Below are 56752 nucleotides of genomic sequence, written 5' to 3' on the forward strand. Positions count from 1 at the left end.
CTGCTTCGCTGTACAATCAAATGCCAAAAAGCATGAAAAATGCCACATACAAAAACGGGAAATACTACTGGGCGGATCCGGAAAAGATGTTTACGGGAAACCCGGCCGGAACCCTCGATTACTACAAAAACTGGGGCATTTACCCGAAAGGCATCCTGCCGCTCGCGAAAAAATATCGGAGCGGGGCAGCCGATATCTCAAAACAAGGGGTCAGTAAGATCGAAAGTGAAATCCGCAGCGGAAATCCGGTCATTGTTTGGGCGACGGTTGATTTTAAAAATCCATATGGTTACTTCTCATGGATCAAACCGGATGGCAAAACGTTTACAGGATACCGCAACTACCACGTCATGCTCGTGACGGGTGTCTCAAGCAGCTCGTTTACGGTGTCCGATCCATACCGTGGAAAATATACGGTCAGCCGGTCACAATTTACATCTGTCTACAATACGACAGGACAATATGCCTTATCTGTCCGTTAATCTGTCTGCCGGTGAAGCTTTCCGCTTCACCGGTTTTTTTTTATTAGACTCCGTAAGCATAAAGCGATGACCGCGTTACGGATTTTAAAGAAATGGGAATTGATTAAAAGACAAGTAAAATAATAACAAGCCCTATGTTTTTATCCAGCAAGTCATCCAGAAAGGACCGGTGAGAAGATGGATGAAACACGTTTGGAACAGCTTGAGCAAGAAGTCGCACAGTTAAAGGCACGACTCGATCGTTTGGAACAACAACCGGTGGCAGACACGAAAGTTGAACCGGTTTCTTCTGTCGCCCGACCAGCCGTCCGTCCGGCATTCGTCAAAAAGCAACGGACGCCTGTCGTCAAGAAGGCCCGGACACGGGACGAGTGGGAAAACGTTTTGGCAACGGTCTGGTTACCGCGGATCGGGGCGATTTTTGCGGCAATCGGCGCGATTTTCCTGTTTTCATACGCTTCCATGGCCGGTTTGATCAGTCCGGCAGTCCGGATCGGAAGCGGAGTCATCATCGGCTTACTCGTCATGGCACTTGGTGAGTTTCAGTATGAGAAGAAACGGCGGGAGCTCGGTGTCGGGCTTGTCGCAACAGGAACGATTGTTTCCTTGTCCGCGTTATTCGCCGGTATGGCCTTATATGAATTTTATCCGCCGCTGTTGGCCTTTTTACTCGAAATCGTTGTACTTGCCATTGCCTACGGATTAATGTTGTGGATGCGGTCAACGGCGTTATTGATTCTGGTCTCGGTTACCGGATTTTTGTTACCGTTCCTTCAATTATCCGATGAACCGAACGTCTTCTTGTTTTTGTTGTATGAAGTTCTCTTGTTTACGGCAGTATGTATTGCCGTCTTACGTTTAAAGTCGACGAAAGCCTACCCGGTGGCAGCCGGAATCTTTTTCCTGGCGTTGATTTTCGGCAGTCTCACTGTCAATTTTGAGACACGCCCTCTGATGGACGAAATTACCTTACTGTGTGCTTCCTTGATGGCATACCTCGGAACGGCATATGTCGGGTCCCGTCTCCCGGTAACCTACAATTATCCGAGCTGGCTGGCGGGCGGGTTCGTCCTGCTCAGCCTGTCCGTAGTCGACTGGTCGTTTGTTTACGGACTCGCGGTTCTGTTTGCACTACTCGCTTACGTCGTCGCGAATCAAACGAAGGATGCTTGGCAAAATGGTGTCGGTCATATCACCTTGTTGTTTGCGATTTCGCAATTACCGGTCGACACCCTCAGTTTAGGCGATCAGTTCCGGACCGTCTTCTATGCGCTTGTAGTCGTCGGATTGTGGTTCGTCGAGCGGCAGCAAGTACCGTACCAGCGATTCTTCGGCATCGCTGTGTACCTGATGCTTATGTTGTATACGATTGGAAACTATGAAGCATATCGACTGAACGGTCAATCGTATGCCGTATCTGTATTGGGTCTGACTCTCGCGACAGCGGCCTTCATCCTGTTACTCGTCCGGACGCACGGGGAAGCAATCTGGCGGAAGTATTGGCAGGTCGTCTTATTTTTTGCAGCGGTTGGTGTCTTCGTGACCTATACGTTGATCGTGATGGAACTGCCGTTTTATGCGGACCTCGACCAGACGGACCGCAGTACAACCTTATCCGTCGCCTATATCCTGCTCTCCTTTGTTTTGGTGGCGATCGGCCGCTGGCGCGGAACGGCTGCTTGGCGCTTGTCAGGCCTTCTGTTGCTGTCGGTCAGTGCCGTCAAATTATTGTTGTTTGATTTATCGTTCTTGTCGTTGATTCAAAAAGCGTTTGTCTTCATTGGATTCGGTATCGTGGCATTTGTCATTTCACGCACGTATTTCAAAAAGCGCCGCTCCTGAACAGTGTTCTTCCTTTTCCGTCAGACGGTAACATCTGGCGGGGGAGGATTTTTTTATGAGAACATATTGATAACGATTATCATTATCGACTATACTGATTGATGAACTTACTTAATTATCAGGGGGAACCATCCATGCGACATACAAAATCACTCACCATCGGACTGTTATCGATGACGACACTATTGGCAGCGTGTTCGGAACAACCGGCGGCAACGAAGCCAGCAGAAACGAAACCGGATCCATTCGAACAAGTCGTCGCTGATTACCGGACGTATGCCATCGCGGAACTCGATCAGTTCACGAAAAAGACGGAAGCGTTCACGACAGCGGTCAAGGAGGGAGACCTCGATCAGGCTAAAGCACTGTATGCGCCGGCCCGGATGCATTATGAGCGGGCAGAACCGATTGCTGAGGTGTTCGGCGACCTTGATCCGAAGATCGATGCCCGTGAAGGGGACGTCAAGGAATCGGAGTGGGGCGGATACCACCGGATCGAACAAGGCTTGTTTGAGAAAGGGACGACGAAAGGATACGAAAATTATGCGACACAATTGATGGAAGACGTTCACCTTCTCCGGGCGAAAGTCGAGACGGTTGACGTCACACCGGAACTGCTCGTCACCGGCGCAACGGATTTATTGAATGAAGTCTCGACTTCCAAAGTGACAGGTGAAGAAGACCGGTATTCCCATACGGATTTATATGACTTCGCGGCGAACGTCCAAGGTGCGGAAAAAATCTATCAGTTGCTCAACCCTGCGTTGAAGAAACAGGACGCGGTTCTGTCAAAAGAGATTGCGGCTCGTTTTGCTGATGTCAATGCGTTGCTGGAAGCCAAGAAATCCGGCGATGGATACGTTCTCTATACCGACTTATCGAAAACGGACGTCAACCAGTTGAGCCAGGCCATCAATGAGTTGGCGGAGCCGCTTTCGAAAATGGGCATCGTATTGGAGGGGTGAGTGATGACACGGACTGCATTAGAAGAAGGAGTCACACGTCGTGACGTGTTGAAGGTCGCCGGATTGACGGGTCTCGGCGCAGCATTGTATGCCAGCGGAATCGAACGGTTGTTGCCGCGTGCCTTGACGGCGCAAGCGACGGATCAGGTTCCGTTTTACGGGACGTACCAAGCAGGCATCCTGACTCCTGTGCAAAATCATATTCAATTGGTCGCTTTTGACGTGCAGACAGACCGGCGGGATGAACTGATCGATCTGTTACGCCGCTGGACACGCGCCTGTGCCCGGTTGGCGGCCAGTCTGTCGCTCGGCGAGTCGGACAGCCAATACGTGCCACCGGAAGATACAGGGGAAGCGGAAGGGCTCTCAGCGAGCCATCTGACGTTTACATTCGGCTGCGGTGCCAGCTTATTTGCCGGGGACCGTTTCGGAATCGCCCATAAACGTCCGGCTGCGTTACGTGACTTGCCGACCTTTGATTTGGACCAGTTGGATGACAAGTGGTCCGGCGGAGATTTGATTGTCCAGATTTGCGCCGATGATCAGCAGGTCGTCTTTCATGCCTTACGGAACTTGACCCGGATTGGACGCGGAATTGTCAAAATCCGCTGGACGCAAGCCGGTTTTCAACGGTCGAAAGCGGCGGATGCGACTGGCGGAACGCCGCGGAATTTGTTTGGTTTCAAAGACGGGACCGGTAATCCGGATCTGACGAAAGATAAAGTCCGAAACAAGCATCTGTTTTACCAGTGGCAGGACGGTTCCCCTTGGCTGACAAACGGGACGTTTCTGGTCGTTCGACGGATTCAGATGCATCTCGAGGTCTGGGACCGGACGATTTTAAAGGAGCAGGAACGGACTTTTGGACGAGAGCGGGCGTCCGGTGCGCCACTGGGTTCAACCAACGAGTTCGCCTCTGTCACACCGGACCAACGGACGTTACACGGAGAAACACAACTGCCGGCAGATTCGCACACGGCAGTGGCACACGGGACAAGCAAGGAACAGCTGCTACGCCGCTCCTATTCGTATCAAGCCGGGGTCAATGAAACGACCGGCGCTCTAGATGCCGGATTGTTGTTCGTTTCGTTCCAACGCTCACCGGATCAGTTCATCACGATCCAAAAACGACTGGCGGCGTCCGACCGGCTAAATGAATACATCACCCACCGCGGCAGTGCCTTGTTTGCTTGTTTTGGCGGGATTCAAAAAGGAGGGTACATCGGCGATGCGTTATTTGCTTAACGTTCTGCTCGTCCTGTTGTGTCTGTTCGGAACGATGCCGCTTGTTCAAGCGGATTCGCAGACCGACGCCTTATATGTATCGATCGGACAAGCAATTGCCGCTGTCCAGGCAAACGACCGGCCGGCGCTTGAGACGGCGGTCGCTCGGCTTGCGCAACAAGTCGAGCAGCTTAAAACATCGGATGAAAAAACGGTAATCCAAAAGGAACTGACGCGTCTACAGGATCAACAGGATGAGCCATTTTCCAAAATTAGTCCTGCCTTGACCCGGTTGTCGACGGCTGTCCGTGCCTTGGAAAAAACAGCAACGAAGACGGATCCGGCAGCGAAACAACGTCTCAACGCATTGTTTTTGCAGACCGACCAACTGCGTGAGGCAAAAACAGCCGCCGAACGGCAACAACTCCAGTCGAAATTGCTCGCAGCATGGACCGATCGGGAGACGATTGTCCGGGAAACGAGTATCGGACATTACGGACAGGTCGAGATGGGGCTGTCCGCCATTCGGATTGCCCTTGCGCGTGAACCGTTTGACGAAACCGAATTCAACGGTGCGCTTGATCAGTTTGATCAAAGTATCCAGTCATTTCTCGACGGGGATGCCGTCAAAGACGTCGAAAAGACGGGACTGCCGGCACTAACGACCTTACTGAAGCAGGCGGACCGGTCACTTGACCAAGGCGACATCAAGGCGGCGAAACAGTCGTTGACGACCTTCATCACACGTTGGCCGAGCGGAGAAGGGGAAGTTCGGACACGCAGCAATGCCCTCTATACAACAATTGAATCGGACATCCCGGTCTTATTGTCGCGCATAAGTGCAGAGACACGCGTCTCCACTCAGGACGAACTCCGTCCAATCATCGCTTCGTTACAAGTGTTGGAGCAAAAGACGACCTATACGTTCGTCGACGCGATGCTCGTCATGTTACGCGAAGGACTGGAAGCCTTGTTGATCATCAGTGCCCTCGTTGCCTTCACCCGAAAAGCAGGCATCAAGGGGGAACGGTTGATTTGGAGCGGAGCGGTCGTCGGATTACTTGCCAGTGGCGGTCTTGCGCTCCTGATTCAATCGTTTTTTTCAACGGCACTCGCCGGTGTCGGACGGGAGCAGATTGAGGGATGGACCGGTCTTGTTGCCGTCTTGATGATGTTAGTCGTCGGTTCATGGCTGCATTCGAAGACGGTCCTGACGTCCCGGAAAGGCCAACTCGCGACAGCGTTTGTCGGACGTTCGTTGTTTGCCGTCAGTTTCTTGACGATTTTCCGGGAAGGAGCGGAGACTCTGCTGTTTTATGCGGGGATGGCTCCTGCGATGACACCACTCGCTTTGACGAGCGGCATTTTACTCGCGATCGGTCTGATCACCGTCGTGTCGGTCGCCGTGATTTATTTCGGTGTCCGTCTGCCGATTAACCGTCTGTTTTTGGCAGCGACAATCTTGATTTACGTCATGGCCTTTAAAATACTCGGTGCCAGCTTGCATGCTCTGCAATTGACGGGCAGTGTGTCGATGCATGTTCTCACATCCGTTCCGTCCGTGCCCTGGCTCGGGTTTTACCCGACGTATGAGACAATCCTCCCGCAGGCGGCCCTCGGCCTGTTTATTATTGTGACGGTGATTTGGAAACGGCAGTCGGCCGTGCGGTTACGACAAGCCGGTTAACTCATTTTTCGATTCATGTTTTATTCATTATGTTTCGGGAATAACTTTATATCGAGAGTAGATTGTTCGCTCGCATGAAGGAGAGGAAACAACATGATTGAAACACGAATCGTCCGTAACATGACAGCCGTTGACGCAGAAGTGACAAGTCTGAAATCAAGCGGTTATTCGAATAAACAAATTTACATTTTTGCAAAAGACGAAGAGTTAGCCGAACGAATCGCGAATGATACGCAGACACTCGCTTATCGGGTGACGAAAAAATCATTTTTCGAGACGCTGATGTCAACGGTCCGCAGCAACCGAAAAGACCGGATTGCCCAGTTATCGGAACTTGGGATGACGAAGGATGTCGCCGAAGATCTCGAGGATGAAGTTCGTCACGGTCGAATCGTCATCGTCGGGTCAAAATCTGATTTGCTCAATCCAGCGTTTGCTGCATCCTACGTCGTGGATGAAGCGACAGATTACGGCGCAGGTGTCCCGAAACTGGAAGAGGAAGAGACGACAACAACCCTACCGGCCGACCAGAACGTGAAATTAAAGGACGAATAAATTTCGTCAACTAAAAAAGGAGGACGCTGACGGCGTCTTCCTTTTTTAAATGGATTCCCGTATAGCAAGCAGACTGTCGAAAGTAATCCGGCGGTATAATCCCGTCGAGGTTTTAAGTTCAATTAAACCACGGGCATGAAACAGGGTGGTGACCGAGCCGGTTAAGGCGGTCGCGTTGCCATGCTGTAAGTAATCAATCGTCATCGTTCGACCAGTTCGAATCGCGTCTTCTAACATCCGCTGAAAAACAATCTTCGTTTGTGCCGTCGGTAAAACAGGATGCGTTTTGTACAAGTGTTCCAACTGCAGAATATGATTCCGGGTCGTACGTTGTCGCCACTTCCGCTCCGTTCGTTTTTTGGACTGTAACACGTCGCTCCACCTCCGATTGAATCGTTTGAATGTAGATGAACCATTGCATCAAAATATTCCCTGTTTATTTTGGAAATAAACACCGTTTACAGAGAAGCAGCTCCGATTGTCAGGTTGTTGGTCAGCGAATGGTTTTGAATACTCGATTTGCGGAAAAAGACTAGGAGTACGCCAGGAACAGAGGAGGAAATGTCTGATGGAACGCAGTACGTTAATCGCACTCGAAAAACACATATACGCCATTCATCTCGAATTGGACGGCATTGCACGCTTGATCACCAAACAATTGTTACATCTCAGTCAAGTAGCGGGCTCAGTCGAACATTTTCGACGGATGAGCTTTGATCTCTACAAAAAGCGGGAAACACTGGACCGGATCGCACCACAGGTCTTGTACGAGACGGCACTTGATTACGAAGATTTTTTGGAAGAAGAGTTTGATAATGTCCCTGCTTCATGGGCATTGTCCACAGACGAAGCCGAGGCGCTGGATCAATTATGGTGGTTCGAGTTTTTCCGGATTCAAGCCGAAATGGAAGACTGGCTGAGCTTGTACTTGATCCGGCGGATTCGGGAGGACATCCGTTACGTCCCTCCGGTCATCGAAAAAAATGCCTACGCACTCTCCGACGACGCCCGGCATGTCTTCTGGCGTCTGTTGCAACGGTCGGTCGCCAAACCGTCCTCGAAAATCAAGGCCAATCAACTTTCCTGCCGGATGGGAATTACAGAAATCGCCCGTTATGCCCGCTTTAGCCTGGAGCGGACGCAGCTCGCGATCGAAGAGCTGACGGCACGAGGCATCATCTCGATCGAAGAAGACGATGAAAAATTGAAGTTACGTGTCCGCCTTCAAGTGATTTAAACCGATGAACCGTTCAATCATCCGTTCGTCGTGACGGGCGGAAGGGCCAATCCAGATGAGATGTCCCGGACTCTTCGATTCAATGAACTGGGCATGGGGAATGGCGCGTCGTGCATACAGCGCATGTTCAAACGGAACCGCCCGGTCTGCCTTCGAATGGACGATCAAGACCGGACATGTGATGTCACGTAACGTCTGGCGCTCAATCTGTTGGGTCAAGTCAAACAGGACACCCCGTCCCGGACCATTCTGAAGCCCGACTTGATAAAGCAGCTCCTCGTCAGCCCCGTTTAATTGGAGCCGGATGTCTTCCCGTTGCAAGAGACTGGTCATCTCGACCATCCGCACGGAGGCTTCTTGCGGGAATTTGATCAACTTATCTTTGACATAGTGCCACAACAGCTGCTGGATGAGTTGTAAAGGGCGTTGTAACAACGGTTGAATGAGCCACGCCTGATAGGGTAAGGAGATCTGGTGCGTCATTGCGCAGGCCAGGACAAGGGAACGTACGGCGGGATTGTTGCTTGCGAGCGCCAGAGCAGTCGGTCCGCCGGCCGAGATGCCGTAAACGGTATATTGTGTAATGTGGCGTGACGCCATCCAGCCTTGATAAAAGGCTGCCAGTTCTGCCGGAGACGCCGCCAATTGGAGCGGCGTTTTTCCATATCCGGGACGAGACGGGACGATTACCCGATACCCCGCTTCGATCAATCGTTCGACATGATACACTTCCCGGTAATCGGACTGGGTCCCGTGAATCAACAGGACAACCGGACCGGTTCCGCTGTCCCGATAATCAAATTGTTGGTCGTTCCAATCGGCGATATGCTGCATCCAAATTCTCCTATCTCTTAAATTTTTCCAAATTATTGTTAATCTTCTTTCCTAATTAAGGTATAATCCAATTATAATCAAACATCTTACAGATAGGAAATGAGGATGCCCTGTGCCTAATGAAAAATTATCCAATCGTGACCGGTTATTAGCGGTCCGTGACATTTTTGAACAATATTCGGATGAAGAAGAGACATTGACGTTGGAAGAATTGAGTACGGAGCTGTCGAAGCGGGGACTGATCGAAAAACTGTCCCGCAAGTCGCTGAAAGAAGACATTGCGGCGCTGGCCAAATCCGGCTTTGACATCGTCGCCGAGGAAACCAAAAACGGGTTGGCGATTCCATACCATCTTGTCAGTCGTCCGTTTGAGTACCATCACCTGCGCCTGTTGGTTGATGCGATCGCCAGTGCGAAGTTCATTTCCGAGAGCGAAACGCAGATTCTCGTTCGTAACATCCATTCCTTGACGAGTAAGCGACTGGCGGAAACACTGAATCCGGTCATCCATACCGTCAAGAAACCAAAAGGCGTCATCCCGTTTTCGATCGACACCATCCAAAAAGCAATCATTGATCAGGATATCATCCGCTTCCAGTACCAAGGGAAGTTCAACGAGCGGACACGGAAGTTCGAATTGCGTAAAGACGGTGATTATTACTTCGTGACACCGGCGCATCTGATCGTCGACAACGGCAATTATTATCTAATCGGTCGGGATGAACGGGTTGAACAAATCCGGACTTACCGCGTCGACCGGATCGTCAACTGCAGTGTCTTTGAACCCGCCCAGACACCAGTGCATGTCGAACCAACCTATTTGAGTAACATGTTTAATATGTATGGAGGGGAGAATGAACAGTTGACCTTGAAGTTCCATGAAAGTGTCATGCCGACGGTCGTTGATCGTTTTGGAACGGACATTCGTTGCCGTCGGATCGAGGACGATTGGTTTGAAGTCAAGGTCAGTGCCTTATTCTCCCTAGGATTCATGATGTGGTTGATTCAATTCGCGGAGCAGGCTGAAATTCTGGAACCGGTCGAATGCCGAGAAGCCTTTAAGGTAAAAGTGACTGAACTGGCGAAAGTGTATCAAACACGGTCCATCGCGCATTAAATCGAGTGGGAACGGATTCAACAGGAAAGAGACTGTCATCTGACAAAACAGATGCCGGTCTTTTTTGTCGTTTTTTGTCGTATATTCATATTTGAATATTTTTAGCCGTTTTTTCCGACTACCATTAAGGATATCTTATCTTTTCGTAGGAGGGACCGCATGCAACACATGGAAAAACCACGGATGGGAAGCTTTATTGCTGGGGTATCGTACCTCCTCTTTATTTGCTTGTCCTATACGACATGGTACTTATTATCAATTTTTGGGTTTAATCTCATCTTCAGTTCCGAATTACTCCTGTCAATGGACTTGGTAGTGTTTGGTTTCAGTCCTTTGTTTGCACTGGGAATCACGATGTTCTCCTTGAGCGTGCTGAAGCGTCACGGTCAACCGAAATTTGCGCCGTACATATTGCTTGTCTATAGTGTCGCGACCAGCGTCTTGATTTATTACTCTGTCATCTACTCGATTTTACCGCGCATCTAACGAGGCTTGCATGGGCTTGTCATTTGGAATATGCTACGTGTATAGCATTCATTTGAGGAGGGGATACGATGAATACACAGTATATCCTAGACTGGATGCCGCTTGTTCTTCCAGTCGCTGCCATCGTCTTTATTGTCATCATTGCGCGTAAAGCATCGAAGATCGATGCAGATAAATAAAAGACTCTTCTTCGGAGTTGTTTCAGGCTGAAGAAAAGGTGCACTCTCTCTTAACGAGAAGGAGGGCACTTTTTTTATTTGTCTCAACGCCGTACTGGGATCAGTAGCGCGTCGCTACAAGTGTCTTCTTGATGCCTGACACACCATATAAAAGACCCGAACACCTGAAAGGGATCATCCTCTCAGACGTTTAGGTCTTTTGGTTAATCGAGTTGTTTCGTCGGGGCCAGGACGATTTCCCGGATGTTGACATGTTGTGGCTGCTCGAAGGCGAACAGGACCGTATCGGCGACGACTTGCGGATCCAGCATTCCAATCCTCGACGCGATTTGCGACTGGGGTCTTGCGACAACACCGCGGAATCAATTGATGCGTACTTTATGCGACGAAGCCCCTGCTCGGTGAGCAAGGGCTTTTGTCAGCGTTCGATTTGTTCCCGTACTAACCGGCGGAAGGTCTGAATATCATAAGCCGGTTCACTCGGACTGAACTCGATCCCGTCAATCAAACGGGCATTGTGCAACGCATCAGGGAACTCGATGCGCGATAACCACTCAAACGTCGTCTCCTCATGACGCCGCGGGAAGGCTTGTTCGAGCTGCGATGCGATCTTTAACAGCGGATGATGACTGTGACGCTTCGGAGCACGCGCACGCGTCTGTTTTGGACGCTGGACGGTTTGTTCCAGCTCGATGTGTACGACTTGCCGTTTCCGGATGACGTAGAGCGTGACAGCGGCGAGGATCACCGTCACGATGACGAGCACGACCCAGATCCAATTGGATGTACCGGCGTCGACTGTCGAGCGTCCGACGTTTTGAACACCTTTGATGTTTTCGAGCCCCATCGCTTTGTTCGTCATCTGATCGGCCTCTCGTCCGATCGGTTCCGTCCAGAGAAACAGTGACCCGAACGCTTCGAATATCGGACGAATCCAGCTCGTGACGGAACCGAACAACGCTTCCTTCATAAAGCGGAACATCCCTGCAAGAATTAGCCCTCCGCCCAGCATCAGAGCAATCGTTGGGAAGATTCTCCGCCATTCCGTCATGTACGTAACGACGAATGGATAGGCGACGACAAGGAATAAGAGTACCAAGGCGCCCGGCGGCGGTATCATTCCGGGGAAGAGAATCATCATGATACCAATCACGAGGGCACTCACCGCATAGCGCCAGACAGACTCGACCGTATCAAGAAACGCTGTCCACGTGACGAAGACGAGCGCCAGGACACTTGCGGCCGGAGAAAGAAAGAACAACAGTCCAGCTGCGAGTAGCTGGAGACCAATCCGCAACGGACGATGCGGCACGAAGGCAAGAGCCGGAAAGGCGAGAGCTGCATACAGCGGAACCGGTAATAAACTTGCAAGGAATATCCACCAGAGAATCATGCGCTCACCCCTTTCTGTCGATGACCGAGATGGATCTCCGCCGTCGTCGACGGAACGCTGCGCTGCAATCGTTTCGTGAAATAGCGCCGCTCAAGCGGTAAATCGTATTCCGAAATCCGTGCCAGACATTCCATCGTTCGCAGGAATTGATGTTTTCCTGTACCGGACGGAACATGGTACCACTGACCGGATCGATTGACCATCGAGATCCAGAGGCTGTAAGATGCCCCTTGTTTCTCGAGCTCTCGGATGATCGTCGCGGCTCTGGACAGCAGTTTCTCGAAGTCGGAGCGAAGCGCGAGTCCGTCTGCTGACAGTCCATCAACGATCACGGCATAATCATGGTTTCGCTTCCGGTCATATTGATAGGAATAGAGTTCGTTCGTCTTCGCATAAGCGGACCAATAGATGGATTTCGCATCTCCGGAGTAGGGAACGACGGAGTGAAAGCTTGACCGGTCCGTGAACGGGCTGGATCGATCAATCGTCTCACCAGGAATCATCTGCTCGTTCCATTCTACAGAAGCGGGGGCAAAGTCAGGAAAGACATGCCCGAGTTCCTGAATGTCTTGTGTCACATAGACCGTCATCAGATGAAACGGGTCTGAAATCATGACGTCAAACGATTGGATGCGGATCGTTCCTCGGTGGGCAGCGAGGACATCAATTGAAAACGGGACAACCGACTGTTTCCCGACATACAAGTGTTGACGCCAAAACTGACTGCTTGCTTCCGCAATCTGAATCTGATCCCCAAGCAAACCGGAAACTGTGATTCGCCCGAGCGGCAACTTCGTCGTATTCGTCAATTCGAAGGGAATCTGGATTTCTTCATCCCGGAAAGCGCGGACGGTCTCAAGAAGACGAACTTGAATCCGCTTTGCCAGATATTCGAGATAAAGCGGCATCAACCAGCCGTATAACGTATAAGCGAGCAATATGGCTGCAATCCAGACGGAGCCATATAATCCGATGATTAATCCAGTTGCCCCCGTCAACACTAGGATGACCATATGAAAGGATTTTGGTGTGATCAATTGCATGCTTACACCTCAGTCGGTACAGTCAGCGAATCAAGTACCTGCTGGACAAGTCGTTCGTTCGACAGCTTCAGCGTCGCTTCAAGTGTCAGGACGAGTCGGTGGGCAAGCAGCGGGGCAGCGAGGTGCTTCACGTCTTCTGGTGTGACGTATGTCCGCTCCTGCATCCACGCACGTGCTTTTGCTGCTTTCAAGAGCGCAAGCGTCGCCCGGGGGCTTGGTCCAATCTCAACGTCACGATGCGCACGGAGAGCATCACAGACGTCGAGTAAGTAGTTTTCAACGCTGTCCTCGATTGAGACGGCGACGACTTCTTCCTTCCAGTCGTTGAGTTGCTCGAGCGGGACTTGAAGTTCAGCTGCTGTGAGATGGACGCCCCGTAATAATGCTTTTTCCGCCTGACGCGTAAGGGGGGCGAACGAGAGCTTAAACAAGAAGCGGTCAAGCTGGGCGTGCGGCAGTGGAAATGTTCCTTGTCCATCAAACGGGTTCTGTGTCGCAATGACAAGAAAGTGTTGCGGTAACGTATAGGATGTATCCCCAATCGTCACTTGGGCTTCAGCCATCGCCTCGAGTAACGCCGATTGTGTCCGCGGTGTCGTCCGGTTGATCTCATCGACGAGGACGATGTTCGCAAAAAGAGGACCGAATCGTTGTTCGAACGAGCCCGTGAGCGGATTGAACAGTTCCATTCCAAGCAGATCAGTTGGTAACGTATCCGCCGTACATTGAACACGCGAGAATTTCGCTTCAAGTGTCTGTGCGAGTGCCTTGGCCAGTGTCGTTTTCCCTGTTCCCGGCCGATCTTCGAGCAGAATATGTCCTTCAGCAAGCAAACCCATCAACAAATGGTCAATCACATCGTCCTGACCTAAGACCGATTGTTTAAGTGATGTACGTAATGTTTGAAACATGGATGATTCCCCCTTTAAGATGCATCGTATTTCTAAAGTGTACGAAAATTCAGAAAAAACTACCAGTGGTTTTCCTGAAACCGCCCTAAAGAATACGTCTATTTTCTATACTACCAGTTTCATCCAAAAGTTTCGCAGAATATCAAAAAAATTGAAAAAATCTGAGAGGACTTCTGCACACGGTTGTTTGCTTATACACCGTTCGCAACAAAAATCATTGCCGGAACTGAACGAAATCCCCTCAGACGTTAGAGGGGGTGTGTTCATTCTTCAAAAAGATCATCCATCAACGCGGTGATCTCTTTTTTTTGTGCGTTCGTCTCATCACGTAAGATGCGGATTGAACGACCGGTCCAATCGAGTCGATCGCCAATCGTCGCCTGACGCGGCAAGCGACTTTTCGGCAACGTGATCGTCTCACGTTCGTCTGTCTCGCAAATCGCTAAATCGTCTTCAAAATCCGATAGAGTGAGCCGCATCTGTTTCACCTCCGCGTTCGATTATTCCGGCCGTAAGTCGGTCCGGTTCGATTCCTTAATGCCATTACCCGTTGAGATATACTGGATCGTTCCGTTTTTGTCTGTTCGATCAACCGTAATCCGTTCCGTCTTCAATTCTTGTAAGACAGATGGGCGTGGATGACGGTAGGCGTTGTCCTTGCCAGCTGAGATCAATGCCCGCTTCGGATCAACGGCTTGTAAGAAGGGCAGGGAGGACGATGTTTCCGCTCCGTGATGTCCAAGCTTCAGGACATCGGCACTTAGATCCTCATTTGATTCGAGGAGTTGTTGCTCGGTCCGGATCGGTGCGTCGCCCATGAAGAGAAAACGATCCTGTCCGTTCTCGACCCGGAGAACAGCGCTCCAGCTGTTGAGATCCTGTGTACCGTCGGTGACGGGTGCAAGAAAAATGAAACGTGCGGCCTCACTTGGAATCGTTAGACCGGCTTTGACCGGCTTGATGGTCACGCCTTCTCGTTTGACGGCAAGCAGGAAGTCGCGGTACGTCTCCGTCGTATGGGTGACGCGCGGCGCGTAGACACTGTCGACCTCAAAGGCATCGAGGACGGTATCGAGCCCTCCGATATGATCGGCGTCCGGATGCGTCGCGACGACCGCGGTTAATCGTTTCACGCCGAGTTGTTGCAGGTAGCGGACGACATCTTCTCCTTTGCCGTTGTTCCCGCCATCGATCAGGATCGCGTCATCTTTCGTCCGGATGAACGTACTATCCCCTTGACCGACATCAAAGCCGTAGACCTCCATCTGGCCTGCCGTCGGGGCAGGGGGCGACTCTTCATTCCGTGTCGTATAGAAGATGACAATCAAGCAGAGGGCAAGTAAAAGGGTTGATCCCCATTTCAACATGTCGGTTCCTCTTTTTCAAATAGGTAAAGCATGCCGTTACGCGGATGACCGAACCGTGGTCCGCGATAACCGCGACGCTTCAAGGCAGCGCGCATCAGAATCATCATTCCGCCGTGGCCGACGAGTAAGACCCGCTCATCGTCTTCGAACATCAATTGATTCAAAAGAACCTCGATTCGTTCGTTTGCATCCTTGATCTCGGCTTGAATCCGTTTACTAAACGGTGCCGCAATACGTCCAAGCACCGCCCAACCCAGGAATGGAAGTCGCAGATTCGACCGAATCGCCGGAAACGGCACTTCCCGTAATAGATCAGTCACGATGATCTCTTTGTCATAAACGCTCCGTGCCGTCTGGACAGCGCGCGGCATGCTGCTGGCATAACAGACGGTCCAATCGATCTGACCGAGCTCTACAGGCTGGATATCGATGTCTGACGTATCGTAACGTTCAATCCACTTTTCAATGTCACTGGCGCTGATCCAGCCTTTCGTCGGGTATCCTTCCGTCACCCGATGATGTCTCACTAATCCGATTTTTTTCATGGTTCATGCGACGGTCAAGACCGTCTCCCTCACTTTCATTCATCGTTTTACAATGCGACTCGGATGGCGAGTCCGCACAAAATTGCTCCTAAAATACTGAGCAAGCTCCCGATGATGTAATATTCCGCAAAACGGCGATCTTCAAACTGTTTAAAACGGGCAAGTGCCTTCAAGGCGATGACGAATCCGATCGCCCCGGTGGCGTTCGTGACGACGAGCAGGGTGATGATCGCCCGTTCGACGAGACCGATATATCGTCCGATGCCGTTCAGTTCCGTCGTATAGCTGCGGGCAGAATCTTCGACTTCATGCGTAACGGTCCGTGAGACCCCATCGAGTTGCTCTTTACGTGTCACTTTCCGTTCAAAATGCGCTTCGATCAACCTTGGAGCAAACGGGGCGAGCATCAAAGCGATTCCATGTCCGAGTAACTCTGTCGTCACTAAACTAAAGCAAAGGATCCAAAGTACTTGCTCCGGCCGTGAGAAGGTCAACGACCAGTCGAGTGGCACGAAAATCCAGGTCAAGGCGATGATCGCACCGATATGTAAGGCTTGATCAATCCAGTAGGCAGGCGCTTGCTGGACGCGGCGCTTGAGCGGGGAGGCATCGAGTAGGGCGTGAAACAAAAGGATACTTCCTCCAAGCAATCCGGCGACCTCTAACGGCAGCGTACCTCGCAAGACAAAAAACGTTAATACAAACAGCATGAGAATGCCGTGGACGGCGATGTGACGGAATAAAATCCGTCGGTTCCGGTGTTTATGCGTTGCCATTCGTTTCGTTTGCAACGGAAAATCGGCCAGGAGATGGATGAACAAAAGGCTCAGTAAGACGGTCACCGAATCGCCTCCCAAACTTGGAATTGTTCCAGTGCCTGCGTCAATGCTGCTTCGAGACGCTTCCGTTGTTTGCGCTGCGAGCGGGAGACGAGTTTTGCGACATTTGCCCGGGCATCCTGTTCCTTGAATCCCATCCGGCGCCCGATTTCTTCATACGTATCATCCGGATATTGATCCATCAATTGATGAAGTTCGATTTGCCGGTCCGTCTTCCCAAAATACGCCGGATAAAGCATCTCGAAATAACCGTTCAGCAGGGCGGTCGGCAGATAAGGGGGACCAGCAAAGGCAATCCGTGACGGAAGCGTCTTTGCCTGCTCCTGTGCCTCGAAGGCATGGATGATCGCACTTCCATTTGCTTCTTCTGCCTTTATTGTCGACATCGTCTCATATTGACCGAAGCCGATCCCGATATATCCCGTCAGCTCCTGATTCAATAACTTCAGGATGACCGGATAACTGACCGGATAATCTGCGAATACAGCCAATAAGCTGTCACCGGATTTGATCTGGAAAGGCACGATACTTGTTGGAAATGCCGTGTTCATATCGTCTGCCAGTGTCCGGAGCGTCTGCAATAAGGCTTCTTTGCTCGAATAATCGCGGGAGCCTTTGACATCAAACGATAAGGCAACAGCTTGCATAACATGTCCTCCTGTCTATATGTTACCGAAATCATGGCAACATGTTGTTTGTTACCGTTAAAAGGGTAACATTTACGGTGTTACTGTTATTAGAGTAACAAAAAAGAACGTGGAAGACCATCAGGACGATGGACTGATTTTTATAGCGACAGGGGGAGACGGTAAAACAGACTAAAGGATCATTTTTTTGTTCAAGTTAACATAACATATATTATCACTAGTTATAATATCTTGTCTCATATCTAAGGTAAACTCAATATAGTGAGACAAAACAAAAAAACACGGTGTTATCCGTGTTTTCGGCAATCATAATGTTGGCTCCGTTCTAAACGATGAATCAACCGGTCTAAGAAAATATGATGGCGGCGTTCGAGCTGTGTGATCCGTTCCAGCGGCAACCACGCGAAATGGAAAAAATCACCGCAATCTTGACCGTCACCAGCAACACAATGCGTCCAACGATTTTCCTGACATTCGATATGTGCGTGGTAAAAATACGTGTAATGAACCCGCATTCGTTCCGGATACCGCATTTCCTCTTCGCCGACGTATTGGACGGTTGCGAGCGAAAGACCGCTCTCTTCCAGTGTTTCCCGTACAGCCGCTTCTTTGGCGATTTCAGCGTCTTCGATGGTACCGGCAGGAATTTGCCAATCACTGTCTGGAGCTGATTGCGGATGAAATACAAGTAGTTCCCATCCCTCTGGTTGTTCCCGTGTGATATAGATTGCTACTTTTTCGCGTCTTCTGAATTTCATCTTCATCACCTCTCCAGTTCGGCAGATTGTACAAAAGCAGCCGAGGAACATGTCCGTAGCTGCTTGATGAAAGAGATATAAGCTAAAGCTCCGAACTGCCCGCTCCACGTTTTTGTGGCGATCATGCCTTGACCATTTTCTTTTATTGTAGCGGTTATCGACAATCGTTTCAATTTGTAAACGACTGAATTGCTGATAATTCGAAGAAAAGTCTGAAAAAGATGCCGGAATGGGCGCTGGAAAGCCAGAAACGAACAGCAATCGGCGAGTTTTCACCCAATTGAACAAAAAAAGATGCCCCTCGTTTAAAATGAGGGGCATCTGACCATCAAACGGTATACCAATCGATCAAGGCACCGAATTTCTCTTCATCGTACGCAAACGAGCCGTTCGACAAGCGATCCAGATAAGACAAGGATTGGACTTGAATCGTCTTTTCTTGCTCTTTTCCGATCAAGATGACTTCTTTTGCTTGGGTGACATCGATCAAAGCCGCAACTTGGTGAGGTTTTGATTTTAAATCACGCAGCAGCTGTGTCCCGCGTAAGGCGCGATTCGAAACTTGGAACTGGTCGGCAAGACGCATTTTCTTCAGTGCGCCCCGCTGCGTCAAGAGGACGATGTTCGGCGCTTGTTTGAAGCCGATCGCCCCTGCGACGACATCCTGGTCCCGCAGATTGATTGCTTTCACACCAGCCGCCCGGACACCTACGACCGGGACATCGTCTTCCGTGAACCAGAGACCAAATCCATGCTGGGTCGTTAAGAACAATTGCTCTTGTCCGGTAGAAACCTTCGCATACAAGACTTCGTCATCGGACCGTAACCGGACACCTTGGAGCGGTTTTGATTTCCGCTGGGCGTTGTAATCACTCAGCTTCGAGCGTTTAACCATTCCTTGACGCGTGACGAACAGGCAGTGCGATGTTTCATCAAACGTCCGGACGAGATCGACGGATAAAATCCGGTCGCCCGGATCAAGTGGAACGAGATTGGCGACGTGTTGTCCCCCATCTTTCCACTTCGTATCCGGCAACTGGTGGACCGGAATCAAGAGATAGTTCCCTTGGACCGTCCAAACGATGACATGATCCGTCGTCATGGCTTGTCCTTGATACAGCAGGCGATCCTGCTCTTTCATCTCCGGCAAGTCGTTGGTCGCTCCGAATGAACGCATCGAAGACCGCTTGATATAGCCGTTTTTCGAGACGAAGATCATCGTTTCTTCGACCGCGATCATGACTTCCGTCTTCAGTTTCAACTCTTCGACTTCCGCTTCGACCGTCGAACGCCGGTTATCCGCAACCTGCTCTTTCAAGACAGTCAGTTCTTTAATGATCAAGCGGTTTCGCGTTTTTTCGTCGTTGAGAATCTTTTCGAGACGGGTGATTTCTTTTTCGAGCTTCGCGGCTTCATCCTGTAATTCGACGATATCGGTGTTCGTTAACCGGTACAACTGAAGCATGACGACGGCTTCCGCTTGGCGGTCCGTGAACTGGAACCGCTCGATCAGCTTGTCTTTTGCTTCCGATTTGTTGGATGCGGAACGAATCAAAGCAAGTGTCTCATCGAGGACAGAAATCGCCGTCATCAAAGCAGAGACAACCTCTTGGCGGCGTTTCGCCTGCTCAAGATCAAATGTCGTGCGTCGGATGACCACATCCTTGACGTGGCTGAGATAGGCGTCAAGTAAGGCCAGAACGCCCATCTGACGCGGTGTCCGCTCGTGAATCGCCACCATGTTATAGTTGTAGGCGATTTGCAGATCGGTCTGCTTCAGGTAGAAATGGAGCACCCCTTCGGCATCCGCTTCTTTTTTCAGTTCGATGACGACGCGGAGTCCGTCACGGTCCGTCTCATCGCGCACTTCCGCGACTCCTTCGACTTTGCGGTCGAGGCGGAGTTCTTCCATCCGTTTGACGAGGTTGGCTTTGTTGACTTCATACGGCAGTTCCGTGATGATGATTTGCTGGCGTCCGCCGCGTAACGTTTCGATCGTCGCCCGCGAGCGGATGATGACTTTCCCGCGACCGGTTTCGAACGCTTTTTTAATCCCGTCGAGCCCTTGGACGACTCCGCCGGTCGGGAAATCGGGTCCTTGCATGTGGGTCAATAAATCATCGACGGTATGCACGGTTCCGGAGATCCGGCCGATCGCAGCGTCAAGCACTTCGCCTGCATGATGGGGCGGGATTTCCGTCGCATACCCCGCTGAGATCCCGGTCGACCCGTTCATCAAGAGATTGGGTAAAAGGGACGGCAATACAAGCGGCTCCTCTGTCGTATCATCAAAGTTCAGCGTGTAATCGACGGTCTGTTTATTGATGCCGTCGAGAATCAAGCTCGAGACTTTGGACAAACGGGCTTCCGTATACCGCATCGCTGCCGCACTGTCGCCGTCGATCGAGCCGTTGTTTCCTTGCATGTCGACTAACGGATACCGGAGTTTCCACTCCTGGCTCAGACGGACCATCGCTTCATACACCGATGAATCCCCGTGCGGGTGGTAGTTACCGATGACGACGCCGACTGTTTTGGCGGATTTTCGGTAGGCGCGGTCAAACAAGTTGCCTTCCGTATGCATCGCGTACAAGATACGGCGTTGAACCGGTTTCAACCCGTCGCGGGCGTCCGGTAAGGCACGGTCTTGGATGATGTATTTCGAATAACGTCCGAACCGGTCCCCGACGACTTGCTCGAGGGACAGGTTAAGGATGTTTTGCAGGTTAGACATATCAGTTCACACTCTCTTTCGTCACATGTTCATTTTCAATGATCGAGAGGTCTTCCGTCAGCCCAAACGCTACATTGTCTTCAATCCAGCTTCGGCGGTGTCCGACGTTATCGCCCATCAGGACAGATACACGTTTTTCAGCGACAGCTGCATCATCGATCGTGACACGAATCAACGTCCGTGTATCCGGATCCATCGTCGTTTCCCAAAGTTGTGGTGCATTCATCTCACCCAGTCCTTTGTAACGCTGGATCATATACCCTTTGCCGAACTTTTTCGTTGTTTTGGCAAGGGTTTCTTCGTCCCAGACGTACTCGAACTTCTCGGATTTGCCCTTCCCTTTCGAGACGCGGTAGAGCGGGGGCAAGGCGACGAAAACTTTTCCGGCATCGATCAACGGACGCATGTAACGGAAGAAGAACGTCAATAACAAGACTTGGATATGCGCCCCGTCCGTATCGGCATCCGTCATGATGATGACTTTGTCGAAGTTGCAATCGGACAGGTCAAAATCTGCTCCGACGCCGCTCCCGATTGCGTGGATGATCATATTGATCTCTTCATTTTTCATGATGTCGGCGAGCTTCGCTTTCTCCGTGTTCAGGACTTTCCCGCGTAACGGTAAAATCGCTTGGAACGTCCGGTTGCGTCCCTGTTTCGCCGAACCGCCGGCAGAATCCCCCTCGACGAGGAATAATTCGTTTTTCTCGGCGTTTTTTGACGCGGCCGGTGTCAGTTTCCCGTTCAGGATGCTCGAACGTTTCTTTTTCTTGCCGTTCCGGGCTTCTTCGCGGGCTTTACGCGCGGCTTCCCGGGCCTGAGCGGCGCGGATCGCTTTTTTGATCAGGAGTGTCGCGGTTTGTGGGTTTTCCTCGAGATACGTCGACAAGCGGCGTGTAATGACGGCGTCACAGCTCGTCCGGGCTTCCGGAGAACCAAGTTTTGATTTCGTTTGTCCTTCGAACTGCAGGAATTCTTCCGGAATCCGAATCGACACGATCATCGTCAATCCTTCGCGGATATCGTTGCCATCAAGGTTTTTATCTTTTTCCTTGAGCAGCGTGTTTTTGCGGGCATACTCGTTCATCACCCGAGTCATCGCCGTTTTGGCACCGACTTCGTGGGTTCCGCCGTCCCGCGTCCGGACGTTGTTGACAAACGACAGGACGTTTTCCGAATAGGCATCCGTGAACTGGAACGCGATATCGACTTCGATGTCATTTTCCGTTCCTTCAAAGGCGACTGTCGGATGTAACGTATCTTTGTCGTCGTTTAAATAGCCGACGAATTCGCTGACTCCGTCTTCGTATTGGAACGTGTCCGCTTTTTCCGACCGTTCATCGGTCAGTGTGATTTTTAATCCTTTCAACAGGAAGGCCGATTCACGCAGGCGTTCCGCTAACGTATCGTAATTGTATGTCAATGTGCTGAAGATTTTTCCGTCCGGTTTGAAATAGACGCTTGTTCCTTTTTGACGGGTCGTTCCCGTTTCGAGCAAGGTCGTTTTCGGAATTCCCCCGTCTTCGAACGTTTGCTCAAACTGTTTCCCGTCGCGGTAAATCGTGACTTTTAGCTGCGTCGACAGAGCGTTGACAACAGATGCCCCGACACCGTGCAATCCGCCCGATGTTTTATAACCGCCTTGACCAAATTTTCCGCCGGCATGAAGCACCGTGAAGATGACTTCTGCTGTCGGTTTTCCGGAAGCGTGCATCCCGGTCGGCATACCGCGTCCGTGGTCACGGACGGTAATTGCGTTATCTTTATGGATGATGACATCAATCTGTTCCCCGAATCCGGCCAGTGCCTCATCAATCGCATTATCAACGATCTCATACACCAAATGGTGGAGTCCGCGATGATCGGTCGAGCCGATATACATACCCGGGCGCTTCCGGACTGCTTCGAGTCCTTCGAGCACCTGTATGGCATCATCATTATAATTGTTTAAATCTGTCGCCATGTTTTTCACCTCAAATAGAAAAACGTCGAATATTCCAAACGTTCGTTCGTTTTTCTAGTAGTCTGTATCTAATTGTAGGCATCTTCTTGCTATCTGACAAGGATAATCTAGAAAACAAGAAAAAAAGACACCTACTGTCAAGGAGTAGATGTCTTGTCGAATCACGATCACAAGTACTGGTGTTCAATTTTAATACAACGATTTTCAATGTATGGAATACCGGCCCCGAGCGCTAAACTTTCTGCTTCGACACTCGATAACCCGAGTTGATTCCAAATCATGCCGACGTCACCGTGTGCGACGGCATCTTTGGCGACGTCCGCCAGGAATTCCGAACGACGGAAGACATCGACGATATCGATATGTCCCGGGATGCTGGCGACACTCGGATACACTTTCTGACCATTCCATTCGTTTAAGGTCGGATTGACCGGAATGACTTCGTAACCGTGCTGGACCAGGTAGTCCGCGATCCAGTTGGCCGTTTTGCCGGAGTCGCTCGAAACACCGACGACCGCAATTCGTTTTGCGTCTTTTAACAATTTACGTGCTTGTTGATCTGAAATCATGTTATGTCCCCCTCGTGTTAAATACAGGATAGTCTTAGACTATATACCCCATTCGATTTGGATTAAGCCTCGAAACGGGCACATTCGCAACGTCCGAAACCGGGAATCGACTAAAACGCCCTGTACGAAATCGAGACGACCAACTCCCTGTCGGAAGGAAGTTCGCTGCAACTGAGAGCGAATTCGGAACTTTCGATTTGTTCACGTTATTTGGTTGACATAATAATATTATTGTCTTTACTAGTGTTGAAAAGAAGTGTTTGATCATTTGCATCGAGTCGAATGGTTACCTGTCTCAATCAATTTCGCTGCAACTGAGCGCTCCCTGTCTGACAATTTAACGTTGCGTGAAATAACTATTTCACGCAAACTAGTGTACCGTCTACCAACGTTTGGTATAGTAGTAACAGAGAGGGGATAGAATGATGAGTTTGTTTAAAAACCTAGGAAAAACGGTAAAACCGACACCCCTTCCCGCCCATACGATGGATCTTCCGGGTTATGTCCGGATGCCGGATTTCATCCGGTCCTATATCGACCATTTGGCGTCGAAGAATTTCTCGAAAGCGACGATGCGGCGGTATGTCTACGATTTTGATTCGTTTTTTCAGTTCGTTGCGGAAGCGTCGGGAGAAGCGATTCAGGCGCGGGATATCACGCAGGACGCGTTTCTTGAAATTGACGGGTCCGGGATTGCCGCTTATGCGGAATACTTAGCGTTAACAAAACAAAACGCCCCGAGCGTTATCAATCGGAAACTGTCAGCACTTCAATCCCTGTTCCGGCATTTGATCGATATCGGTGTCCTGTCGGAAAATCCGGTCGCGAAAATCAATCGTCCGAAACAGGCGAAGCGGGATCCGGTTTACTTAACGAAACGCGAATGGGACGAACTGATGCAACTGTTGCCGTCGAACGTCGAGATGAATGCCCGGGAAGCCGCCCATTATGAGCGGGATCGCGTTCGGGACGTCACCTTGTTTCAGTTGCTCGGGTACAGCGGGATGCGGCTCAGTGAAATGACGCAATTGACGTGGAGTGCCATCGATTTTCACGAAGGGACGATTCGGGTCATTGGGAAAGGCAACAAGGAACGGGTCATTCCGCTCGCGAAGCCGGTCCGGGTCGCCTTACGGAAATACGCCGCGCATTACAGTCTGACGATGCGGGGAGCAGAACCGATTTTTCAGAAACAAGGCAAATCGCTCAGTCCCCGGGCGGTCCAACATATCTTAAAGCGCCACGTCGACCGTCTGCGTCCTGTTTTGCCGTTTTTGGAGCGGAAACAGATCACACCGCACAAATTACGGCATACATTCGCGACGCGCCTGGCGACCGGCGGGGTCGATGTCTTGACGATTCAACAATTGCTCGGACACGAGTCGGTTGCGACGACGCAGGTCTATGCCCATATCGGTGATCAAGAGAAAAAACGGGCGATTGAATTATTTGATAGTGAACGATAATTGTATTATGTCACCTACATCCTAAGGAAAGGAGCAACGGGATGAATTATGGACTAAGTGAACGAAAAATCAAACAAATGTCGGATACCTATGCTTTCCGTCGCGGCAAACGGTATGTCGCCGCTAAAAAAGTCACGCTGCGAAACTACCAATCCGGGGACTTGCTCGTCGAAGCCGCCGTTCAAGGCGAAGACCTGTTCACCGTTACCGTCCGCGTCAAGGAACACGGCGTGGATGCCGGCTGCAACTGTCCGTCACTTGCGATGGATCAATCGTTTTGCGGACATATCGTTGCCGTGCTGTTAGCGATGCATCATGTGCAAGTCTACGGCACTCCTGGCGGAAAGCAATCATTGATCCGTCCGTTTGCGACGACGCGGCAGACCGAAGATGCCGCGGTGACGGCTTATTTGCACACATTACGCAAAACGGAACGGGCGAAAATCAGGTTTGATGTCAGCGGTTCGGCGATTGTGATGGAAAGCATCACGGCGCAACAACGTTTTATCATCAGTCCGATGTATTTTGACCGACTTTTACAAAGGCGTGACCACTTACGGAATCTGGCCGACGTCTGGCTCAGTCCCCCGCTCAAACAACGGCTCGTCAGCGGTCCGCCGACGGTCGAGCTGGCGCTGGACCGGGAAGCTGCTGGACTTGAACTGCTTGTGACGTTTAGCTATCAAGGGGTTCGGATTAATCCGTTGCAAGAGACAGATTGGCTGGGGCGCGATGTGTCGCTCGAAGGGGCCGTCCTCCGCTACGTGACGGAGAGTGGTTTCCTGGAGCGGAACGGTCGCTACCGGTTAGAGGAAGAAGCGGCGGAATATCAATTTCTGAAAGGTTTGCTCGATCCCCGTGTCGTTTACGGTGAACTCGTCGTTCAAGTGACGGAAAGTATCCGCCAATCCTTACCGAACGGACCATTCCATCCGCGGATCGATGTCGACACGACGGACCGCCTGGATTGGTTAACCTTCCGCTTTTCCATGGACGGGATTCCGGAAATGGAACTGAAACAGGTCTTGCAGTCGCTTGTCACCCGGAAAACGTATCACCGGTTAAAGAACGGTCAGTTTGTCTCGTTTGAGACCCGGGCGTTTGAACAGTTACAACGCGTCTTTCGGCAACTCGAAGCAGCAGAGCAGGATCAACTTGAAGCGGTGTTGCGCGCGCCGGCTCTGCCGAACCTCAAACACCTGGTCGGTGCCTCCTTCTTGCATGTCCATAAACAATTAACAGAACGGTGGCTCGAGCTGAAAAACGGAACGGGTGTCTACCTGAACTTCCCGGAAGTACTCGACCGCCACTTGTATCCATATCAGCGGGCAGGGATCCAGTTCATGGCGAATCTCGCCGGACATGACGGGCACGGGATTTTAGCGGATGAGATGGGGCTCGGGAAAACGATTCAGGCGATTGGGTATCTCGAGACGCTGCCGCCGGGACGGGTCTTAATTGTCGCCCCGGCCTCCCTGCTCCATAACTGGCAGGCGGAACTCACGCGATTTGCCCCGACGAGAACGGTCCATCTGTTGACCGGAGCGCGAAAGCACCGCTTGGACCAAATCGAGACAGTACCAGCGGACGGGATTTTTCTGATTTCCTACCCCTCGTTACGAGCCGACATGGAGGCACACCAGACCGTCGAATACGACGTCGTCATTTTTGATGAGGCACAACATCTGAAGAGTCCGGCGTCACAAACCGCTGTCCGCTTGCGCCGGATTCGGGCGAAACGTCGGTTTGCCTTGACCGGAACGCCGCTTGAAAACCGGACCGATGATCTCTGGTCGATTTTCCGGGTCATCTTCCCCTCCTTGCTGCCGGACTTACAGACGTTTCAAACGTGGTCGCATGACGAGATCAAACGATTCATCCGTCCGTTTCTGATGCGGCGGACCAAAGATGAGGTGTTGCAGGATTTACCGAAGAAGCAGATTGTCCATCACTATACAGACCTTGGCCCGACACAGAAAAAGCTTTATGCCTCCTACTTATCTAAACTGCAACTGGAGACGTTGCGTCATTTGGATGAAACGAAACGTGAAGACCGGATCAAGTTGCTCGCCGGTTTGACCCGCTTACGGCAGATTTGCTGTGATCCGGCGTTGTTTGTCGAAGATTATACAGGCGAATCGACAAAGCTCGAACGTCTGCTGACGTTAATCGAGGAAAAATTAGCCGCCGGACACCGGATCCTGATTTTTTCCCAGTATACGAAGATGCTGACCCGGATTCGGGAACGACTGGCAGCACGACAACGTGCCCACTTTCTACTGACGGGTGAGACACCGGTTGAAGACCGGGTCGCACTGTGTGACCGGTTTAATGCCGGTGAAGTCGATCTCTTCCTGATTTCCTTGAAGGCCGGCGGGACCGGTCTGAATCTGGCGACGGCAGATACCGTCATTTTATACGACAGTTGGTGGAATCCGGCCGTCGAGCAACAAGCGGCTGACCGGGCCCATCGATTGGGGCAAGAGTCGCCGGTCGAAGTGATCAAGCTGTTGATGACCGGGACGATCGAGGAAAAGATGGCGGAATTACAAGATCGTAAAGCGACGATGATTGATGCCGTCCTATCGGATCAGAAACCGGATGTTTTAACGATTCGCGAACTCGTCCGTCTGCTCGATTCCCCCTCTTTTGTTGATTCGGCAGGTGATTAATCATACAAATCAAAGAAACTCTTAAAAAAATGAAGGGCCTTCAATCGCTTGTCTATCAACAGGTTTGAAGGTCTTTCGACAATCAAATTTAGAAAAAAAGGTTTTAAGTTTTGAAAGACAGGGGTATATCTACATTAGCACCGTACAACACGGTCGCTTTTCAATTATTGTTTCTCAATATCAGCGTAATGACCTGGGAGAGAAATGCTACTTACTCACTTCGTTTTTCATTTCTGAATGAAATCCAGTTGAACTAGCATTTACCGCATGAATTTCTGTTGGAACCTGTTGTTCCACTCCTACATTCATTACCTTTTGAGGGCTATACCAAATTCAAGGGGGAAATGAACATGTCAGTAACATTAAAAGTAGAAGAACGCGAAGTACGCCCACGCTCACTTAGAAAGCAATTACGTCATGAAGGAAAAGCTCTTGGTGTCGTGTATGGTTACAAAGTGGAAAGCACACCGATTTCATTCGACGAAAAAGAATTGGTCAAAGTTGTCCGCGAACACGGCGAAAACGTCTTGGTCGCTCTCCAAATCGGCGGTAAAAAGGTCAACACGTTGATCAATAAGCTCGATATGGACATCTTTACACCAACAATCAAACACGTTGAATTCATCGCTGTTAAAATGGATGAAGAAACAGAAGTCGAGACGGATATCGTCCTCGTCGGCGAAGCAGCTGGCGCGAAACTTGGCGGATTCCTTTCACAAACACTCTTTAAAGTAACAGTTGCCGCAACACCAGATAAATTACCGGAACGCATCGAAGTGGATGTAACGGAACTTGCAATCGGAGATTCAATTACAGTCGCTGATCTTCCGGAAGAAAAAGATTTCCGTGTCGTCACTGAAGGTGACATTCAAATTGCAGCGGTCGTTGAATCGACACTGGAAGCTGAACTTGAAGAAATCGAAGAAGCAGAAGCTGAGGCACAAGCAGCTGATGCGGATACAACGACAGACGATTCAGAACAAACGTCTGAAGAGCAAGCTGAAGAAAACAAAGAAGATAAAGAGTAATCTTTTCTCCCCTCCCCTCGTGGGAGGTTTTTTTTATGCATATTGACAAGTCACGGCGACAGCCGTACAGTGAAGAAGGTATACATCATTGACACATCCACTAGGGGAGCCCACTCGGCTGAGACGATTTACTTCGGACCCTTTGAACCTGATCTAGTTCATACTAGCGTAGGAAAGTGGAGCGGAATCCTCGTGCTCTTTTTCTGCACCCTGCAGGTGACACGACCGCTCTCTTTTCATAGAGGGCGGTCTTTTTTGTGGTTTCTTCGTGGGTGTGCATTCAAAGGAGAAGTGATTATGAACAGTTGGAAAATGAAAGAAATCATCGTCATGATGATGCTCGCCGTGGCTTGTGGTGTTCTCTACTTAGGATGGTCGACGTTATGGTTGCCGATCTCGGCCATCTTCGGACCGGTCGGAGCAAACTGGATGTTCGGCATCTGGGTCATCGCCAGTCCCCTTGTCGCCTACATCATTCAAAAACCGGGCGCAGCATTGATTGCAGAAGTCGTCGCTGCTGCCGTCGAATTGTTTACAGGGAGTCACTTCGGCTTATCGGCACTGTTGATTGGATTTGCACAGGGAATCGGAGCCGAGATCGCCTTTGCCGTGTTCGGCTACCGGACGTTTAATACGTTCACCTTGATGTTGTCCGGTGTTTTTGCCGCCGTCGGAAGTATGGTCTACAGCCTCATCGTGAATGGATTTGCCTATTATACGACGACAACACTGCTGTTGACGTTTTCCCTGCAACTCGTCAGCGGAGCATTGCTCGGCGGATTGCTCGCCAAAATAATCGTCGACGCGCTCGTTAAAACCGGGACACTGAACGGTTATGCGATCGGACGGCAACGAAAGCAGCGTGCCGCATGATGCAGTGCGCGCACCTGTCCGTCCGTTATCCAGATCAGGATTCTCCGGTCTTACACGACTTGTCGATCACGATTCAAAAAGGAGAAACGACCTTGCTCGTCGGTCCAAGCGGCAGCGGCAAGACGACCTTTTTACACGTTCTTGCCGGTCTGTTGCCGGACACGATTGAAGCAGATGTCACCGGTCACTGGTCGACCGAGGGAACGGTCGGGATTTTGTTCCAACAGCCGGACGATCAGTTTTGTATGCAGACGGTCGGAGCGGAAATCGCCTTTAGTCTCGAGAATCGGCAGATTGCCCGCAGTGAGATGGAGGAACGCATCCCGTTGCTGCTGGCGCGGGTCGGACTTGATCTTGCCTTGACGACACCGATTGCCGAATTGTCCGGCGGGATGAAGCAACGGCTCGCGTTGGCCTGTGTCCTCGCCCTTGAACCGGATATCTTATTACTGGACGAACCGACGGCACAACTCGACCCGAGTGGTCAACGGACGATGATGCACCTGATTGAAGAATTGCACCGTGATCCTGACTTGACGCTCGTTCTGATCGAACATCAGATCGATCAGTGCGTGACGTTTGCCGACCGGGTACTTGTCTTTGAAAGCGGTCGCTTGTTGCTTGATGACACGCCATATGACGTGTTTCATCAACAGCGGGATGTGATGACGGCGCTTGGCATTGCGATGCCGCTCCTCTATCCTTACGGACTGGAGACCTTACCGGAACTGTCCGGACAAGCCTGTCATCTGAAGAAACGTCCGGTTGAACGTCGAGCGGTTGGAACGGAGCGGACATTTGAGCTGACGCGGGTCCGTGTCAAACGAGGGAAACGGACGATTCTTAACGATTTTTCATGGACGACCTTTTCCGGTCAATGGATCATGCTCGTCGGACGCAACGGGGCTGGAAAAAGCACGGTCCTTGAGACACTGGCGAAATTGCTCCCGTCCCAAGGCGATATCCGCTTATTCGACACCCCGCTTCGAAAATGGTCGGACCGGACGTATTACCAACAAGTCGGCTTTGTTTTTCAACAACCGGACTTCCAGTTTCTTAAACAGACGGTCACGGACGAACTTGCCATCAGCTGTGCTACCTTTGATCCGGAACGGGTCCAGACGGCCTTGCGTCACTATCGACTGACCGATGTCGCGGATCAGTCTCCCCTCGCGCTCAGTCTCGGACAAAAAAGACGGTTGAGTGTCGCAACGATGTTACTGGAACGAAAAGCTGTTTTGTTGCTCGATGAACCGACCTTTGGACAAGACGCGGAGACGACGGCACATATCATCGACGTGTTGCATCAAGCCCGGGAGGCAGGAACGACCGTGATCATGGTGACGCACGACATGGAGCTGGTCCACCGTTACGCCGACCGTGTCGTCGTCATCGGCGAGGAACGGGTCCAGTTTGACGGGACGCCGCTGGAGTTGTTTCAGGAAGAAGCACTTTTGGAACAAAATCAACTGTTTCGTCCGGTATCGTTTCTGTATCAACAACTCGAGGAGGTGAAACACCGTGCAGGAAAACGACACACCGCTCGCGCGTATTAATCCGGCGGTCAAGCTCGGAATGCTCCTCTATGTGATGGTGTTGCTGATTACGACGTCGAGTCTGCAGGTGACGTTTGCTTTAACGGTACTTGCTGCCGTCGGGGTCTGCAGTTCCGGTTGGCGTTTGCCGATGCTCCTTCTGCGCTTGGTTCCCTATGGTGTCTTGTTTTTGTTGACGTTTTGGATGATGGCGGCATTTGGCAAAGGCAGCGCCGAACTTTGGACGTTCGGCTGGTTTCGGATTACGGAAGAAAGTCTCGATCACGCCTGGTTGATTGCGACCCGGATGCTTGCGTTTGTCTTCTTGAGCTTGACGTTCGTTGCGACGACCGATCCGACACGGTTCGTCATGAGCCTGATTCATCAGTGCCGCCTGCCGGTCCGTCTGGCCTACGGTTTTTTAGCCGGCCTTCGCTTTATTCCGATCTTTCGGCAAGCGATCCGGACCATTCGTCAAGCCCGACGTGTCCGCCGGCAACGGTCGATCTGGCCGTGGCAAACGTTTTTTGCCATCAGCTTGCCGCTCTTTACGACGAGCATCATCCGGTCGGAGCAGATTGCGATTGCGATGGAAGCGCGACAGTTCCAAACGAACCGGACGTATTATGTCCGACCGATCGTCACCCGCTTCGATCTGTTGTTTTTTGGTCTCGTCAGCAGCATCGCGACGTCGCTTCGTCTTTTTGTCTGACCGGCACAAGATTACTTCCTGCTACATCAGGGAAATACCATCTCAGGTGTAAAGAAATCAAAAAAGGAGGTGAACGTCGTGACACGAATCATTTTAGTAGGTGCGGGTCATGCACATTTAGAATGTATTAAACAAGGCAGTCATCCGGATGTCAACTGGATCGTCATTAATCCTTCACGCTATCAATATTATTCCGGGATGTTCTCGGGGTTGGCGGACGGGACCTATACGCTCGATGAGACCCGGGTCGATGTCAAAGCGTTGTGTGAGCGCCACGGGAAGACGTGGATCGAGGACCGGGTTATTCGAATTGACGCGGCGAATAAACAGGTGGTATGCCAGTCCGGACAAATCCTGTCGTATGACATCGTATCGTGTAACATCGGTTCGCGCGACTGGGAGATTGCCGGTGCACCGCGTGTGACGATAAAACCGAATTACCGGATTGATCAAGCGCTCGAGGTGTTTAGGAATGCCGTTTCCCCTGTCATCGTCGGCAGTGGCGCAGCCGCAGTCGAGATGGCGGCGTCTTTTCGGTCCGCCGGCAGTCCGGTGACGCTGATTCACGAGGAACCGTTGCTCGCGGGTCATCCGGCTGGTCCAAAAATTGCGAAACGGCTCGATCAACTGGGGGTCAAACGAATCGTCGATCGGTTTGACACGCTGGAAGGTCAAACGGCATGGTTACAATCCGGTCAGTCGCTCGAGACGGATGCCCTGTTATTTTTAGGCGGTGCCCGTGCGAGCAATCTGTTTCAAGAATCGGATTTGTACTGTGACGCGCGTGGTTTCCTACTCGTTCATGAGACGTTGCAGGCACTGGAGGATCCGTCAATCTTTGCCGTCGGTGACTGTGCGACGCTGACCGCGTATCCGGACACACCGAAAAACGGGGTGACGGCCGTTCGTCAGGCACCGGTTTTATTGACAAACCTGCTTCGGTTCGTGAATCAAGAGCGTCTGGTGACGTTTCGGCCACAACGGCGTTATTTGACGATCCTGGCCCTCGGCGGTAAACAGGCGACATTGCTGTACGGGCGGCACCATCAGACCAACCATCTCAGCTGGTGCCTCAAACAATGGATTGACTGCCGGTTTATCCGCAACTATACGAATTAATCCACCAATCACGGATGTCCGTGATTGGTTTTTTTGTCTGTGTTGACGCCTTGTTCAAAAAAATAACCATTTTTATACAGGTCTGATATGGTAATATGATGGATATGAAAAACAGAGGAGGAATTGTCATTAAAAAAGGCTTACTGATGGCGTCTCTTGTCTCCAGTCTTATTTTGACCGGCTGCGGACAAGAACGGTTGCTTCAACTGGAACCGGTCCCTGCCTATTGGACGGCGCATGCATTTGCTTCCGGTGAATACATAGAAGATGAGGTTAACGTGGAACAAAAGAAACAATTGTTGCGGACGTGTATGGAGGAAAAAACGGTTCCCCTTCCGAAGTCATACCGGACATTAGAGACATTCGGCATGTTTTTTTCATTGAATGATTTAGAGTTTCAACCGACTCCGATCGAGGTGGTCTATCTTGCACAAGGTCAGCAGCTGTATGTCTCCTGTCGTTCGTCCAAAACACATGAATTACGTGTCCACCGGGTGAAAGCGGCGGATCATCCATGGGTCCGCTTAACAAAGGGGCCGGACCGCGTCCCGATGAAAGCGCCCGCTCTCATTCCGCTGACGAAGGAACAACAGCACCGGCATGTCTCCGCTAATCGGGACACGACGGCAGAAAATGAATTTGCGCGTGACTTGAAGCCGTTTTACGGTCTTCAAATGCCTGTTTCAGGACAATTGTTGTTTGTCATGACCGAATCCGGCAAAGAACATATCATTCGAAATATTCCGATGTCGTCCCTTCACCAACAAGCGGAGTTTTACCTGGTGAGCCGCCGACATGCCGACGGCTCGACATCCCGTTCGTTGACCTTTTCACGCTACGATTGGGAAATCATGGACCGGCAAATCATGACGGCATACAAATCTGATCTGATCCGCATGAAGCAATATCCTTTGCCGAAAACCTTACCAGTGAATCAAACGATTCCGTTCGTGACGCTCCAGATAAAAGGAGAGCAACAGATGGTAGAAGAAAAGACACTCTCGATACGTTATCAGCCGGTCTATCGTCCGGTCAAGGAATACCAAATCGAAGATGAGCCGACACAGGGGATGACGGCCTACTTCCATCCGACGATGACATCGTTTGAAAAAGCGAAACGGTCCGAGATGGTCACCCTGCAAAATCAGCTGTCCCGAGCGATTGCCAAAGAGTTGAAAGCTGTCACACCGGAAGAACCGCAAGGAGCAAATACACCGTTCTCGTATATGACGTTGCTTGAAGACGGCAACACTCAAACCTTTAAAGTCTACGTTAAAAAACGCGCCAACAAGACGGATCTTTACTTGCAAGAGCAGCGGACGAAAAAAAGTGCCAAGCTGTCCGGTGATGTGGCGCGGCAAGTCATTGAACAGTTAGAAGAACAGTGATGCTGAGCGGCTTCCCGCTCCACTAGTAATGATAGGACCACTCAAAAACCCCATCTGCTTCTCCCGGAGGAAAAGCAGATGGGGTTACGTGTCTTTTACAGTTAGACCGTTTGGCTTGATTTGACGTATGAAACCAGTGTTTCCGTGAATTTTTCACGTTCGTCGAGGAACATCCCGTGTCCGCTCTCTTCGAATACTTCGAGACGTGAACCCGAGATGTTTTCGTGCATGACTTCCGCGAATTCAAACGGGCAGACTTGGTCTTTTTTACCGTGCATGATGAGCGTGTCCACCGTAATCTTCGGCAGACCGTCGCGTAAATCTTCATCACGTAAGGCAATCGCCGATTGGATCGTTCCGTGAGACGAAGCGACGACACTCAAGTTATGGAACCATTGTTGAAGCGGCTCCGGATGTTCTTTCGCAAAGAAGATTTCCCCAAATCCTTTCAGCATCGACGGGCGATCTTGTTTCGTGTCCTCGATCAATGCATCGACTTCGTCTTTTGTCATCCCGTACGGGTAACCGTCGCGTTGTGTGAAGACCGGTGCTGCCGCTCCTGCGAGAACCAGTTTCGAGACTTTTGACTCGCCGTGGTTCAAGAGATACTTCAAGGCGATGCCGCCGCCCATGGAGAAGCCGAGCAAGGTGACGTTCGTCAACTGCAATTGTTCGATGACTTGGTTGATGTCGGAAGCCATCGTTGTGTAATCATATCCGCTGGCTGGTGCGTCTGATTTTCCGTAGCCCCGGTAATCAACGCCGATATAGCGGTATCCTTCTTCAAGAAGGCGGTTTTTCTGATACTCGAACATATTATTGTTTGCTGGCCATCCGTGTAATAGAACAACCGGTTGTCCTGATCCGATATCTTCTACATAAATCTTCGTTCCATCGACTGCTTGAATAAATGTACCCATTTCTGAAAAACCCCCATTGAATTAATAGTGTTGTTTTCGTGCACAATTAGAAGATACCCCATTGATGCAGAAAACTAACATCTTAATATTAAAAGATTTTCAATTTTGAATTTTACTGGAAATAAAATGAGACATACATGGTAAAATATTGTTAAAAGAATGAAGAGGTGAGGATCATCAAAAGACAGGTACTCAGCATCAGTCTTGTCAGCAGTCTGTTCCTGACAGGATGCGGATCAGAACGCTTATTGCAGCTAAAACCATTACCGGATTATTGGGAAGCCATCAATTTTTCGAACGGTTCCTTTGAACCGGTGCCGAAAAAACAATCTGCCCGATTGCTTCAAACGTGCCAAGATACAAAAAATGTCGTGAAGATGCCCAAACAATACCGGACACTCGATACATATGGACTCTATTTTTCCCTGCAAAACATCGGGACCTACACAAGTCCGATTGAACTGCAGTATATCGCGCAAGGGAATCAGTTTTATCTGACCTGCCGTTCACAGAAGACATTCCGCCTGTCGGCTCACCCGATTAAACAAGCGGATCATCCGTGGCTGAAGCAAACATCCGGTCAAGACCGTACACCGATTACAGCGCCGACCTTAAAAGTTCAAACATCCGATAAGGCAACGAAGCGTAAACAAGAAGTTGTGGACGTCTCGAATCAAGTTCAGCGTGTATCGGTAGAGCTCCCGTCAAAGGGTCAACTGTTGTTCATCGAGGAAGAGGACGGGCAAAAGGAGACAATTTTCGGCCTGCCGGCTTCCTTTACCTACTCAGAGTTTGAACTGTCGCTTGAAAAGACGACGGATGGTTTGCCGTCGACGACCTTTACCCTGCAGTTCAAGGGGGATCAGTATCTCAATCAACGTGATGTTTTAAGGAATCTCGGCAAACGACCGGTCAAGCTGACCTATCACCCCTTGCCGGACACCTTGCCGGCAGACAAGACAATCCCGTATCTGACATTTCGTTCAACAGACGCAGAACAACCAGTCACAAAAACGATTTCCCTTCGTTACGAGACCGACGTCAAAGATATTCCGATCCATGGATTTAACGGCATCGGAGAGGACAATAAAAAAATTCAGGGCTTCCTTCATCCGAACGATACGGCGTTACGTGAAGCCGACTTCCGCCAGTTGTCCTTGTTGTCTGACAAACTGGCCAAACAAGTGGCGGACGAATTAAAAGAGGTCACGCTCGAAACACCTCAAGGCAACCGGGCAGATGTCCGCTACTTGACATTGATTCAAAGCGGTAAGCTCCAGACGTTTGACGTATACCTCAAAGCGCGGGCAAATAAAACAGATGTCTACCTGAAAGACATCCGAACGAAAAAAGCAGCCAAACTGTCCGGCGAAGTTGCAGCCAATCTCCTGACCGAAGTGGAGGAATGATGATGCGTCAACTGATTCCTGTAGTGATTGGAGCCGTCTTGTTAAGCGGATGTAGTCCGGACGCAAAACCAATCGAGTACACTTACTTACCGGAAGTCTACGACACGTTGAACCTGACAGACCTCAAGGAGGATGATCCGATGCTTGGTGTCCTCATCAAACAGGTGTGTGCGACAAAACGGATCGCTCCCCCGAAGGATTATGTAGTCGGCAAACAATATTTCGTTAATCTCGTCAGCCAGTTTCCGGAATCGATGGGTGAGCAAGCCGTCTATTTAAAAACGAAACAGGATCGCTTCTTGTATTGCCACGATTATGTGTCAAAACCGGGGTATCACAAGTTAACTCCAGAACAGGATCGATTTCCATCAAGTAAACTGTTAAAACCTGAAAAAGACATCACGTTTCAACCATTGTCTTCTGATTTTAAAAAAAGTATCAGTTCCTTCCGCAATTCACTGATGACGTCTGCGAGACAATTATCCTTACCGACCACCGGTTATCTCGTCGCACGGGCAACGAATGAACAAACCAAACAGACGGTCGTCACGAACATCATGGAGCTGACACCGTTTGTCGGGACCGTCCCGATTTTCCTCGAATCGAATATCCAAATGCGAGAACCGTTTGAAGTCCAGTTGAATCTGCTGGGTCAACAACGGTATCAAGCCACGTTCCATTCATCCAAGGAGCGAAGTACGATTGACTTCGAGGAGGCGCCACATGCAGACGGCACTTACGGTACGGTCACGGTCAAAGAAAAAACCGGAAAGGCGACCCGCTACAAGCTGACGGTTAAGCGGGAACAACAACTCCCCTCTGGTCTGGACATACCGCCGGACGATCTTTACGATGCGGACTATTCCTTACCGCGTTTCGCCATTTTCCATGACCGACCATTCGGAAAGCTGAAATTTGAAACCGACGGAGGTCTCAATCAAGCAGATCCCTTCCCGCTCGAGGGTTATATCGAGACATCACTCGAAGAATCAAAACAGTTGGTCCGGTTGATTGAGGACAGTGAAGAGACGGAGCGGAAAGGACGATTGGCCGAGCGGCAGTATTTGACGTTACTGAACAAGGGGAAGGCGCAACAGTTTAAGATTTATCTCGACCGGCGAGTCAAGAAAACCGATGTCTATCTCGAAGATGTTCACCGGAAGATCAGTTTTAAGCTGTCTGCTGCCGGACGTGACTTGTTACTGGAGACCTATCACATCAAATGACTTAAAACACCAGATGTTCCACAGCATAAATGACCCCGCAAAACAAAATGAAGGCGATGCCTTCGTGCAACCACTCTTTGCGGGTCAGCCGTTCCTGTAAAAAGGACGCACAGGCAATCAGCAATGCAAAAAAGTACAGATAGACAAACGCGCCGGACAAGAAAAAACCGATGATGAAAATCATGCCGAACAAGACCGTTAAACTCGAAACGATTCCTTTTCGTGTCGCCATCTTCCGCCACCCCGTATCGGTTAGTTTTTCATCTTTACCCGGTTTAAGATGATCCCATTCCATGATGAAAAAAGCGAGACCCTCTTCCGGAAAATTTCCGAAGAATGGTCTCGCTTTTTCGATTCAGGCATGCGTGTGGTCGGCGACGACGGCATATTCCGTGACGGCGTTTGACAGAACCAGCGGCTTGACTTCCGATGTCCCCTCGTCCCGTTTTTTATGAACCCCTTTATACGCCTGACTGGCTTGCCAGGCATGGAAGTGCTCCTGTTTCTCCCACGTCGTCATAATCGTGACGACATCGTGTTCCTCTTGACTGAGGTCGACCAATACCTGCATCCGGACGAACCCTTCCATCTGTTCAATCCCTTTTGTTGTCTGAAAACGTGCCGCGACTTGATCGGCTTTCCCGTTTTGCACCCGTAATTGATTCATCACAATCCACATCATAACGTCCCCCTTTTTCACGATTGCTTTCAGTATAACGGATCGGCCAGTTCTCCTCCCACCCGGACGTCTTTAATCGAGCGTATTCGACAAGCGGCGTACTTGTTCGTGCCCATCCGCATCGACGGCATGGATGTCAAAAAACAACGACCGCGGAAAAGCTTCCGGCAACGGTTGAATCGTATGGAAATGATCTTTCCGGTTGATGTCAAATGTCCGCTTGATGCCTGTGAGCGGCAACGTCTGCTCCCGTTCACCGCTTGACGTAACTTTATACGGATCAAACGTTAATTGCTGCATCGTCTGTGACGGATTTTCACCATAGGCGACAAGATACCGTTTTTGATCCGCTTCCAGCAACCGTCCCTCAAACCAGTCGGCCGGTTGCGGTGCTTGACGGATCAGATGGACGACACGATAGGTCGAATCCGTTTGTTTTAAAACAAGTAAAAACTGCACTTTTGCCGTCTTGACGAAGGCGATCGTGTGCCTGTCACCGAGCGGTTCGATCCAGTAAACTTGTTTGGTTGAGAACGGAATCGTTTCCGGTTGCTGCTTCATGACGTCGACCAGCGTTTGAGGGGTCACACCGTAAGCGTCGGGCTGCGCCGTCTGTTTCAATGGTGAGATCAGCAAACCGACGAGACAGGTGATGGCGAAGAATAACCCAATTCGTTGTTTCATGCCGAACCGGAAGACGGAACAAAGTGTTTGACGAGTGTGTACTGCGCAGAACCCGGTGGATAGTCGGGAATCACACCGGTCGTCTCGTATCCGTGTTTTTGATAAAAGGCGTAGGCCTGAAAAGAAAAGGTCGTTACAAGCACCCGTTTAACCCCTGATTGACGGGCCAGCTGTTCAATCCGGTGCAACAGTTGGCTGCCGAGACCTTGTGCGCGTAAGTTGTCCGGGAGATAAAGAAACTCCACCTCGAGCCACCCCCAATAGATTTCGCCGTAAATACCTCCGACGATCTGCTCGTCATCAAGTACCATCACATGAACGGGACGAACCCCAGTACGGCGTTTTTCGGCATGGTGCGGAGAATGTTCGTCATTGTACGTGCGGATTTTTTCTTGAAGAAATGCTTTGTAGGGACCGGATTCTTCCGTCCCTTCCTGAATGGTCAGCATCCGCGTCTCCCCCCTTCTCATTTTCCGATTGAAAAGCCATCAAAGTAACGGCCGCCGTGTTGTTCCAGCCAGCGTTCGACGAGCCGGATGACGGCTTGTTTTTGATCGAGTCGGAAATAGTCTTCAAATGCAGTCGTCAGCTGATCCGCTTCAGACGGATCGACGGCCGCGAGGCTCCGGATCAGCCATTTCCCTTGTCCGGTCCAGTGACCATGTGCCCGCAGATAAAACTGCGTTGCTTGTTCCAGTAAACGGGCCGCAATCCCGAGTCCTTCCGTCCGGTCTGTTACGCCGATGAAGTCATCCAGTAAATCCGTCAGAAAATAACGGGCCAAATTGGCTTCATTAGCTGAAAATACCGGTGGACCAGCCAGCAGCTCTGTCTCTGCCTGATGTTTCAGTGTCGTCAGGACAGGATGATCCCGAAGGATTGTCCCTTCCGCCATCATCCGTTGCATCGACGGGCGTCCCCGTTTTTTGTCCTGCTGAAAGAAGGCCAGCACCGTCGTACTGGAATGGATAAAGGCTTCGACGGGATAACCGTCCGCGATAAACGATTCCCGGTACGAGGACGGGACCGTCTCATCGATGATGACAAGATCCAAATCCGATGTGGCGGTAGCTTGACCGCGGACAAAACTGCCGGCGAGCACTGCCGCGTCACAGTTCGGATAACGCGTCGCGATGACGGCGCGTGCCGCCAAGAGCGCTTCTTGCAACCGGTCACTCATGGGTTTGATCCAACAGCATCGTGTGATCCGAAGCGAAGACCGCCAGTTCGTCCCCCGGCACAGCAACGATTGAGACGAGTCCTTCCTGCGGTAACTTCATGTCGATCGTCCATGATTCGTAATAAGTGTCAGAACCGTTGATGACGAGTGTTTTACCGGAGCTGAACGTCAGGAACAGGTGCGGTGCGGCCTTGCCGATACGGACGGCGATGATGCGTTCAGTATGTAATCTTACAATCAGTTGCAACATCTCTTCTTTTGGCATATGTCGGACAACCCAGTCCTTCGTCGATTCGACGTCACCGTAATACAGACGGTCGGTTTCAATCCGGATGGAGATGTCGGGAATCGTCGCATCATATAGATTAATCAATTCGATGCTTGTGAAGCCTGTCAAGTGGACAGTGGCAATTTGCGTTCCTGTTAAGTAGGTCGAGACAAGCTTACGGGCCAGTTGATGATCTTCTTTATTCATAATTACACCTCTTTATAAAATATTCGATAGTTGAAATAAATAGAAAGATATACTTTCGGTACTTTTACTCTCTCAATTTACCACATATTAGCAAAGGGCGGGAGAGGGCAACAAAAAACAGATGCCCGCCACGCGGGCGTCATCTGTTTAGTCGTGCTTAGTTGGCTTTTTTTAAGATGTTGAGTAGCCACTTCTGAAGATCCTTGCCACCTTCGTAAAACGAACAATCACGGAGTTCGATCGTATGTCCACCCGCTTGGATCAGCTCGTTAAACGTATTTCCGAGATCACGGTTCTCCCATTGACGCTCATCATTGAGGTACTTGAAACCGAAGTTGCACTCGACGTTGAAGATGATATGGAACGGTTCCTTAAACGACTGGACGGCACGGATCATCTCGAGAAGAATCATCCGCTTCGGTGTTGATTTTTTGAACGTATCGATGACGGTTGTCCGTCGTCCGTGAAATTCGACGACGCGGACGGCGCGTCCTTCATCCGCTTTGAAATCATAACTCGTCCGAATCGAGACGATGATTTCGCGTTGATCTTGTTGTTGCATCGTATACCACTGCCTTTCTCTCGTTTGAGTATACCACCACCCTCCCCCCGCCTTGAAGTGTTATTTCACAATCCGTCCCAAGAACGATTGAAACCTCCTATTATTTGTCTTATAATGAAAAATATGCTGAAAGGAGCCCGATTGTGAAACCGTTATTTTCCATTATCCTGACGATTTGTTTAATTTTTACGGGCTGTTACTGTACGCTTGACGAGCAGACGGACGGACCCCATTTCAAATCGCGTGCTCGGACGATCTCGAAGTACCATACGTTTGACATCGAATTTTCAAAAGGCTTGCGACCGGACCAAGTTTCAAACCGGACCGTCACGATCACGGATTCGACCGGTGAACGGATGCAGACGGAGCTTGAAATCATCGACGGCAAGGAATTGCGGATCAAACCGCCCCGCTCCGGTTACCAAAAAGGCCGCCGGTACATCATACATATCCGGGATTCGATCGACGCACGTAAACAAGTAAAAAGCAATACGATAAAAGAACGGACCTTCACTGTTGATCGTTAAACAGGAAGCTCCGTTCTTTTTTAGTCGGCGCGTTTTGGAAAAATCGTATAACTGACGGCAATCAGTCCGTCGACCAGAAGGACAAGGAACCAGATCTGAACCGTTTGCAGCAAGGCTTCAGTCTGTTTGAAATCGGCAATCCAAAAGATCATCCCGGCCAACAACACACTTCCAATGATGAATGCCGTCAGGTGGCGGACAAACCCTTCGCGCTCCCGCTGCGCCTTGGAGCGGACGTCGCGGACGACGTCTTTACGGAGAATGAACCGTTGGTAAGTCTGATCCGCCCACGCAATCAGCGATTTACCGAAGGCGAGTGAGACGCCAATATAGATGGCGGCGACACCATGGGCCCATGTCGCTTCCGTCCCTTGCCTTAAGTCGTAAACGGTCAAAACAAGCAAGACAAGATCGATGACCGGCGACATCGCCATCAGGCGCAGTCCGAGTCGTTGTTTCCGCCAGCCATAGCGGACGATCAGTCCGGCAAGGATGAAGACCCAAAACATGATTTCACACACGATGATGCCCCATGCAATTCCGTTCATATTGATTCCTCCTTTTTTAATACGGGTGTATTATAAAAATACCACATCCCACTACGGTTGCCTATCGTTTTAATACATTTGTATCAAAAAAATGGTATACTGACGTCATGCCAAAACAAGTCGATCACGAAAAAAGACGACGCCAAATCGCAGAAGCGACCTGGCGTCTCATATCAACTGAAGGAATTGAACAAGCGACCGTCCGTAAGATTGCCCAGGAAGCCGGTTTATCGCTTGGTGCGTTACGGCATTACTTTGCAACTCAAGACGAGTTGCTCCGTTTTTCGATGGAACTCGTCTCGGAACGGGCGCAACAACGGATTACCACCATCTTCGAACAAGGAGGTCCGCCGAAGCAAGTCTTGCTCGATGTTTTACTGGAAGTGTTGCCGTACAAAGAAGAATACCAGCTCGAAATGAGCGTGTGGTTCCAATTCATGATGGCGGCCTATCGTTCTAAAACCGATACCGGCACGGATGATATTTTCCGGATGTGCCTCGTCCTGCTCGAACGGTTGCCGGCAGGTACGTTGCGGGACGGAATCGATGTCCGGCTTGAAGCCGAGCGGTTGGCGGCATTGATCGATGGTCTGGCGTTTCATGCCTTATTCCGACCGGAACGGTTGACGAAAGACCGCTTGAAGACGATTCTTGTCCACCACCTGAACACCATTTTCCAGTCATGACGACACCCCGCCGCCCTCCTCTCAGGAGTGGACGACGGGGTGTTGTTTGTGTAAGCGGCGTTCTGCCAGGTGAAGCGATCCGGAACGCATCAGACCAAAACCGATGAAGGCGAGCCAAACACCGTGATTGCCGATCCAGTTGATGGACAGCAGCAGCACGGCGAACGTGATGAATCCTTGAATCATCGAGTTCCGGACCGGTTTCGCTTGGGCGCGTCCGGCGAACACCCCTTCATACAGCATCGCAAACCCACCGGTCAGCGGGAACAGGAGAATCCAGCCGTAGTAGGCACCGGCGACAATCAAAAGTTCCGGGTCAGCCGAAAACAAGCGGAGAAAAGGTTGCTGGAACAGAAACAACAGGAGCATGATGAGGACAATCGACGCCAAACCAAACTGCCGGGTCAGCCGGACACTTTGTTGATAGCCCGCTTCATCGTTGCGTCCGCGCGCTCGTCCGACAAGAATCGTCGAAGCACTACCGAGCCCGCCAAACTAGTACGCGATGACATACTGCATTTGCAACAGGATCGCATTAGCCGCCAGAATGTCCGGTCCAAACGACGCTCCGGTCCGGGTGAACCAGCCGGTGACGAGCAAAAGAAAAATCGTTCGGATGAACAAGTCGGCGTTGACGCTAAAAAACTGCCGGTAGTCCTGAAGGCGGAATAACAGGTGCCGGTACGTCGGTTTCCAAATCAGTTGCCGGACAATAAAGGATAAGGCCAAGAACACGGTACAGACTTCGGCGATCAGTGTCGCAGCGGCGACGCCGGCAACACCGTAATCAAGACCGACCACGAAGATGACGTCCAGCACAATGTTGATGATATTACTCACGATTTGAATCATCAGAGCCTGTTTCACCTGCCCCTGTCCAATCAGCCAACCGAGTACCGCATAACCGATCAAGACGAACGGCGCACCGTAAATCCGGTAATCGATGTATGTGTTGACGTCCGACAATAACGAGGCGGGTGCGGCTAACAGGTATAATCCGGCAGATGCCAAAGGGGCGCGGCAGACAATCAAGATCAGACCGATTACCAGTCCCAGCAGGACCGGGCGGTATAAAGCAAACTGCAACGAGGTCTCATCGTGGTGGACACTCGCTTGGGCACTGAAACCGGTCGTGCTGACTTTCAAGAATCCGAACAGCCAGTAAATCGTATTAAAGAAGACGGCGCCAAGCGCGATGCCGCCGATTGCCGCGGCATCTCCCGTCTGACCGATCACGATCGTATCCGTGACGCTAAGCAACGGTGTCAGGATACTCGACAAGATCAACGGATAGGCTAGCACCCCATACTGCCGGGCCGTCACCGGTGCCGTCACCACGCTGCCGCCTCAATGAACGCCTTGGTGTAATCGGGGCGGCTCGGATTCCGTTGCTCCATCGTATCGAACTAATCGGTGATCCGACCATCCTGCAGCACCAGAATTTCGTCGCACAGGGCCATCACACAGTCGAGCTGATGGGAAATGAAGACGTAAGACATCTGCAAGGACTGTTTTAAGTCCTGCAACAAATCGATCATCTCACGCAAGGCGAGCACATCGAGTCCGGTCGTCGGTTCATCCAGAACGATGACTGCGGGCTCGATCGAAATCGCCCGGGCGATCGCCATCCGCTGCAATTGACCGCCGCTAAGTGCCGCTGGCAGTCGATCGAGCAGGGAGTCGTCCAGCCCAACAGCGGCCAGCAATTCGGCTGTCAGACGCTCTTCCGATTCATTTGAGAAATGGTTCAAGTCCGGTTGATGCAGACGATACGGTTCAAGCAGCGAGCGGCGCATCGTCCAATCCGGATTAAAGGAGCCGTGTGGATGTTGAAAAACGGCTTGAATATGCCGGCGTCGGGACCGCTGCGATCGGGTTGAGAACGGTTGTCCGAGCAACAGGACTTGTCCGTCGTCCTGCGCCTGCAGTTGCAATAACACCCGGGCTAACGTCGATTTCCCGCTCCCGCTTTCGCCGATGATGCCGAGGGATCGACCGGCGGAGAGCGCAAACGTGACATCGGTCAGGACGGGTTGATTCCGGTAACGGACCGAGACATGCTCGACCGTCAATAATACGGACATCTTCATGCCTCCTCTTATAAGTGCCTGTTAGTATACAAAGCCTGGGTATAGGGATGCCGGCTCGCGTGAATCGTCTCCGGAGTGACGGCATCGATGATGGTTCCCTCTTTCATGATATACAACGTATCCGCATAATGTAAGGCATGGGTCAGTTCGTGGGTGACGAATAGGACCGTCGCCGCCGTTTGTTGTTGGTAATTGCGGAGCCAGTCCAATAGTTGCCGGGTCGCGACCGGATCGAGGGCCGTCGTCAGTTCATCGGCTAAAATGAGGCGAGGTTTCAGGAAAACAGCAAGGATGATCGCCATGCGTTGGAGTTGTCCGCCGCTGAGTTGATGCGGCAGACGGTCCAGTAAGTCGATGTCGAGACGGAATGAGCACAGTAACGATTCCGTCTGTTCTTTATCGTAGGCGACATGATGTGCCCGGCACAGATCGCGCATCGTTTCCTTGATTGTCAAAAACGGGACAAAGGATTGCTGGTAGTGTTGCGGAATGTAGCCGATCTCCCGTCCCCGCACCCAGTCCTCCCCTTCTGCAAACGTCACCGTTCCACCGACCGACAGCGTTTCCGGTACCAATCCGAGCAAGTGTTTCAGCAGGAGGGTTTTGCCGCTTCCGCTCGCACCGATCAGACAGATGAATTGATTGGCCGGAAAATCGACGGTGATGGCATGCAACAACGGCTTAGTCGGTGCCGTGACCGTCACGTGATGCAGTTGAATCATGTTCATACTCCTTTCTTTGCCGTCTGCTGTTGCAGACGGCGGTTCCACCACATCGAAGCACTGACCGTCAGGACGATACATAATCCGGGCCAGATCATGAATCGGGGCGCCGCCTGAAAATACGGACGGGCTTCATTTAACATCGCTCCCCATTCGGGTACGGGAGGCTGGACACCCAAGCCGATGTAGGAGAAGGCGGACAAAAATAAGATGATTTTCCCGATGTCGACACTCATCAACACACGGACTTGCCGCAGGACGGTCCATAACAGATGGCGCCGGACGATCATCGCATCCGATAATCCGTTGACCCGTGCCATCCAAATGTACTCGGATTGTTTCGTCGACGAGACGATTGTTTCCGTGAGCCGGGCATAGGACACCCATTTGATCAATAAGATGGCCAGGACAAGACTGTTGATTCCGGCACCTAACAAACCCGCCAAGACGAGAGCGAGCACCGTATCCGGGAAGATGATCAGACTTTCTTCGATCCGGTGAATGATCCGTTTCAACAGACCGCCGTAATAACCGGCGAACAATCCGAGAACCGTTCCGACGGTTGCCGTCAACAACACGGTCACCCCACTGAACAAAAAAGAAATCACTCCCGCCAGAATCAAGCGGGCCAGAAAGTCACGTCCCAGGGCATCCGTCCCGAGCCAATGCTGCATCGAGCTCGATGCGAGGCGTTGCGTGACGTCCGTCGTGTAAGGCGAGTGGGTGCCGAGATAGATCAGCAGAATCCCGATCCACACGCTGAAGATGAACCAAAGCAGCCGCTTTTCATCTCATGCCACCTCCCCGCCAATCGGGACGCAGATGTTGCGTCACCAGTCGCATGATCACGTTCAGCGCCACGATGATGGCCGTCGTCAGCAGGATATACCCTTGAATCAGCGGATAATCCCGTTGCAAGACGGCGTCGACCATCAATTTCCCGACGCCCGGATAGGCGAACAGGACTTCGAGCACGACGACGCCACCGGCCAGGCTGCCGAGCGATAAGGTAAAGACGGCGAGGACCGGAGGCAGACTCCCGCGAAAGGCGTATTTCCAAAAAATCGTCTGTTCGGAGAGCCCGCGGGCACGGGCAATCTGAATGTACTCTTTTGCGAGTTCCGTCTGTAAATTAACCCGTAACAGCTGGATGTAGATACTGGCTAACGCCAAACTGAGCGAGACAGCCGGCAAGACGATGGATAATACCCCGTCCCGCCCCATGACGGGTAACCACGGCAGACGGATGGCAAACCAATCGGTCAAGACGAGTCCGATCCAAAAGCTCGGGACAGCCGCACCGATCAGGGACACACCGTCAGCAGTCAGTCGGACGACGTGTCGGTTGGAACAGGCACTCCATGTTCCGAGCGGTACGGCGAGAAGCAGGGCAAGCACCAAGCCGCTTCCGGCGATTTCAAAGGTTGCCCGGTAACTTTCTCCCAACATCAATAAAACCGGCCGTCCGGTCATGAACGATTCCCCGAGATCGAGTCGACCGACCCGGCTCAGCCAGTCGATGTACTGGGCCAGCAACGGTTCGTGAAAACCGAGTTCCCGGCGGACCGTCTCGATTTGTTCCGGTGACGCACTTAATTCGTCGATATTGAGCAACGTCAAGACCGGATCCCCCGGTAAGAAGCGTAAAAGCGCAAAACTGCCGAAGGTCATGAAAAACAGAAAAAACAGGGCTTCCCCTGTTTGACGGACGAAGAGACGTCCCATCTTACCGTACCTCGAGCTGATTCGTGATCATGTAGTATTCGCTTTTTTCCGTTTTCCAGCCTTTGACGTGAGTTTTGTCGTAGGCGACGAGCGTCGACGGATGGAGTAAAAAGCTGTTCAATTGCTTGGCATCAACCTCGCGGGCAATCTGTTCAGCGAGGACATTTCGTTCTGTAGGCTTGACGGTTCGCTTCAGACGATCAAGCTGTCGTGTCAGTGACGGATCGTTGACACCACTAAAGTTCAATCCCCCCTGCGGATGATACGTCGCATGCAAGTAATACCCGGCATCTCCCCGCGGTGCCGTTAAATTGCTGTAGGTCGCAAGATCCCAGTCCCGGTGACTGCCCATGTATTCTTCCGGCACGTCAATCTGTTTGATCTTGATCGTTACTCCGATTTTCTTCGCGTCATCCTGCAAAACTTGGGCAATCAACGGTAAATCCGGTCGTGCCGAGTAGGTCAGCAACGTCAACGTCAACGGTTGACCGTTTTTTTGCATTTGACCGTCCTGTAACGTATAGCCCGCCTGCTTTAAGTAAGAGACAGCCGTCCGTTGTGTCTGTTTTTCGTATGTCGGTGCAAACGGAAACGACTGGATGAACGGACCGGTCGCGACCGTCGCATATCCTTGCAGGACGTGATCGACCAACTCGTCCCGGTCAACTAACGCATCGATGGCTTGGCGAACGGGTAACGACTGCATCGGTCCGTTCGAGACGTTCATCGTCAGTTGATGGACACGGAACGTCTCCACCGCCTCGACCGTCAGTCCTTTGTTCTTCAGCTGATCGACGGATTCGACTTCCGGTCGATAGACGACATCGGCTTGTCCGGACTGCAACGCCATCGTTCGTGCCCCGGCGTCCTCGTTGAATAAAAAATCAACGCTCTCCAGTTTGGCCCGCTCACCCCAGTATCCGTCAAACCGTGTCAAATCAACTTTTGTCCCGGGAGAGAAGTTGCTGACGGCAAACGGACCGGTGCCAACGGGTTGTGTATCAATCCGTTTCGCATCGATATCAATGATGGCCGTGTTCGGATTGACCAGTTCCGAGATGAACTCGGGATAAACCGTCTGGGTCTCGATCAGCAGATCCGCGCCGTCGACGGTGATGGATTTGATATTTAGAGCGTTTTTGACGCCCGCATTCTCACGGATTGACCGCTCCAGTGAAGCTTTGACGGCGGCAGCATCAAGCGGCTCCCCGTTTTGAAATTGGATGTCTTCTTGTAAAACGATACGCCAAACGGTCTGACTCTCATTCGTCCAGCTTTTGGCAAGCCACGGCTCGACCGTCAGCTTGTCGTCGTCCAGACGAACCAAGGTCTCCGTCACGCCTGCCCGTAACGGGACGTAACTGCTGTCACGATGCGGATCGAGGGATAACGTCGCGAAATTATAGACGAACGTCAAGTGCTGATCTTTCGGGGAATCGGTTGCCGGACTGCATCCACTGAGTAATGCCGTACCGATGGCGACGGTCACGAACGTCTGTCGTGACCACTTTTTATATGTAAACATTTGTGTTTCACCTCTATTTCGGAATAATTACGTTTTACATCATATCGTAATCATTCCGATTTAACAACACTCTTTTAACCATGAACAAAAAATCCCTTTCAGATCTTCCTGTTAAAAAAGATACGTGAAAGGGATTATTAATTGTATACTGTTCATTTTACAAGACGCGGACAAAGTCCTTGGCTTGCCGTTCAAGTTGTTTGGCGGACTCGGCCAACAGGTCAAATTCGTTGACGGTCTGTTCAAGTTGTCCGCTGCTCGTCTTGACCTTGGACGAAATCCGCTCGATGCTCGTCGAAACGGCTTCAATCCGTTTGACGATGCCTTCGATGTTCTCTTTCACCTCTCCAATCGACTGGGAGACCTTATTCGACAAATTCCTGACTTCGGTTGCGACGACGTTAAATCCACGTCCGTGTTCACCCGCCCGTGCCGCTTCGATGGCAGCATTCAAGGCAAGGAGGTTCGTCTGGGCGGCGATTTCCCGAATCGTCTTGACGATGTCGGTGATCGAATCGGCTTCCGCCTGGAGCTGCACGAGATTTGCCAAATTTTCGGTTGATTCCGCTTCGACTTGCTGGACGGTCGCGAGGACATTTAAGCCGTCTTGGCGGCCGCTTTCTGACTTAATGGTCAAGAAAGCTGAGGTTTCATTTAATTCCTGAGCCATCCGCAACACGTCCTGTTGCCGGACCGTGATGTCGGTGGCGATTTTTGACACACCGACGACACGCCGCCCGTCGTCGGAGAAGATTGGCATATAAGTCGCTTCGAGCCACTTATGTTGTCCATCGGCAGCCTTTCGTTCGATTTTATCTTGATAGGTGATGCCTTGCATCAACTTCCGCCAAAACATCTCATATGCCGGACTGCCTGTGTATTCGGGGAAACAGAGATCACGATGGTACTTACCGATTAACTCGTTGACTTCGTATCCCATCGTTCGGGCAAACAGCTCGTTGACATAGGCGACTTTGCGCCGGTCATCAAAACGAATGATGGCTAAGTTTTGTTCGATGGCACGAACGACTTGTGTATCCGTGACTTGAGTTGCTTGATCTTGCATCGACATACCTGTCCCTCCCTAAAGTTCGACTCGCTTGTCAGCAATAATGCTTACACTGTCTTATTATCCCTTGTATTGTCTAATTCCTTCCATTTTAAACTGTAATCCAGTAAATAATTTATTAGTATTCAGAGATTTTGTAAGGCCTCTCGGGTCATGGCATCGTAAGGCTTCATTAAAAAAGGTCCCCTGCAAGGGAACCTGAGGACAATTCTTTAATAAGCGCTCCAACCGCCGTCGGCAACGACAATCGCTCCATTGACGAAGCTGCTTTCTTCCGACACGAGGAACAGTGCCAGCTTGGCAATTTCTTCGGGTTGGGCTGTTCGTGGATTTAAGCCCATCCCGAGCATCGTCCGTCCCATTCCGAAGTCGTTGATGTTGGTCATCGATTGCCCGATGTTCGTCTCGACCGCTCCCGGCGCAATCCCGTTACAACGGATTCCTTCGTTTGCATAGAGATAGGCCGTGTTTTTGGTCAATCCGACGACGGCATGTTTCGATGGCGATTGCCGTTCCGCCGTTTTTCGTGATCGCTTCAGCGACTTCTTGTGCCCCCGCGTAATGAATGTCCGAAACGACGACATGTGCTCCTTCTGCTGCAAACAACTCCGCCATGGCTTTTCCCATTCCGGAAGCGGCTCCGGTGACGATAATGACTTTTCCCGATACACGCATGATTCCTCATCCTTTCCGATTGGATTCACCCTTTCCTTCTTCTTTTCCCGTTTTTGGTTTGAAAAGTCATGTTGCTTCACGCAATTCGACGAATATTCCCTCGGCTGAACAAAAAAAAACCAGAAACCCATGACCGGGTTTCTGGTAATACGTCTTGGTTTATTTTAATTCACGGCTTGTTTTTTCTTCTGCCTGTTCGTTTTTACTTTTCGCATCAAACTCGGCCCGCGTCATGACGTCTTCGACGTGCATATTGACTTCGACGACTTCAAGACCTGTCATATCACCAATCGCTTTTTTGATTTTAGTGACGGTTTCCTGGAAGATGGACGGGATGTTTTTGCCGTATTCGACGATGACACGGAGGTCAAGCGCCACTTGCCGCTCGCCGACTTCAGCGCCGACTCCTTTTGTGATGTCTTCTGTGCTGCGGAGACGATCTGTCAAACCGCTCATGAATCCACCACTCATCGATAAGATGCCCTGTACTTCGTTTGAAGCAATCCCGGCGATTTTTTTGATGACCTGATCTTCGAACGTCAATTTGTTTGTACGTACCTCTTCATTTTGTCCAGTCGTGTTTAATGATTCGTTTGCCATTTGAAATCTCTCCTTTTGAATAAAGTGTAAGTGTATTTATATGAATCAGTCCCGGTTAAAGAACTGAATCCATCCTTCAATATCGAGTGCTCCGTCGCGCCATTTCCCAATCAGAAAACCGATGGCGGTAAACACAAGGAGCAACAGCGTTGGTCCGAACCCGATCGTCAGGAACAGAACCGCAATCACGAGTCCAACAAGACCGCCGATTAAGCGAAACCGATACGGATAGAGTTGTTCTTTCGTACTCATGTTCATTCCCTCCTTTAGACGACACGTTCTGACGTTTTGGTTTTGGTATCACTGATTTTGACTTTTGTACTCGTTACCGGCAGTTCAAGCAGGGATTCAACGGCATGTTTTGCCCGCTCTTGAATCTCTTTGCCGATCGTTGGTAATCCTTCTTGACCAAAGACCGAGCAGTCCACCGTTAAGGCAACCGTCTCTTTTTTCGAGTGAATATCGGCCCGGACGCTTGGGGTTCTTACACCATTGAGTCCCCGAATCGATTCGAGTGCGGTCCGTTCAATCGTCTCTTTCGAAATCGTGATGTTGCCGTCTCCTGTCCGGATCAACAACCGTTGACCTTTCGAGCGGCTGAGTAATCCCGTGAATAAGAGAATGACGAATACGAAAGCTAAAAATCCACCAATCGAGAGAACCGTGTAGCTGTACCATTGTTGATCTTGCCATTGTTCGAGTAACGGGCTGAGGCGAGGAACGTCATAAACGCCGAGTACGAGCAGGGCGACGCTCACTAACCCAAGTAGACCGATGAGAACGAGTAAAAAACGATTGAACCCATTCATCTTCATCTCTCCTTTTAGGTTGTAAATTTCTTTCACACAAGACTTTCGCTAGCTGAAATATTATGTGTATGATGTGTTTATTCCCGTTCACTAGACCTCAAAACATTTATTTCCGCATTTTAATAAAGTTCTATTATTCTGAAAATTTAGCATTGAGTTCACGCTAATCCAGTGTTTAATCTACTATATTTGATAAAAAAAGCTCCTTTCATCTGAAATAGAGGAAGGAACTTTCATAAACCTTAATACTTTAAGTTGACTATCATATTCAAAAATAACTGTCAATATCATTTTACTTCGACAATGAACGCGACGTTTCCATCACCTTGCTTCCACCACCCGTAGATATGGTAGATGTAGCGACCTGGTTTGTTCGGTACGGTCAATCGTTCGTTTTTCAGTTGAACCGTTTTGTTTGTTCCGTCTTCCAGCCAGCGTTCGCTTTTGATACGTTCAGGCGACGGACCGTCGTTAAAGGCGACCTCGATCGTTGCTCCCGGTTCGACGACCGTCGGTGTATGTTTTGCCGTCATTTCAAGCGGTGTTGAATAAACGGTATCGGCACATTGACTGATGAAGAGACCGTTCCAACAATAGGATCCACTCGTCACCTCGATGTCTTTCCGTTGAACGGACACGTCCGGTTCCGGTGGTGAAACACGAAACGGTTCAAAAAATAAAATCAAGCCCACTATCACTAAAAGACCGATCCACAATCCTTTTCGCATCTTTTTTAGTCCTTTCCGACCCCGAACTGTTCGTCAGAGGTTTGCTTGTATCGAAAACAGGTTAATACTTTTAGGGTTGAGTCAAAAAATATGTAGGAGGTTTTTTTCATGGTTGAAAACAAAGTCGTCATCATTACAGGTGCATCAAGCGGAATCGGGGAAGCTACGGCTAAGTTACTGGCGAAACAAGGAGCACGTCTTGTCCTCGCAGCACGCCGGGAAGATCGACTGCAAACATTACAAAAAGAAATTGAAGAGCTCGGTGGAAAAGCCGTTTACCAAGTGACCGATGTAACGGATTCGGCACAAGTCGAAGAACTTGCCAAACTGGCACAAGACACATTTGGTTCGGTTGACGTTCTCGTCAACAATGCCGGTTTAATGCCGTTGTCGAAGTTGAATAAAAACAAACAGGACGAGTGGAACACGATGGTGGACGTCAACATCAAAGGTGTCTTGTACGGAATCGGTGCCGTCTTGCCGTATATGCGTAAGCAACAACGCGGACATATCATCAACATCTCGTCGATTGCCGGACACGACGTCATGCCGTCAAGCGCCGTCTACAGCGGGACAAAATTTGCCGTCCGTGCGATTACGGAAGGTCTCAGAAAAGAAGAATCGGTCGAAAACAACATTCGGGCGACAATCATCTCACCTGGAGCCGTCGATACGGAATTGAAGGATCACATCACCGATGAAGAGATCAAACAAGGGATTGGCGACTTAAAAGCAATGGATGCGGATGCGATTGCTCGTGCCATCGCCTACGCCGTCAATGAGCCGGACGATGTTGCGGTCAACGAAATCTTGATTCGTCCGACAGCGCAACAATAAGTCGCACAAAAACACCGTCTCCGGTCTGGAGCCGGTGTTTTTTCGTTTAGTCGAGCAACTGCTCCGCAATCAACTGATAGGATCGGAGCCGTTTTTGTTGGTCAAAGGCGTTGTTGATCAACAAAAACTGATCGGTTTGATACCGGATTGCCAGTTGCCGCAATTCCGTCGCCACCTGCTCCGGTGTCCCGACGATCGTTCGCCGGCGGTCATGCTCAATCCGTTGTTGTTGTTCCGCGTTCCACCGTTTCGTGTCCGTCGTCATAAAGGACGGGACGATCGAATGACCAAGACGGATTCCTTGTATCCAGGCATCCTGTGTCCGCGCCAATCGTTCCGCCTCTTGTTCCGTCTCGGCACAGATGACGAAGACGCAGACGATGACGTTTGGTTGACGCCCGTCGACGGCGACGAATTCGGCGCGGTAAGTCTGTAACGTTTCTTCCCAGCGGTCGGGATTGATGAAGTGACCAAAGACGAGACCGTGTCCCCGTTCGGCGGCAAGCTTCGCACTGCGCGGAGACAACCCGAGAACGGAGAGCGGAAGCTCATCTGTGATACGGGGCGTCGTCTTGACGATCCGGTACGGATGGCGCGACGACAAGGAATCCGTCAAAAAGCCGTTGACTTCGTCAAGCAGCCTCGGAAATGCGGCTGCCTCGTTGTCCGCTCCGTCCGTCAATGCGCGCCGTGTCCGTTCACTGCCACCCGGTGAATTGCCGATCCCCAGCTCAATCCGGTTCGGATAAAAGGCGGCTAACGTCGAAAACGTCTCGGCGATTTTTAACGGACGGTATTGCGGCAGTAAAACACCACCGGATCCGAGTTTGATCCGTGACGTCACGGCCCCCATCCGGGCGATGAACAGTTCCGGAGCCGCGCTCAGCAGACCATTGGTATTATGGTGTTCGGCAAACCAGTAGCGTTCATAGCCGAGGCGTTCCGCCTCGATGACCAATTGTTGCGTCATTTCCATCGTCTGTTCAATCGTATCACCTTCATGTAACGGGACTTGATCTAAAATTCCTAAGCGCATCTGATCGCCTCCTCACACCTTAGTGTAAGCCGTCGCCACGCTGAATTCAAAAAGGAGGTCTCGTTACGTGCGGACTAGCCGGCGGTCTTCGATGATCAATCCGTCCCGCATTTCGATTTTCCGGTTCGCCCGCTCTGCAAGTGCCGGATCATGGGTGACGAACAAGACGCCGCACCCCTTCTCTTCATTCAGACTCCGTAACAGGTTAAAGATGATCTCGCCGGTTTCCGTATCCAGATTGCCGGTCGGTTCGTCAGCGAGTAACCATTTCGGCTCATGGACCAAAGCACGGGCAACCGCGACACGTTGTTGTTGTCCGCCGGATAATTGGGACGGCAGCGAACCGGCTTTATCCGCCAGCCCCACTTTTTCGAGAAGCGATAGCGCCCGTTCCTTTTTATCATACGTCACCTTTCGTCCGAATAAGGGCGCCATGACGTTTTCGAGCGCCGTCAAGGTCGGAATCAGATGAAACTGTTGGAAAATGAAGCCGACGTTCTCAAACCGGAAATCGGACAGTTCCCGACTCTTCAAGTGATGAATCGATTGGTCACCGTACGATAACGTTCCGTTCGTCGGCCGGTCGAGTGTCCCGATCAAGCTGAGTAAGGTTGACTTACCTGAGCCGGATGGACCGATGATCGAGATGAAATCACCTGCTTCGAGGGTCAGGTTGATGTCCGTCAAGGCATGTGTTTCGATACCGTCTCCGGTAAACGACTTTCCGATCTGTTGGCAAATGAATGAATCTTGCATGTTTGTCCTCCTTGTCGTACTGGGATGTCTACATAATTCTCCTTTTACTTGGAAAATCCTGCAAAAAAAGACCTTCTTTTACGGAAGGTCTTTTAAGAAGACATCGACGGATGATTCGACGAACGTTTTTTGAGATACAACCATTCGTACGGGACGATGTAAAACAAACAGGCAAGTGTCGCGAACCGAATGATGCCCCCGAGGTTGCTTCTTGATTCAACAAACGACATCTGACCAAAGTAATCATAAAAGCCGATGAACAACAGAATCGTGAAGACACCTGCTGTCAGATAGATCAAGAGACGTAAGGACAATGGATAGTGCCTTGTAATGAACAGCATCGGAAGACCAATCGCAAACGTAAACAACGTCGTCGCAAACGTTCCGAATTGGTATAAAAATTCATTTTCGATCGTCGTCACAAAGGCGTATGCCGTGAACAATAAAAAGGAACCAATCGCACTGACGGCTGAATAACTGACCAGACGCATGATAGTGTTTCTCCTCTCCTATGGAAACGATTACAAAAAAGTCCGGCAGACATCATCTTGCCTGAGCAAGATGGTGCATGACATCGGCCAATGTTTCGGCTTCAAGTTCGGCTTCGAGTGCCCGTTGCGCCCGCATAAAGGTGTTGTCGAGCGTCGATTGGATATTTCGACCGACGGGACAGGCCGGATTCGGGTGTTCGTGGATCGAAAACAAGTTATCCTTGGATTCGACCGCCCGGTAAATCATCAACAATGTGATCTCTTCCGGACGTTTCGTCAACATCGCTCCAGACTTTCCTGCTGTCGTCGCGAGCAGTCCGGCTTGCCGCAACGAGCCCGTCAATCGCCGAATGACGACCGGATTCGTATTGACACTTCCGGCGATGAATTCGGAAGACATAGCTTGATCCGGGTGGGACGCAATCAACGACAAAATATGAACGGAAACGGCTAATCGACTGTTAATCATCTGTTTCACCACCAATGCTTCTAGTTTAATAAGGACGACCTTTAATGTCAATTTCCTTGACAACCGTAATTTCTGTAACTAAAATAATTACATGTATCAGCTACATATTCCTTAAGGAGGCGTTTGTAATGAAGATTGCGATTATTGGAGCCAA

61 protein-coding genes, 2 pseudogenes and 1 riboswitch (2 of these 64 cut by a window edge) are annotated in these 56752 nt (G+C 50.7%); of the genes and pseudogenes, 23 read left to right on the forward strand and 40 right to left on the reverse strand.

What is annotated here, in order from left to right; genetic code table 11:
* The 6 genes from P397_RS0108410 to P397_RS0108435 form a co-directional block, all read left to right on the forward strand.
* Window positions 1-482 carry the final stretch of a C39 family peptidase gene (locus tag P397_RS0108410; RefSeq protein ID WP_028106173.1) on the forward strand. It extends 598 nt beyond the left edge of the window, so only the last 482 of its 1080 coding nucleotides appear in the window; its start codon lies off the left edge, out of view; its stop codon occupies window positions 480-482.
* Window positions 483-659: 177 nt separating this feature from the next.
* Complete coding sequence (locus tag P397_RS0108415; protein ID WP_028106174.1) at window positions 660-2324, forward strand: DUF2339 domain-containing protein; 1665 nt, start codon at window positions 660-662, stop codon at window positions 2322-2324.
* Between the two features lie 134 nt (window positions 2325-2458).
* On the forward strand, window positions 2459-3289 hold the full coding sequence (gene efeO, locus P397_RS0108420) for an iron uptake system protein EfeO (RefSeq protein WP_028106175.1): 831 nt from the start codon (window positions 2459-2461) through the stop codon (window positions 3287-3289).
* Between the two features lie 3 nt (window positions 3290-3292).
* Window positions 3293-4534 (forward strand): iron uptake transporter deferrochelatase/peroxidase subunit, encoded by a 1242-nt coding sequence (efeB, locus tag P397_RS0108425; RefSeq protein ID WP_028106176.1) that lies wholly within the window; start codon window positions 3293-3295, stop codon window positions 4532-4534.
* Window positions 4518-6200 carry an FTR1 family iron permease gene (locus P397_RS0108430; RefSeq protein WP_028106177.1) on the forward strand — a complete coding sequence of 561 codons (1683 nt, stop codon included), beginning with the start codon at window positions 4518-4520 and terminating at the stop codon, window positions 6198-6200. The genes efeB and P397_RS0108430 overlap by 17 nt, the downstream gene beginning before the upstream one ends.
* Before the next feature lie 93 nt (window positions 6201-6293).
* A complete protein-coding gene (locus tag P397_RS0108435) occupies window positions 6294-6755 on the forward strand; it encodes a general stress protein (protein ID WP_028106178.1) in 462 nt (153 codons plus the stop codon).
* A gap of 45 nt (window positions 6756-6800) precedes the next feature.
* Here the strand turns inward: P397_RS0108435 and P397_RS0108440 are convergent, their stop codons facing one another.
* Complete coding sequence (locus tag P397_RS0108440) at window positions 6801-7127, reverse strand: hypothetical protein (RefSeq protein WP_026832864.1); 327 nt, start codon at window positions 7125-7127, stop codon at window positions 6801-6803.
* 196 nt (window positions 7128-7323) lie between these two features.
* Between P397_RS0108440 and P397_RS0108445 the strand changes: the two genes are divergently transcribed.
* Entirely contained in the window at window positions 7324-7992 is a 669-nt protein-coding gene (locus P397_RS0108445) for a hypothetical protein (RefSeq protein WP_028106179.1), read from the forward strand.
* Here the strand turns inward: P397_RS0108445 and P397_RS0108450 are convergent.
* Window positions 7966-8826: an alpha/beta fold hydrolase gene (locus P397_RS0108450; protein WP_028106180.1), complete on the reverse strand. Its 861-nt coding sequence runs from the start codon at window positions 8824-8826 to the stop codon at window positions 7966-7968. The two genes, P397_RS0108445 and P397_RS0108450, sit on opposite strands and share 27 nt — an antisense overlap.
* Before the next feature lie 112 nt (window positions 8827-8938).
* Here P397_RS0108450 and P397_RS0108455 point away from each other — a divergent pair, with 112 nt between their 5' ends.
* Both P397_RS0108455 and P397_RS0108460 read left to right on the forward strand, forming a co-directional pair.
* Window positions 8939-9943 (forward strand): helix-turn-helix transcriptional regulator, encoded by a 1005-nt coding sequence (locus tag P397_RS0108455; RefSeq protein WP_028106181.1) that lies wholly within the window; start codon window positions 8939-8941, stop codon window positions 9941-9943.
* A gap of 159 nt (window positions 9944-10102) precedes the next feature.
* Window positions 10103-10429, forward strand: coding sequence for a hypothetical protein (locus P397_RS0108460; protein ID WP_026832868.1), 327 nt, complete (start codon window positions 10103-10105; stop codon window positions 10427-10429).
* Between the two features lie 597 nt (window positions 10430-11026).
* On the opposite strand, the gene P397_RS0108475 is transcribed toward P397_RS0108460, so the two are convergent.
* The 12 genes from P397_RS0108475 to P397_RS0108530 form a co-directional block, all read right to left on the reverse strand.
* The gene (locus tag P397_RS0108475) at window positions 11027-12001 is read right to left on the reverse strand and encodes a hypothetical protein (RefSeq protein WP_028106182.1); all 975 of its coding nucleotides are present in this window, start codon (window positions 11999-12001) and stop codon (window positions 11027-11029) included.
* Complete coding sequence (locus P397_RS0108480; RefSeq protein WP_026832870.1) at window positions 11998-13044, reverse strand: DUF58 domain-containing protein; 1047 nt, start codon at window positions 13042-13044, stop codon at window positions 11998-12000. Before P397_RS0108480 ends, P397_RS0108475 begins: the two co-directional genes overlap by 4 nt.
* 2 nt (window positions 13045-13046) lie before the next feature.
* Complete coding sequence (locus P397_RS0108485) at window positions 13047-13955, reverse strand: AAA family ATPase (protein ID WP_028106183.1); 909 nt, start codon at window positions 13953-13955, stop codon at window positions 13047-13049.
* 263 nt (window positions 13956-14218) lie between these two features.
* A complete protein-coding gene (locus P397_RS0108490; RefSeq protein ID WP_028106184.1) occupies window positions 14219-14434 on the reverse strand; it encodes a DUF3006 domain-containing protein in 216 nt (71 codons plus the stop codon).
* 21 nt (window positions 14435-14455) lie between these two features.
* Window positions 14456-15319: a ComEC/Rec2 family competence protein gene (locus P397_RS0108495; protein WP_028106185.1), complete on the reverse strand. Its 864-nt coding sequence runs from the start codon at window positions 15317-15319 to the stop codon at window positions 14456-14458.
* Window positions 15316-15834, reverse strand: coding sequence for a histidine phosphatase family protein (locus P397_RS0108500; protein ID WP_235183958.1), 519 nt, complete (start codon window positions 15832-15834; stop codon window positions 15316-15318). Before P397_RS0108500 ends, P397_RS0108495 begins: the two co-directional genes overlap by 4 nt.
* Before the next feature lie 80 nt (window positions 15835-15914).
* Window positions 15915-16709 carry a DUF3307 domain-containing protein gene (locus P397_RS0108505; RefSeq protein ID WP_028106187.1) on the reverse strand — a complete coding sequence of 265 codons (795 nt, stop codon included), beginning with the start codon at window positions 16707-16709 and terminating at the stop codon, window positions 15915-15917.
* Entirely contained in the window at window positions 16706-17353 is a 648-nt protein-coding gene (locus tag P397_RS0108510) for a hypothetical protein (RefSeq protein WP_028106188.1), read from the reverse strand. Before P397_RS0108510 ends, P397_RS0108505 begins: the two co-directional genes overlap by 4 nt.
* Before the next feature lie 287 nt (window positions 17354-17640).
* A complete protein-coding gene (locus P397_RS0108515) occupies window positions 17641-18111 on the reverse strand; it encodes an NUDIX domain-containing protein (RefSeq protein ID WP_233550645.1) in 471 nt (156 codons plus the stop codon).
* Between the two features lie 328 nt (window positions 18112-18439).
* Window positions 18440-20845 carry a DNA topoisomerase IV subunit A gene (parC, locus tag P397_RS0108520; RefSeq protein ID WP_028106189.1) on the reverse strand — a complete coding sequence of 802 codons (2406 nt, stop codon included), beginning with the start codon at window positions 20843-20845 and terminating at the stop codon, window positions 18440-18442.
* 1 nt (window position 20846) lies between these two features.
* Complete coding sequence (gene parE / locus P397_RS0108525; protein WP_026832880.1) at window positions 20847-22808, reverse strand: DNA topoisomerase IV subunit B; 1962 nt, start codon at window positions 22806-22808, stop codon at window positions 20847-20849.
* Window positions 22809-22975: 167 nt separating this feature from the next.
* Window positions 22976-23377, reverse strand: coding sequence for a CoA-binding protein (locus tag P397_RS0108530; RefSeq protein ID WP_012370464.1), 402 nt, complete (start codon window positions 23375-23377; stop codon window positions 22976-22978).
* Between the two features lie 425 nt (window positions 23378-23802).
* On the opposite strand from P397_RS0108530, the gene P397_RS0108535 reads away from it, so the two are divergent.
* From P397_RS0108535 to P397_RS0108570, 8 genes are all read left to right on the forward strand, one after another.
* Window positions 23803-24843, forward strand: coding sequence for a tyrosine-type recombinase/integrase (locus P397_RS0108535; protein WP_235183959.1), 1041 nt, complete (start codon window positions 23803-23805; stop codon window positions 24841-24843).
* 41 nt (window positions 24844-24884) lie between these two features.
* Window positions 24885-27515 (forward strand): DEAD/DEAH box helicase, encoded by a 2631-nt coding sequence (locus tag P397_RS0108540; protein ID WP_028106191.1) that lies wholly within the window; start codon window positions 24885-24887, stop codon window positions 27513-27515.
* A 350-nt stretch (window positions 27516-27865) separates the two neighbouring features.
* Window positions 27866-28543 (forward strand): 50S ribosomal protein L25/general stress protein Ctc, encoded by a 678-nt coding sequence (locus tag P397_RS0108545; protein WP_028106192.1) that lies wholly within the window; start codon window positions 27866-27868, stop codon window positions 28541-28543.
* Between the two features lie 92 nt (window positions 28544-28635).
* Window positions 28636-28735: riboswitch (TPP riboswitch) on the forward strand.
* A gap of 105 nt (window positions 28736-28840) precedes the next feature.
* Window positions 28841-29416, forward strand: coding sequence for an ECF transporter S component (locus P397_RS0108550; RefSeq protein ID WP_028106193.1), 576 nt, complete (start codon window positions 28841-28843; stop codon window positions 29414-29416).
* Window positions 29413-30972, forward strand: coding sequence for an ABC transporter ATP-binding protein (locus P397_RS17200; RefSeq protein WP_235183960.1), 1560 nt, complete (start codon window positions 29413-29415; stop codon window positions 30970-30972). The genes P397_RS0108550 and P397_RS17200 overlap by 4 nt, the downstream gene beginning before the upstream one ends.
* Window positions 30938-31663: an energy-coupling factor transporter transmembrane component T family protein gene (locus P397_RS0108560; protein ID WP_028106194.1), complete on the forward strand. Its 726-nt coding sequence runs from the start codon at window positions 30938-30940 to the stop codon at window positions 31661-31663. The genes P397_RS17200 and P397_RS0108560 overlap by 35 nt, the downstream gene beginning before the upstream one ends.
* A 78-nt stretch (window positions 31664-31741) precedes the next feature.
* Window positions 31742-32782, forward strand: coding sequence for an NAD(P)/FAD-dependent oxidoreductase (locus P397_RS0108565; protein ID WP_028106195.1), 1041 nt, complete (start codon window positions 31742-31744; stop codon window positions 32780-32782).
* A gap of 146 nt (window positions 32783-32928) precedes the next feature.
* Complete coding sequence (locus P397_RS0108570; RefSeq protein ID WP_028106196.1) at window positions 32929-34170, forward strand: hypothetical protein; 1242 nt, start codon at window positions 32929-32931, stop codon at window positions 34168-34170.
* 101 nt (window positions 34171-34271) lie between these two features.
* Here P397_RS0108570 and P397_RS0108575 read toward each other — a convergent pair whose 3' ends face one another.
* Entirely contained in the window at window positions 34272-35090 is an 819-nt protein-coding gene (locus P397_RS0108575) for an alpha/beta fold hydrolase (RefSeq protein WP_028106197.1), read from the reverse strand.
* Window positions 35091-35257: 167 nt separating this feature from the next.
* Here P397_RS0108575 and P397_RS0108580 point away from each other — a divergent pair, with 167 nt between their 5' ends.
* Both P397_RS0108580 and P397_RS0108585 read left to right on the forward strand, forming a co-directional pair.
* Window positions 35258-36499, forward strand: coding sequence for a hypothetical protein (locus tag P397_RS0108580; protein ID WP_235183961.1), 1242 nt, complete (start codon window positions 35258-35260; stop codon window positions 36497-36499).
* Window positions 36500-36501: 2 nt separating this feature from the next.
* Window positions 36502-37725 carry a hypothetical protein gene (locus P397_RS0108585; protein WP_028106199.1) on the forward strand — a complete coding sequence of 408 codons (1224 nt, stop codon included), beginning with the start codon at window positions 36502-36504 and terminating at the stop codon, window positions 37723-37725.
* A gap of 1 nt (window position 37726) precedes the next feature.
* On the opposite strand, the gene P397_RS0108590 is transcribed toward P397_RS0108585, so the two are convergent.
* From P397_RS0108590 to P397_RS0108620, 7 genes are all read right to left on the reverse strand, one after another.
* Window positions 37727-37957 (reverse strand): hypothetical protein, encoded by a 231-nt coding sequence (locus P397_RS0108590; RefSeq protein ID WP_028106200.1) that lies wholly within the window; start codon window positions 37955-37957, stop codon window positions 37727-37729.
* Window positions 37958-38080: 123 nt separating this feature from the next.
* Window positions 38081-38404, reverse strand: coding sequence for an antibiotic biosynthesis monooxygenase (locus P397_RS0108595; protein WP_028106201.1), 324 nt, complete (start codon window positions 38402-38404; stop codon window positions 38081-38083).
* A 72-nt stretch (window positions 38405-38476) separates the two neighbouring features.
* Complete coding sequence (locus tag P397_RS0108600) at window positions 38477-39088, reverse strand: hypothetical protein (RefSeq protein WP_028106202.1); 612 nt, start codon at window positions 39086-39088, stop codon at window positions 38477-38479.
* Window positions 39085-39537 carry a GNAT family N-acetyltransferase gene (locus P397_RS0108605; protein WP_028106203.1) on the reverse strand — a complete coding sequence of 151 codons (453 nt, stop codon included), beginning with the start codon at window positions 39535-39537 and terminating at the stop codon, window positions 39085-39087. Before P397_RS0108605 ends, P397_RS0108600 begins: the two co-directional genes overlap by 4 nt.
* Before the next feature lie 17 nt (window positions 39538-39554).
* Window positions 39555-40268, reverse strand: a complete 714-nt coding sequence (locus P397_RS0108610; RefSeq protein ID WP_028106204.1) for a nucleotidyltransferase domain-containing protein — start codon at window positions 40266-40268, stop codon at window positions 39555-39557.
* Window positions 40261-40743, reverse strand: a complete 483-nt coding sequence (locus tag P397_RS0108615; RefSeq protein ID WP_026832896.1) for a hypothetical protein — start codon at window positions 40741-40743, stop codon at window positions 40261-40263. Before P397_RS0108615 ends, P397_RS0108610 begins: the two co-directional genes overlap by 8 nt.
* A 157-nt stretch (window positions 40744-40900) precedes the next feature.
* The gene (locus P397_RS0108620; RefSeq protein WP_026832897.1) at window positions 40901-41305 is read right to left on the reverse strand and encodes a hypothetical protein; all 405 of its coding nucleotides are present in this window, start codon (window positions 41303-41305) and stop codon (window positions 40901-40903) included.
* Between the two features lie 143 nt (window positions 41306-41448).
* Here P397_RS0108620 and P397_RS0108625 point away from each other — a divergent pair, with 143 nt between their 5' ends.
* Window positions 41449-41832 (forward strand): hypothetical protein, encoded by a 384-nt coding sequence (locus tag P397_RS0108625; protein WP_026832898.1) that lies wholly within the window; start codon window positions 41449-41451, stop codon window positions 41830-41832.
* Between the two features lie 20 nt (window positions 41833-41852).
* Here P397_RS0108625 and P397_RS0108630 read toward each other — a convergent pair whose 3' ends face one another.
* Window positions 41853-42380, reverse strand: a complete 528-nt coding sequence (locus tag P397_RS0108630; RefSeq protein WP_028106205.1) for a hypothetical protein — start codon at window positions 42378-42380, stop codon at window positions 41853-41855.
* Between the two features lie 107 nt (window positions 42381-42487).
* On the opposite strand from P397_RS0108630, the gene P397_RS0108635 reads away from it, so the two are divergent.
* Window positions 42488-43066, forward strand: a complete 579-nt coding sequence (locus P397_RS0108635; RefSeq protein ID WP_028106206.1) for a TetR/AcrR family transcriptional regulator — start codon at window positions 42488-42490, stop codon at window positions 43064-43066.
* A gap of 21 nt (window positions 43067-43087) precedes the next feature.
* On the opposite strand, the pseudogene P397_RS17575 reads toward P397_RS0108635, so the two are convergent.
* The 13 genes and pseudogenes from P397_RS17575 to P397_RS0108695 form a co-directional block, all read right to left on the reverse strand.
* Window positions 43088-43543, reverse strand: a pseudogene (locus P397_RS17575) (MATE family efflux transporter); the annotation flags it as partial.
* 18 nt (window positions 43544-43561) lie between these two features.
* Window positions 43562-44404 carry an MATE family efflux transporter gene (locus P397_RS17580; RefSeq protein ID WP_081776960.1) on the reverse strand — a complete coding sequence of 281 codons (843 nt, stop codon included), beginning with the start codon at window positions 44402-44404 and terminating at the stop codon, window positions 43562-43564.
* A gap of 68 nt (window positions 44405-44472) precedes the next feature.
* Entirely contained in the window at window positions 44473-45150 is a 678-nt protein-coding gene (locus tag P397_RS0108645; RefSeq protein ID WP_028106207.1) for an ABC transporter ATP-binding protein, read from the reverse strand.
* A 14-nt stretch (window positions 45151-45164) separates the two neighbouring features.
* The gene (locus P397_RS0108650; RefSeq protein ID WP_028106208.1) at window positions 45165-45878 is read right to left on the reverse strand and encodes an ATP-binding cassette domain-containing protein; all 714 of its coding nucleotides are present in this window, start codon (window positions 45876-45878) and stop codon (window positions 45165-45167) included.
* Between the two features lie 2 nt (window positions 45879-45880).
* Window positions 45881-46636 (reverse strand): ABC transporter permease, encoded by a 756-nt coding sequence (locus tag P397_RS0108655; protein WP_051523928.1) that lies wholly within the window; start codon window positions 46634-46636, stop codon window positions 45881-45883.
* Between the two features lie 28 nt (window positions 46637-46664).
* Window positions 46665-47603, reverse strand: a complete 939-nt coding sequence (locus P397_RS0108660) for an ABC transporter permease (protein WP_028106210.1) — start codon at window positions 47601-47603, stop codon at window positions 46665-46667.
* Window position 47604: 1 nt separating this feature from the next.
* Window positions 47605-49128 carry a nickel ABC transporter substrate-binding protein gene (gene nikA, locus P397_RS0108665; RefSeq protein WP_035414122.1) on the reverse strand — a complete coding sequence of 508 codons (1524 nt, stop codon included), beginning with the start codon at window positions 49126-49128 and terminating at the stop codon, window positions 47605-47607.
* Window positions 49129-49285: 157 nt separating this feature from the next.
* Complete coding sequence (locus tag P397_RS0108670) at window positions 49286-50200, reverse strand: methyl-accepting chemotaxis protein (RefSeq protein WP_235183962.1); 915 nt, start codon at window positions 50198-50200, stop codon at window positions 49286-49288.
* Between the two features lie 209 nt (window positions 50201-50409).
* Window positions 50410-50872: pseudogene (locus P397_RS17210) on the reverse strand (SDR family oxidoreductase).
* 159 nt (window positions 50873-51031) lie between these two features.
* On the reverse strand, window positions 51032-51472 hold the full coding sequence (locus P397_RS0108680; protein ID WP_028106212.1) for an Asp23/Gls24 family envelope stress response protein: 441 nt from the start codon (window positions 51470-51472) through the stop codon (window positions 51032-51034).
* A 45-nt stretch (window positions 51473-51517) separates the two neighbouring features.
* The gene (locus P397_RS0108685) at window positions 51518-51724 is read right to left on the reverse strand and encodes a DUF2273 domain-containing protein (protein ID WP_026832910.1); all 207 of its coding nucleotides are present in this window, start codon (window positions 51722-51724) and stop codon (window positions 51518-51520) included.
* Between the two features lie 14 nt (window positions 51725-51738).
* On the reverse strand, window positions 51739-52281 hold the full coding sequence (amaP, locus tag P397_RS0108690) for an alkaline shock response membrane anchor protein AmaP (RefSeq protein WP_028106213.1): 543 nt from the start codon (window positions 52279-52281) through the stop codon (window positions 51739-51741).
* Window positions 52282-52568: 287 nt separating this feature from the next.
* Complete coding sequence (locus P397_RS0108695; RefSeq protein WP_028106214.1) at window positions 52569-53009, reverse strand: hypothetical protein; 441 nt, start codon at window positions 53007-53009, stop codon at window positions 52569-52571.
* 108 nt (window positions 53010-53117) lie between these two features.
* On the opposite strand from P397_RS0108695, the gene P397_RS0108700 reads away from it, so the two are divergent.
* Window positions 53118-53846, forward strand: coding sequence for an SDR family oxidoreductase (locus P397_RS0108700; protein WP_026832913.1), 729 nt, complete (start codon window positions 53118-53120; stop codon window positions 53844-53846).
* A gap of 46 nt (window positions 53847-53892) precedes the next feature.
* Here P397_RS0108700 and P397_RS0108705 read toward each other — a convergent pair whose 3' ends face one another.
* The 4 genes from P397_RS0108705 to P397_RS0108720 all read right to left on the reverse strand — a co-directional run bounded on the left by P397_RS0108705 (window position 53893) and on the right by P397_RS0108720 (window position 56598).
* Window positions 53893-54882: an LLM class flavin-dependent oxidoreductase gene (locus P397_RS0108705; RefSeq protein WP_028106215.1), complete on the reverse strand. Its 990-nt coding sequence runs from the start codon at window positions 54880-54882 to the stop codon at window positions 53893-53895.
* Between the two features lie 63 nt (window positions 54883-54945).
* Complete coding sequence (locus P397_RS0108710; RefSeq protein ID WP_026832915.1) at window positions 54946-55638, reverse strand: ABC transporter ATP-binding protein; 693 nt, start codon at window positions 55636-55638, stop codon at window positions 54946-54948.
* Between the two features lie 92 nt (window positions 55639-55730).
* Window positions 55731-56129, reverse strand: coding sequence for a hypothetical protein (locus P397_RS0108715; protein ID WP_026832916.1), 399 nt, complete (start codon window positions 56127-56129; stop codon window positions 55731-55733).
* A gap of 52 nt (window positions 56130-56181) precedes the next feature.
* Window positions 56182-56598, reverse strand: a complete 417-nt coding sequence (locus tag P397_RS0108720) for an Rrf2 family transcriptional regulator (protein WP_028106216.1) — start codon at window positions 56596-56598, stop codon at window positions 56182-56184.
* 128 nt (window positions 56599-56726) lie between these two features.
* Between P397_RS0108720 and P397_RS0108725 the strand changes: the two genes are divergently transcribed.
* Window positions 56727-56752 carry the 5' end (the start) of an NAD(P)-dependent oxidoreductase gene (locus tag P397_RS0108725; RefSeq protein WP_028106217.1) on the forward strand. It continues 601 nt past the right edge of the window, so only the first 26 of its 627 coding nucleotides appear in the window; the start codon lies at window positions 56727-56729; its stop codon lies off the right edge, out of view.

Origin of the sequence: Exiguobacterium undae DSM 14481, assembly GCF_000620805.1 — a bacterium.
In the GTDB taxonomy this organism is placed as follows: domain Bacteria; phylum Bacillota; class Bacilli; order Exiguobacteriales; family Exiguobacteriaceae; genus Exiguobacterium_A; species Exiguobacterium_A undae.

What these genes read in the sequence shown, in the direction of transcription:
- parE (WP_026832880.1), bottom strand. Translation starts at nt 22,808, where the DNA reads ATGGCGACAGATTTAAACAATTATAATGATGATGCCATACAGGTGCTC.
- P397_RS0108660 (WP_028106210.1), bottom strand. Translation starts at nt 47,603, where the DNA reads ATGGGACGTCTCTTCGTCCGTCAAACAGGGGAAGCCCTGTTTTTTCTG.
- P397_RS0108435 (WP_028106178.1), top strand. Translation starts at nt 6,294, where the DNA reads ATGATTGAAACACGAATCGTCCGTAACATGACAGCCGTTGACGCAGAA.
- P397_RS0108595 (WP_028106201.1), bottom strand. Translation starts at nt 38,404, where the DNA reads ATGTGGATTGTGATGAATCAATTACGGGTGCAAAACGGGAAAGCCGAT.
- P397_RS0108430 (WP_028106177.1), top strand. Translation starts at nt 4,518, where the DNA reads ATGCGTTATTTGCTTAACGTTCTGCTCGTCCTGTTGTGTCTGTTCGGA.
- P397_RS0108600 (WP_028106202.1), bottom strand. Translation starts at nt 39,088, where the DNA reads ATGAAACAACGAATTGGGTTATTCTTCGCCATCACCTGTCTCGTCGGT.
- P397_RS0108530 (WP_012370464.1), bottom strand. Translation starts at nt 23,377, where the DNA reads ATGATTTCAGATCAACAAGCACGTAAATTGTTAAAAGACGCAAAACGA.
- P397_RS0108515 (WP_233550645.1), bottom strand. Translation starts at nt 18,111, where the DNA reads ATGAAATTCAGAAGACGCGAAAAAGTAGCAATCTATATCACACGGGAA.
- P397_RS0108460 (WP_026832868.1), top strand. Translation starts at nt 10,103, where the DNA reads ATGCAACACATGGAAAAACCACGGATGGGAAGCTTTATTGCTGGGGTA.
- nikA (WP_035414122.1), bottom strand. Translation starts at nt 49,128, where the DNA reads ATGTTTACATATAAAAAGTGGTCACGACAGACGTTCGTGACCGTCGCC.
- P397_RS0108710 (WP_026832915.1), bottom strand. Translation starts at nt 55,638, where the DNA reads ATGCAAGATTCATTCATTTGCCAACAGATCGGAAAGTCGTTTACCGGA.
- P397_RS0108480 (WP_026832870.1), bottom strand. Translation starts at nt 13,044, where the DNA reads ATGCAATTGATCACACCAAAATCCTTTCATATGGTCATCCTAGTGTTG.
- P397_RS0108630 (WP_028106205.1), bottom strand. Translation starts at nt 42,380, where the DNA reads ATGAACGGAATTGCATGGGGCATCATCGTGTGTGAAATCATGTTTTGG.
- P397_RS0108615 (WP_026832896.1), bottom strand. Translation starts at nt 40,743, where the DNA reads ATGAATAAAGAAGATCATCAACTGGCCCGTAAGCTTGTCTCGACCTAC.
- P397_RS0108540 (WP_028106191.1), top strand. Translation starts at nt 24,885, where the DNA reads ATGAATTATGGACTAAGTGAACGAAAAATCAAACAAATGTCGGATACC.
- P397_RS0108475 (WP_028106182.1), bottom strand. Translation starts at nt 12,001, where the DNA reads ATGATTCTCTGGTGGATATTCCTTGCAAGTTTATTACCGGTTCCGCTG.
- parC (WP_028106189.1), bottom strand. Translation starts at nt 20,845, where the DNA reads ATGTCTAACCTGCAAAACATCCTTAACCTGTCCCTCGAGCAAGTCGTC.
- P397_RS0108645 (WP_028106207.1), bottom strand. Translation starts at nt 45,150, where the DNA reads ATGTCCGTATTATTGACGGTCGAGCATGTCTCGGTCCGTTACCGGAAT.
- P397_RS0108550 (WP_028106193.1), top strand. Translation starts at nt 28,841, where the DNA reads ATGAACAGTTGGAAAATGAAAGAAATCATCGTCATGATGATGCTCGCC.
- P397_RS0108695 (WP_028106214.1), bottom strand. Translation starts at nt 53,009, where the DNA reads ATGCGAAAAGGATTGTGGATCGGTCTTTTAGTGATAGTGGGCTTGATT.
- P397_RS0108415 (WP_028106174.1), top strand. Translation starts at nt 660, where the DNA reads ATGGATGAAACACGTTTGGAACAGCTTGAGCAAGAAGTCGCACAGTTA.
- P397_RS0108490 (WP_028106184.1), bottom strand. Translation starts at nt 14,434, where the DNA reads ATGCGGCTCACTCTATCGGATTTTGAAGACGATTTAGCGATTTGCGAG.
- efeO (WP_028106175.1), top strand. Translation starts at nt 2,459, where the DNA reads ATGCGACATACAAAATCACTCACCATCGGACTGTTATCGATGACGACA.
- P397_RS0108720 (WP_028106216.1), bottom strand. Translation starts at nt 56,598, where the DNA reads ATGATTAACAGTCGATTAGCCGTTTCCGTTCATATTTTGTCGTTGATT.
- P397_RS17200 (WP_235183960.1), top strand. Translation starts at nt 29,413, where the DNA reads ATGATGCAGTGCGCGCACCTGTCCGTCCGTTATCCAGATCAGGATTCT.
- P397_RS0108545 (WP_028106192.1), top strand. Translation starts at nt 27,866, where the DNA reads ATGTCAGTAACATTAAAAGTAGAAGAACGCGAAGTACGCCCACGCTCA.
- P397_RS0108610 (WP_028106204.1), bottom strand. Translation starts at nt 40,268, where the DNA reads ATGAGTGACCGGTTGCAAGAAGCGCTCTTGGCGGCACGCGCCGTCATC.
- P397_RS0108635 (WP_028106206.1), top strand. Translation starts at nt 42,488, where the DNA reads ATGCCAAAACAAGTCGATCACGAAAAAAGACGACGCCAAATCGCAGAA.
- P397_RS0108445 (WP_028106179.1), top strand. Translation starts at nt 7,324, where the DNA reads ATGGAACGCAGTACGTTAATCGCACTCGAAAAACACATATACGCCATT.
- P397_RS0108700 (WP_026832913.1), top strand. Translation starts at nt 53,118, where the DNA reads ATGGTTGAAAACAAAGTCGTCATCATTACAGGTGCATCAAGCGGAATC.
- P397_RS0108510 (WP_028106188.1), bottom strand. Translation starts at nt 17,353, where the DNA reads ATGCAAGCTGTTGCCTTATCGTTTGATGTCAAAGGCTCCCGCGATTAT.
- P397_RS0108705 (WP_028106215.1), bottom strand. Translation starts at nt 54,882, where the DNA reads ATGCGCTTAGGAATTTTAGATCAAGTCCCGTTACATGAAGGTGATACG.
- P397_RS0108605 (WP_028106203.1), bottom strand. Translation starts at nt 39,537, where the DNA reads ATGCTGACCATTCAGGAAGGGACGGAAGAATCCGGTCCCTACAAAGCA.
- P397_RS0108575 (WP_028106197.1), bottom strand. Translation starts at nt 35,090, where the DNA reads ATGGGTACATTTATTCAAGCAGTCGATGGAACGAAGATTTATGTAGAA.
- P397_RS0108650 (WP_028106208.1), bottom strand. Translation starts at nt 45,878, where the DNA reads ATGATTCAACTGCATCACGTGACGGTCACGGCACCGACTAAGCCGTTG.
- P397_RS0108620 (WP_026832897.1), bottom strand. Translation starts at nt 41,305, where the DNA reads ATGCAACAACAAGATCAACGCGAAATCATCGTCTCGATTCGGACGAGT.
- amaP (WP_028106213.1), bottom strand. Translation starts at nt 52,281, where the DNA reads ATGAATGGGTTCAATCGTTTTTTACTCGTTCTCATCGGTCTACTTGGG.
- P397_RS0108680 (WP_028106212.1), bottom strand. Translation starts at nt 51,472, where the DNA reads ATGGCAAACGAATCATTAAACACGACTGGACAAAATGAAGAGGTACGT.
- P397_RS0108670 (WP_235183962.1), bottom strand. Translation starts at nt 50,200, where the DNA reads ATGTCGATGCAAGATCAAGCAACTCAAGTCACGGATACACAAGTCGTT.
- P397_RS0108585 (WP_028106199.1), top strand. Translation starts at nt 36,502, where the DNA reads ATGCGTCAACTGATTCCTGTAGTGATTGGAGCCGTCTTGTTAAGCGGA.
- P397_RS0108715 (WP_026832916.1), bottom strand. Translation starts at nt 56,129, where the DNA reads ATGCGTCTGGTCAGTTATTCAGCCGTCAGTGCGATTGGTTCCTTTTTA.
- P397_RS0108535 (WP_235183959.1), top strand. Translation starts at nt 23,803, where the DNA reads ATGAGTTTGTTTAAAAACCTAGGAAAAACGGTAAAACCGACACCCCTT.
- efeB (WP_028106176.1), top strand. Translation starts at nt 3,293, where the DNA reads ATGACACGGACTGCATTAGAAGAAGGAGTCACACGTCGTGACGTGTTG.
- P397_RS0108570 (WP_028106196.1), top strand. Translation starts at nt 32,929, where the DNA reads ATGGCGTCTCTTGTCTCCAGTCTTATTTTGACCGGCTGCGGACAAGAA.
- P397_RS0108485 (WP_028106183.1), bottom strand. Translation starts at nt 13,955, where the DNA reads ATGTTTCAAACATTACGTACATCACTTAAACAATCGGTCTTAGGTCAG.
- P397_RS0108590 (WP_028106200.1), bottom strand. Translation starts at nt 37,957, where the DNA reads ATGGCGACACGAAAAGGAATCGTTTCGAGTTTAACGGTCTTGTTCGGC.
- P397_RS0108685 (WP_026832910.1), bottom strand. Translation starts at nt 51,724, where the DNA reads ATGAGTACGAAAGAACAACTCTATCCGTATCGGTTTCGCTTAATCGGC.
- P397_RS0108450 (WP_028106180.1), bottom strand. Translation starts at nt 8,826, where the DNA reads ATGCAGCATATCGCCGATTGGAACGACCAACAATTTGATTATCGGGAC.